Source organism: Herbaspirillum chlorophenolicum, assembly GCF_001189955.1.
Taxonomy (GTDB): Bacteria; Pseudomonadota; Gammaproteobacteria; order Burkholderiales; family Burkholderiaceae_D; genus Herbaspirillum; species Herbaspirillum chlorophenolicum.
The window spans coordinates 1-47,533 of the sequence record NZ_LFLT01000033.1; the positions used below are offsets into that span (position 1 = coordinate 1).

Annotated in this window: 32 protein-coding genes, 2 tRNA genes and 1 pseudogene; 21 read left to right on the forward strand and 14 right to left on the reverse strand. The window is 61.7% G+C overall.

Annotated elements, in window-relative coordinates:
- Positions 1-151: 151 nt before the first annotated feature.
- The 3 genes from fumC to AKL28_RS17660 all read left to right on the forward strand — a co-directional run bounded on the left by fumC (position 152) and on the right by AKL28_RS17660 (position 2,944).
- Complete coding sequence (fumC, locus tag AKL28_RS17650; protein ID WP_050469469.1) at positions 152-1,540, forward strand: class II fumarate hydratase; 1,389 nt, start codon at positions 152-154, stop codon at positions 1,538-1,540.
- Positions 1,541-1,984: 444 nt separating this feature from the next.
- The gene (locus AKL28_RS17655) at positions 1,985-2,305 is read left to right on the forward strand and encodes a hypothetical protein (protein ID WP_050469470.1); all 321 of its coding nucleotides are present in this window, start codon (positions 1,985-1,987) and stop codon (positions 2,303-2,305) included.
- 78 nt (positions 2,306-2,383) lie between these two features.
- Complete coding sequence (locus AKL28_RS17660) at positions 2,384-2,944, forward strand: glycine zipper family protein (RefSeq protein WP_050469471.1); 561 nt, start codon at positions 2,384-2,386, stop codon at positions 2,942-2,944.
- On the opposite strand, the gene AKL28_RS24555 is transcribed toward AKL28_RS17660, so the two are convergent.
- The gene (locus AKL28_RS24555; protein WP_156226391.1) at positions 2,917-3,114 is read right to left on the reverse strand and encodes a hypothetical protein; all 198 of its coding nucleotides are present in this window, start codon (positions 3,112-3,114) and stop codon (positions 2,917-2,919) included. The two genes, AKL28_RS17660 and AKL28_RS24555, sit on opposite strands and share 28 nt — an antisense overlap.
- Positions 3,115-3,245: 131 nt before the next feature.
- On the opposite strand from AKL28_RS24555, the gene trpS reads away from it, so the two are divergent.
- Complete coding sequence (gene trpS, locus AKL28_RS17665) at positions 3,246-4,283, forward strand: tryptophan--tRNA ligase (protein ID WP_050469472.1); 1,038 nt, start codon at positions 3,246-3,248, stop codon at positions 4,281-4,283.
- Positions 4,284-4,386: 103 nt separating this feature from the next.
- Here the strand turns inward: trpS and AKL28_RS17670 are convergent, their stop codons facing one another.
- Complete coding sequence (locus tag AKL28_RS17670) at positions 4,387-5,775, reverse strand: ATP-binding protein (RefSeq protein WP_050469473.1); 1,389 nt, start codon at positions 5,773-5,775, stop codon at positions 4,387-4,389.
- A complete protein-coding gene (locus tag AKL28_RS17675) occupies positions 5,772-6,509 on the reverse strand; it encodes a response regulator (RefSeq protein ID WP_197091065.1) in 738 nt (245 codons plus the stop codon). The genes AKL28_RS17670 and AKL28_RS17675 overlap by 4 nt, the downstream gene beginning before the upstream one ends.
- Before the next feature lie 209 nt (positions 6,510-6,718).
- Between AKL28_RS17675 and AKL28_RS17680 the strand changes: the two genes are divergently transcribed.
- From AKL28_RS17680 to AKL28_RS17700, 5 genes are all read left to right on the forward strand, one after another.
- Positions 6,719-7,255 carry a Spy/CpxP family protein refolding chaperone gene (locus tag AKL28_RS17680; RefSeq protein ID WP_050469475.1) on the forward strand — a complete coding sequence of 179 codons (537 nt, stop codon included), beginning with the start codon at positions 6,719-6,721 and terminating at the stop codon, positions 7,253-7,255.
- 464 nt (positions 7,256-7,719) lie between these two features.
- A complete protein-coding gene (locus AKL28_RS17685; protein WP_050469476.1) occupies positions 7,720-9,369 on the forward strand; it encodes an MdtA/MuxA family multidrug efflux RND transporter periplasmic adaptor subunit in 1,650 nt (549 codons plus the stop codon).
- A 9-nt stretch (positions 9,370-9,378) separates the two neighbouring features.
- Entirely contained in the window at positions 9,379-12,522 is a 3,144-nt protein-coding gene (locus tag AKL28_RS17690; protein ID WP_050469477.1) for an MdtB/MuxB family multidrug efflux RND transporter permease subunit, read from the forward strand.
- Between the two features lie 12 nt (positions 12,523-12,534).
- Complete coding sequence (locus AKL28_RS17695; RefSeq protein WP_050469478.1) at positions 12,535-15,774, forward strand: efflux RND transporter permease subunit; 3,240 nt, start codon at positions 12,535-12,537, stop codon at positions 15,772-15,774.
- Between the two features lie 23 nt (positions 15,775-15,797).
- On the forward strand, positions 15,798-17,330 hold the full coding sequence (locus AKL28_RS17700) for an efflux transporter outer membrane subunit (RefSeq protein ID WP_050469498.1): 1,533 nt from the start codon (positions 15,798-15,800) through the stop codon (positions 17,328-17,330).
- Between the two features lie 98 nt (positions 17,331-17,428).
- Here AKL28_RS17700 and pabB read toward each other — a convergent pair whose 3' ends face one another.
- Complete coding sequence (gene pabB, locus AKL28_RS17705) at positions 17,429-19,273, reverse strand: aminodeoxychorismate synthase component I (RefSeq protein WP_050469479.1); 1,845 nt, start codon at positions 19,271-19,273, stop codon at positions 17,429-17,431.
- 137 nt (positions 19,274-19,410) lie between these two features.
- Between pabB and AKL28_RS17710 the strand changes: the two genes are divergently transcribed.
- From AKL28_RS17710 to AKL28_RS17720, 3 genes are all read left to right on the forward strand, one after another.
- A complete protein-coding gene (locus tag AKL28_RS17710; RefSeq protein ID WP_050469480.1) occupies positions 19,411-20,814 on the forward strand; it encodes a DHA2 family efflux MFS transporter permease subunit in 1,404 nt (467 codons plus the stop codon).
- Positions 20,815-20,847: 33 nt separating this feature from the next.
- The gene (locus tag AKL28_RS17715; RefSeq protein ID WP_050469481.1) at positions 20,848-21,744 is read left to right on the forward strand and encodes a DMT family transporter; all 897 of its coding nucleotides are present in this window, start codon (positions 20,848-20,850) and stop codon (positions 21,742-21,744) included.
- 85 nt (positions 21,745-21,829) lie between these two features.
- A complete protein-coding gene (locus AKL28_RS17720) occupies positions 21,830-22,816 on the forward strand; it encodes a magnesium and cobalt transport protein CorA (protein ID WP_050469482.1) in 987 nt (328 codons plus the stop codon).
- A gap of 175 nt (positions 22,817-22,991) precedes the next feature.
- Here AKL28_RS17720 and AKL28_RS17725 read toward each other — a convergent pair whose 3' ends face one another.
- From AKL28_RS17725 to AKL28_RS17740, 4 genes are all read right to left on the reverse strand, one after another.
- On the reverse strand, positions 22,992-23,282 hold the full coding sequence (locus AKL28_RS17725; protein ID WP_050469483.1) for a BrnA antitoxin family protein: 291 nt from the start codon (positions 23,280-23,282) through the stop codon (positions 22,992-22,994).
- Entirely contained in the window at positions 23,269-23,535 is a 267-nt protein-coding gene (locus AKL28_RS17730) for a BrnT family toxin (RefSeq protein WP_050469484.1), read from the reverse strand. The genes AKL28_RS17725 and AKL28_RS17730 overlap by 14 nt, the downstream gene beginning before the upstream one ends.
- Positions 23,536-23,602: 67 nt before the next feature.
- The gene (locus AKL28_RS17735; RefSeq protein ID WP_050469485.1) at positions 23,603-27,625 is read right to left on the reverse strand and encodes a translocation/assembly module TamB domain-containing protein; all 4,023 of its coding nucleotides are present in this window, start codon (positions 27,623-27,625) and stop codon (positions 23,603-23,605) included.
- 49 nt (positions 27,626-27,674) lie between these two features.
- Entirely contained in the window at positions 27,675-29,450 is a 1,776-nt protein-coding gene (locus AKL28_RS17740; protein ID WP_050469486.1) for an autotransporter assembly complex protein TamA, read from the reverse strand.
- 293 nt (positions 29,451-29,743) lie between these two features.
- On the opposite strand from AKL28_RS17740, the gene AKL28_RS17745 reads away from it, so the two are divergent.
- Positions 29,744-30,526 (forward strand): ferredoxin--NADP reductase, encoded by a 783-nt coding sequence (locus AKL28_RS17745; protein ID WP_050469487.1) that lies wholly within the window; start codon positions 29,744-29,746, stop codon positions 30,524-30,526.
- Positions 30,527-30,668: 142 nt separating this feature from the next.
- Here AKL28_RS17745 and AKL28_RS17750 read toward each other — a convergent pair whose 3' ends face one another.
- Positions 30,669-31,154, reverse strand: coding sequence for a fimbrial protein (locus tag AKL28_RS17750; protein WP_050469488.1), 486 nt, complete (start codon positions 31,152-31,154; stop codon positions 30,669-30,671).
- 399 nt (positions 31,155-31,553) lie between these two features.
- Here AKL28_RS17750 and AKL28_RS17755 point away from each other — a divergent pair, with 399 nt between their 5' ends.
- The 4 genes from AKL28_RS17755 (at position 31,554) to AKL28_RS17770 (ending at position 36,634) form a co-directional block, all read left to right on the forward strand.
- Positions 31,554-32,219 carry a response regulator gene (locus AKL28_RS17755; RefSeq protein ID WP_050469489.1) on the forward strand — a complete coding sequence of 222 codons (666 nt, stop codon included), beginning with the start codon at positions 31,554-31,556 and terminating at the stop codon, positions 32,217-32,219.
- A 313-nt stretch (positions 32,220-32,532) separates the two neighbouring features.
- A complete protein-coding gene (locus AKL28_RS17760; protein WP_061286704.1) occupies positions 32,533-33,057 on the forward strand; it encodes a fimbrial protein in 525 nt (174 codons plus the stop codon).
- Positions 33,058-33,190: 133 nt separating this feature from the next.
- Positions 33,191-33,940 (forward strand): fimbrial biogenesis chaperone, encoded by a 750-nt coding sequence (locus AKL28_RS17765; protein WP_082221557.1) that lies wholly within the window; start codon positions 33,191-33,193, stop codon positions 33,938-33,940.
- 69 nt (positions 33,941-34,009) lie between these two features.
- The gene (locus tag AKL28_RS17770; RefSeq protein WP_050469492.1) at positions 34,010-36,634 is read left to right on the forward strand and encodes a fimbria/pilus outer membrane usher protein; all 2,625 of its coding nucleotides are present in this window, start codon (positions 34,010-34,012) and stop codon (positions 36,632-36,634) included.
- 332 nt (positions 36,635-36,966) lie between these two features.
- Here AKL28_RS17770 and AKL28_RS17775 read toward each other — a convergent pair.
- A pseudogene (locus AKL28_RS17775) lies at positions 36,967-37,935 on the reverse strand (D-2-hydroxyacid dehydrogenase family protein); the annotation flags it as partial.
- Between the two features lie 93 nt (positions 37,936-38,028).
- Between AKL28_RS17775 and AKL28_RS17780 the strand changes: the two are divergent.
- Complete coding sequence (locus AKL28_RS17780) at positions 38,029-38,940, forward strand: LysR family transcriptional regulator (RefSeq protein WP_050469494.1); 912 nt, start codon at positions 38,029-38,031, stop codon at positions 38,938-38,940.
- 146 nt (positions 38,941-39,086) lie between these two features.
- Here AKL28_RS17780 and AKL28_RS17785 read toward each other — a convergent pair.
- The 4 genes from AKL28_RS17785 to AKL28_RS17800 form a co-directional block, all read right to left on the reverse strand.
- Positions 39,087-39,162: transfer RNA gene (locus AKL28_RS17785), tRNA-His, on the reverse strand.
- A 169-nt stretch (positions 39,163-39,331) separates the two neighbouring features.
- On the reverse strand, positions 39,332-40,156 hold the full coding sequence (gene murI / locus AKL28_RS17790; protein WP_082221558.1) for a glutamate racemase: 825 nt from the start codon (positions 40,154-40,156) through the stop codon (positions 39,332-39,334).
- Between the two features lie 112 nt (positions 40,157-40,268).
- Positions 40,269-41,810, reverse strand: a complete 1,542-nt coding sequence (locus AKL28_RS17795) for a fumarate hydratase (RefSeq protein WP_050469496.1) — start codon at positions 41,808-41,810, stop codon at positions 40,269-40,271.
- 35 nt (positions 41,811-41,845) lie between these two features.
- Positions 41,846-42,469 carry a YqhA family protein gene (locus tag AKL28_RS17800; RefSeq protein ID WP_050469497.1) on the reverse strand — a complete coding sequence of 208 codons (624 nt, stop codon included), beginning with the start codon at positions 42,467-42,469 and terminating at the stop codon, positions 41,846-41,848.
- Between the two features lie 404 nt (positions 42,470-42,873).
- Here AKL28_RS17800 and acs point away from each other — a divergent pair, with 404 nt between their 5' ends.
- The 3 genes from acs to AKL28_RS24870 all read left to right on the forward strand — a co-directional run bounded on the left by acs (position 42,874) and on the right by AKL28_RS24870 (position 47,485).
- On the forward strand, positions 42,874-44,856 hold the full coding sequence (gene acs, locus AKL28_RS17805; RefSeq protein WP_050469499.1) for an acetate--CoA ligase: 1,983 nt from the start codon (positions 42,874-42,876) through the stop codon (positions 44,854-44,856).
- Positions 44,857-45,024: 168 nt separating this feature from the next.
- Positions 45,025-45,115 (forward strand) — tRNA-Ser (locus AKL28_RS17810).
- Between the two features lie 795 nt (positions 45,116-45,910).
- Positions 45,911-47,485, forward strand: a complete 1,575-nt coding sequence (locus AKL28_RS24870; protein ID WP_231602481.1) for an eCIS core domain-containing protein — start codon at positions 45,911-45,913, stop codon at positions 47,483-47,485.
- Positions 47,486-47,533 lie beyond the last annotated feature (48 nt).

Here is a 47,533-nt window from a genome sequence, read left to right on the forward strand (position 1 = left end):
GGGGCCTGGAAAAGTACCTAATACGCTCTTGCCAGAGCCGTACGGGGTTATCAGGCCGTTCCCGGCCTTCGGAACCTGTTTCGGGAAGAGGCGCGTGTCTGCATTTCGCCTCTTGCCTGGACGGTTCCCATACTTACGGAGAAGAAGCATCATGAAACATCGCATGGAGCGCGATACCTTTGGCTTGATCGAAGTCCCGGACGACAGGCTGTGGGGCGCACAGACCGAACGTTCGCTGCACCACTTCCACATTTCCACCGAACGCATGCCGGCGGAGCTGATCGTGGCGCTGGCGGCAGTCAAGCGCGCCTGTGCCAGCGTCAACCGCGACCTGGGCAAGCTCAATGGCAAGAAGGCGGACGCCATCATCGCCGCTGCCGATGAAGTCATTGCCGGCAAGCATCCGCTGGAATTCCCGCTGTCGGTCTGGCAGACCGGTTCCGGCACCCAGAGCAACATGAACATGAACGAAGTGCTGGCCAACCGCGCTTCCGAAATCCTGGGCGGCGTGCGCGGCGAAGAGCGCCTGATCCACCCCAACGACGATGTCAACCGCAGCCAGTCCTCCAACGACATTTTCCCGACTGCGATGCACGTCGCCGCCTGCATGGCCATGGCGGCGCACCTGATTCCCTCGCTGCACAAGCTGCGTGCCACTCTGGAAGAAAAATCCGTCAAATTCGCCGATGTGGTCAAGATCGGCCGCACCCACTTGCAGGATGCCACCCCGCTGACGCTGGGACAGGAATTCTCCGGTTATGTCGCCCAGTTGGAGCATGCCGAAGCGGCCATCATCGCCACACTCAACGGCGTGTCCGAGCTGGCTGCCGGGGGCACCGCGGTGGGTACCGGCCTGAACGCCCATCCCGAATTCGGCGAGCGCGTGGCAGCGGAACTGGCCAAGCACTTTGGCTTCCCGTTCAAGACCGCACCCAACAAGTTCGCGGCGCTGGCCGGGCATGATGCGTTGGTGGCATCCCACGGCGGCCTGAAAACACTGGCGGCGTCGTTGATGAAGATCGCCAACGACGTACGCTGGCTGGCTTCCGGTCCGCGTTCGGGCCTGGGTGAAATCACTATCCCGGAAAACGAACCAGGCAGCTCCATCATGCCGGGCAAGGTCAACCCGACCCAGTGCGAAGCGCTGACCATGCTATGCGCCCAGGTGTTCGGCAACGATGTCGCGCTCAATATCGGCGGCGCATCCGGCAACTTCGAGCTCAACGTCTTCAAGCCGGTGATCATCCATAACTTCCTGCAAAGCGTACGTCTCCTGGCCGACGGCATGGCCAGCTTCGAGGAGCACTGCGCGCGCGGCATCGAAGCCAACCGCGAACGCATTGCCGACCTGATGGAGCGTTCCCTGATGCTGGTGACAGCGCTGGCGCCGCACATCGGCTACGACAAGGCTGCGAAGATCGCCAAGCAGGCCCACCACGACGGCACTACCCTCAAGGAAGCCGCTTTGGCGCTGGGCTATGTGACCGAGCAGCAATTCGCCGAGTGGATCAAGCCGGAAGAGATGACCCGTCCGGGCTGATCTTCCAGCCCGACAGGCAGGGTATGAGCGGGGCATGGACGGCGGCGTCCATGCCCCGCTTCCTTTTTAGAACCCGTATGCGTCCAAGCGTTGCCATCCTGTTCTCCATCCTTGCATCGACCATCCCCAGACCCTGATTGCAAAGGCTTCGCAGCCTTATGTATAGCAATATTGATTTGGGTTACGAATTGAAACAACTCAGGATTTCCGGCGGAGCGCGGCGTATATTGTTTTCATGCGCTCAATGCGCTTGCAGGCAGGCCCGGCGCGGGATCGCCGGGGTTTGGGAAATGCTGCATGCAGGCAAAACAGGGCAAGACCGGCGCGCACGGTGCGCGGGAAAACCGTAAAGCAGAATCGAAGTGGAAGCATCAAGCGCCGCAAGGCGCGACAGGAGACCGGCCGCAAGGGCGACCGGATGTGGGTAGTTCCCAGAGGCGAAAAATGAAAAAGTTAGCGGCAATCGGAATTTGTGGCGTGCTTGCCGTGGCCGGCCTGATGGCTAGCGCGGCGACCTATGCGCATCCCCGTTTTTATGGCGGCGTGGTGATCGGAGGTCCGATATGGGTGCCTCCCCCGGTTTACTATCCTCCGCCGGTCTACATCGAGCGCGCGCCGCCACCGGTCTATATCGAGCAGCCGCGCCAGGATTTCTGGTACTACTGCCCGGAGTCGAAGGCTTACTACCCTTACGTCCAGAGCTGCCCCAGCAACTGGATGAGGGTGGTGCCCAACACGCCTGGTACCTCGGGAGGGCCGCCGTAATAACCGCGCCGCGTATCCAGGCTGAAGATTGCAGCACCACGCCGCCGGTGGCGGCATAGGAAATATCGAGGACATATCGTGAAACCCATCTACAAGACAGCCACAGCGGTCACCGCGATCGGCGCCTTGCTGGCGCTCGGCGGTTGCGTCAGCGTACCGACCGGTCCTTCGGTCATGGCCATGCCCGGCAAGGACAAGAGCTATGAACAGTTCCGTGCTGACCAGATGCAGTGCCAGCAATACGCGCAGGAAGCCATTGGCGGCCAGGCGCAGCAGACCCAGAACAATGCGGTCAACAGCGCGGCCGTGGGCACTGCGATCGGCGCCGTGGCCGGTGCGTTGGTGGGCGCGGCGTCGGGCAATGCCGGCGCCGGTGCTGCCATCGGTGCCGGCGGCGGCCTCCTGGTCGGCAGCGCCGCGGGCAGCAATGCGGCCGCTGGCGGCAACTATTCGATGCAGCAGCGCTACGACATGACCTACACCCAGTGCATGTACAGCAAGGGCAACCAGGTCGAGACCCAGCGCCAGGCTACCGTCTACACTTATCATCCGCGCCGCTACTATTACGCGCCGCCACCGCCTCCGGGATATTACGCTCCTGCGCCGACGTACTACGGGCCGCCGCCGGGCGCATATTGAGCCACCCAGGCTGTTCGAGAAACCGCATCCCCGGATGCGGTTTTTTGTTGCCGGGCATCAGGAATGGGCGTTTTTTCGGCATGGGCGGCCGGTGCGGCGCAACATGGCGCGCCGGCAATGCTATACTCGCTGCCATGTTTTTCCGAATCCAACTTGCGAAAATCCAGCATTGGTGGCGCGCCTGACCGAGGCGGCCCGTTTTCACACAGTTTGACAATGTGATGCCGCCGGTTCCGGCGGCATTGTGTTTACGCTTCGGGACCGGCGGCATTCCAGATAATCGATTTGATCAGGAATGTCCATGTCTTCGAACGCATCCGTATCCAGCACCCCAGCCGTACGTCCCATCGTCCTCACCGGCGATCGCCCCACCGGCCCGCTGCACCTTGGCCACTACATCGGTTCGCTCAAGTCGCGCGTGGCGCTGCAGGAGACTGCCCAGCAATTCCTGCTGCTGGCCGATACGCAGGCCATGACCGACAACGTCGGCCGCCACCAGAAGGTCACCGACAATGTGCTGGAAGTGGCGCTGGATTACCTGGCCGTGGGCATCGATCCGGAAAAATCGACCATCTTCATCCAGTCGCAGGTGCGCGAACTGTATGAGCTGTCGATGGTGCTGCTGAACCTGGTGACGGTGTCGCGCCTGGAGCGCAATCCCACCATCAAGGAAGAGATCCGCCTGCGCGGCTTCGAGCGCGACATTCCGGCCGGTTTCCTGACCTATCCGGTCAGCCAGGCGGCCGACATCACTGCCTTCAAGGGCCAACTGGTGCCGGTGGGCGGCGACCAGTTGCCCATGATCGAGCAGACCAACGAGCTGGTGCGCAAATTCAACGCCACCGTCGAGCGCGAAGTGCTGGTCGAGTGCAAGGAAGTGTTGTCCGAAACGGCGCGCCTGCCGGGCATCGACGGCAAGGCCAAGATGAGCAAATCGCTGGGCAACGCCATCGCGCTGGGCGCCACGCCCGCTGAAATCAAGCAGGCCGTGCACCGCATGTACACCGACCCCAACCACCTGCGCGTGGACGATCCGGGCCAGGTCGAGGGCAACGTGGTGTTCACCTTCCTGGATGCTTTCGATCCCGACCGTGCCGCAGTGGAAGAACTGAAGGCGCACTACACCCGCGGCGGCCTGGGCGACAGCGTGGTCAAGCGCCGACTGGAAAGCATCCTGCAAGAAATGCTGGAGCCGATCCGCACCCGCCGCGAACATTACGCCAAGGACCGCGGCGAAGTGCTGGCCATGCTGAAGCGCGGGACCGAGCGCGCCAGCGCGGTGGCGGCGCAGACCATGTCGGAAGTCAATGCCGCGCTGGGTCTGAACTACTTCGGCTGATGCGCCGCGAATAGCGCTGGGCCGGGACGACAAGTCACTGAAAAATCAAGCCCCGTCGCCCCTGCGAAAGCAGGGGCCCAGCGCCGTACAGTGTACAAACCGCTTAACCCGCGCGCGCCTTCCCCGCCTGCATCACAGGCAACACCAGCAACACTTCCAATCCACCTTCCGGCAAATTGCGCAGCGTCACCTGCCCATGGTGGTTCTCGGCGATATTGAGCGCAATCGTCAGTCCCAGGCCGGTGCCGCCGGTGTCGCGCGAGCGCGAAACCTCCAGACGGTAAAAGGGATCGAACACCGATTCCAGTTCCGCCTCCGGAATGCCGGGACCCTGGTCTCGAATGCGGATCGCCACACGCTGCTGCTCCAATGCAATGCTGACGCGCGCCAGTTGGCCGTATTTGCAGGCATTGTCGAGCAGGTTGGTCAGGCAGCGGCGCAGGGCGCCCGGCTGGGCCATGACGAAGGCGCGGGTGCTGCCTTGCAGCGTCACGTCCTGCCCGGCATCGGCGGCGTCGGCGCAAACGCTGTCGAGCAGCGAGTCGATATCCAGCGCCTGTATCTTTTCCGACGAGTCCATGCTGCGCGCCAGGTCCAGTCCTTCGCGCACCATGCCGTGCATGACGGCAAGATCGTCGATCAGCCGTTGCTGCAGTTCCTTGTCGGTCACCTTTTCCAGCCGCAGGCGCAAGCGCGTCAGCGGCGTTTGCAAGTCATGCGTGATGGCGGCCAGCATATGGGTGCGGTGCTGGATCTGGCGCCGGATGCGCGCCTGCATCGCATTGAAGGCATGCGCTGCCTGGCGGATCTCGGTAGGGCCGGTTTCCGGCAGCGGCGGATGGTCGATGTCGCGCCCCAGTTCGGCCGCCGCCTGCGCCAGCTTGCGGATCGGGCGGGTCGCCATGCTCGCCACCAGGTAGGCCAGGAGGGCGATCAGGATCAGGAACAGCGCGATGTACTGCAGTCCATACGGGCCACCCTGGCCGCCGCGGCCGCGCATGATCGGCGGTTCGCCCGGCTGGTGCAGGCGCAGGCGCATCAGCGACTGGTCGTGCAGGCTGACGTAGACCACGCGGCAGGTTTCCCGGCGCGGCGCTTCGGCCCGGCCATCTTCGCGGCGCGGCGAGGCGCATTCGGTCTCGCGCTGCACGGCAATCTTGCGCTCGCTGCCCAGCCGCGTTTGCAGGATGTCGATCAGGGGGCTGGTGCTGGCATTGACGCCGACGGCGTCATTCATGTCGTCCACCATTTTCGCTTCGAAACCGAAATTGGCGGCAGCTTGCAGCACGATGGGGCGCTGGTTGGCCGGAATGTTATCGACCGCCTGCACGATCTGCTCGATGCGTTCGGCCAGGTGCTGGAAGCGCAGTTCGCGCAGCGAGCTCTTGCGTTCGTTGGACGCCAGCCAGGTGGTGGCGACGATGGCCACCACGATACCGGCCAGCAGCAGTACAAAGATGCGGTTGCCGATGGAGCCTGCAAAATCCTTCATGACGCGCGGCCCGCGCTTTCCGCCGTCACGGTCGTAGCCAGCACGTAGCCTTCGTTGCGCACGGTCTTGATGATCACCGGCGTGCGGGCATCGTCGCCCAGCTTCTGGCGCAGGCGGCTGATCTGGATATCCACCGAACGGTCGAACGGGTCGGACTCGCGGCCCTGGGTCAGCTCCAGCAACTGGTCGCGGTTGAGCACGCGGTTGGGATGGTCCAGGAATACCTTCAGCAGGCGGAACTCGGCGCCCGACAGCGCCACTACGACACCATCCCGGTTCACCAGATGGCGTGCGGTCAGGTCCAGCGTCCAGTTGGCAAAGCGCATGGCCGCCGCATCCGGCTGCGCCATGTTGGGCGGCAGCGCCTGCGTGCGGCGCAGGACGCTGCGTATGCGCGCAAACAGCTCGCGCGGCTCGAAGGGTTTGGCCAGGTAGTCGTCGGCGCCCATCTCCAGACCCAGGATGCGGTCCAGCGGTTCGCCGCGCGCGGTCAGCATGATCACCGGGACGTTCGACGTGGCGCGCAGGTTGCGGCACAGGGTCAGCCCGTCTTCGCCGGGCAGTGTCAGGTCGAGCACGATCAGGTCAACCCGGGACTCCTCCAGCGTCTTGCGCATTTCGGCGCCATTGGTGGCGGTCAGTGTGCGCAGGCCGTTGCTGTCCAGGTATTCGGCCAGCAGGGTGCGGATGTCGCGGTCATCGTCGACGATGAGGATGTGAGTATTTGTATCCATGAATCGCATTATGCCGAAGTTGTTAAGCCCGAACAGGCTGATTTGTATCGCCTCTTAACAAGGGTTGGCGCCGACATAAAACGATACTTCACAGGCCTCCCCATATACAAAACGATACAAATGGCGGCACAAGGGAAAAATTGGCGATACACGCGGCCGGTTTAATGGGAACCGTGCAAAGACAGCACGACATCACAAAGGAGTAAATCATGTCGAATTTCAAGACCCGCATCCTGGCCGGCATCGCCGCAGTGAGCATCAGCGCAGTGACCGTGGCGGCATTCGCCCAGGTCCCGCCGCCGGGAGGCCCGCACGGCCGAGCTCCCAGCGCCGAGCAAATCGCCAAGTTCGAGCAGATGCGCGCCAAGCGCCAGGCCGAGCTGCACGACAAGCTGAAGATTACCGCTTCCCAGGAAGCGTCCTGGAAACTGTTCCTGGACAAGACCAAGCCGGCCCCATTCGATCCGGCCGCACGTCCGAGCAAGGAAGAGTTCGCCAAGCTGACCACGCCTGAACGCCTGGACAAGCGACTGGAGTTCATGCGCAAGCGTGAAGCCTTCGCCGAACAACGCGTTGCAGCCACCAAGGAGTTCTACGCCACCTTGGCGCCGGAACAGCAAAAAACCTTCGACGCCGAGTTCGCCAAGATGGAACGCCATCGTTTTGAACGCATGCGCCATGACCACAAGGACTCGTCGCATCGCGGCAAGCCGGCGCCTGACGCAACTGCACCGGCCGCCAAGTGAGGCAGGTCGTGCAGTGCTGCAGGGCAGCCTGAAGCCAGGTAGCCGCGCCCGGGATGTTCGCCGGGCCGGTTATCCCAGCAAAAGCCTTGCGGTTGGCGCCGCAAGGCTTTTGCATGTCAGCTTCCAGCCAAGCATTTAACGGGTATTTTGACGTCTGTTGCCGTGGCGCGCCGGCCGTTTGCTGGGTACACTGCGAGCCACCCGCAACGACTGTGCATGGCAGCGGGTGATATGCTAGCGCATTGTCTTTAGTGCAATATTTTGTCCGGTTCGTGGCGGCGCATATGCCGCAGCGGAGTACACCGGATGAGGGCCAGGCCGGGCGTGGCCAGGCCCTCATCCCGTGTCCTTTGCGACTGGGGCGCATTTCATCAACAGGTGTGCAATGCGTTCCACGCCGGAGTGCCTGGACGGGTGCTCCGGTCGGGACTTTCCTCCGCGATCAGTAGGTTGGTTTTCATCACATGACAAACACAGCAAATTCCGGGCAGCAATCTCCTTCCAACCCGACCCCGCCGCAAGGCAGCCGGCCACCAACCCGAGGCAGCATCCTGCGGCGCTGGTGGTTCTGGATCATCGTGTTGGCGATCGTCGCCGGCGGAGGCTACAAGTACTGGGTCAAGAAGAAGGCCGATGCGGCGCAAATGGCTGCCATGGGGATGAGCCCCAGCGCACGTCCGGGGCCGGGCGGGCCGCGTAATGGCGGCGGCGTTGGCGCCAACCAGACCATGCCGGTGGGCGTGGCCAAGGCGAAGGTGCAGAACGTCGATATCTATCTCAATGGCCTGGGTTCGGTGACGCCGACCGCCACGGCAACCGTGCGCGCCCGCGTGGATGGCCAACTGCTCAAGCTGCATTACAAGGAAGGGCAACTGGTCAAGGCCGGCGACATGCTGGCCGACATCGACCCGCGTACTTTCCAGGTGGCGGTGACCCAGGCCGAAGGCCAGCTTGCGCGCGACCGCGCCTTGCTCAATTCCGCCCGGCTGGATTTGAAGCGCTACCAGACCCTGCTGGCGCAGGACTCCATCGCCAGCCAGCAGGTCGACACGCAAGCCTCGCTGGTCAAGCAATATGAAGGCACGGTCAAGACCGACGAAGGTGCGCTGGCCAGCGCCAAGCTGCAATTGTCGTTCACACGCGTGACGGCGCCTATCAGCGGCCGCCTCGGCTTGAAGCAGGCCGACATCGGCAATAACATCACCACTAGCGATACCAACGGCCTGGTGATCATCACCCAGCTGCAGCCGATTACCGCCATCTTCAGCATTCCGGAAGACAATATCCCCAGCGTGCTGCGCCAATTGCAAAGCGGCCGCAAGCTGCCCACCGAAGCCTGGGACCGTGAGCAGAAGAAAAAGCTCGCCGACGGCGTGCTGTTGACCATCGATAACCTGGTCGACGCCACCACCGGTACGGTCAAGCTGAAGGCGCAGTTCCCCAATACCGACTACGCGCTGTTCCCCAGCCAGTTCGTCAATATCCGGTTGCTGCTCAGCACGGAAGACGGCGCCACCGTGATCCCCAGCGCGGCGATCCAGCGCGGCTCCAAGGGCATGTTCGTCTACGTGGTCAAGGACGACAACACCGTCACCGTGCGCCAGATCAAGACCGGTGCGGTACAGGGCGACGTGACGGCGATCACCGATGGCGTGGTGGCCGGCGAGACCGTGGTGATCGACGGCATCGACCGCCTGCGCGAAGGCGCCAAGGTGGAAGCCGTGATGCGCGGCAGCGCGGACGACCCGACCAACAAGCTGACTACCGAAAACCCGAACGCGCGCCGCCATGGCAAGCGTAACCAGGGCCAGAACGCCCAGCCGGGGCAAGCTGCGCCGGCAGGCCAGCCGAATGCCCAGCCATCCGGCAACGCGGCTGCCGGCCAGCAGGGCGGGCAAGGCGAGATGTCGGCAGAAGAGCGCCAGAAACGCTGGGCCGAGATCAACAAGCGCATCGACGCCGGTGAGTTCGGCGAAGAGATCAAGAAACTGCCCGAAGACCAGCGTCGCCAGAAAATGATGGAGTTGCGCCGCCAGCGCGAAGCCGCCGGCGGTAATGGCAGCAATGGCAGCAGCGGCAGCAATGCAGGCAATGGCAATAACGGCAGCAAATAAGGCGTTCGCATGAATCCATCCCGCCAGTTCATCCTGCGGCCGGTCGCCACATCCTTGTTGATGCTGGCGATCCTGCTGGTGGGCATCGTCGCCTACCGGCAATTGCCGCTGTCGGCCTTGCCTGAAGTCGATTACCCGACCATCCAGGTCACCACGCTCTATCCCGGCGCCAGCCCGGACGTGATGACGTCATCGGTCACCGCGCCGCTGGAGCGCCAGTTCGGCCAGATGCCCGGCTTGAAGCAGATGTCGTCCACCAGTTCGGGCGGCGCTTCGGTCATCACGCTGCAGTTCAACCTCGACCTCAACCTCGACATCGCCGAGCAGGAAGTGCAGGCGGCGATCAATGCCGGCAGCAACCTGTTGCCGTCCGACCTGCCGATGCCGCCGGTCTACAGCAAGGTCAATCCGGCCGACACGCCGATCCTGACATTGGCGGTCACCTCCAAGACCATGCCGTTGCCCAAGGTGCAGGACCTGATCGACACCCGCCTGGCGCAAAAGATTTCGCAGCTCTCCGGGGTCGGCCTGGTTACCCTCTCGGGCGGCCAGCGCCCGGCGGTGCGCATGCAGTTGAACCCGCGCGCTGTTGCCGCACTGGGACTGAACCTGGATGACATCCGCACCGCCATCGGCAATGCCAACGTCAACCAGGCCAAGGGCAGCTTCGACGGTCCCACGCGCGCTTCCACCATCGACGCCAACGACCAGCTGCGTTCGGCCGACGAGTATCGCAACCTGATCATCGCCTACAAGAACGGTGCGCCGATCCGTGTTTCGGACATCGCCGACGTGATCGATGGCGCCGAGAACGTGCGCCTGGGCGCCTGGGCCAACGCACAGCCGGCGGTGATCGTCAACATCCAGCGCCAGCCCGGCGCCAACGTGATCGCGGTGGTCGACAGCATCAAGAATATCCTGCCGCAGCTCGAAGCCAACCTGCCCGGTTCGATCGACGTGCAGATCCTGACCGACCGCACCACCACCATCCGCGCTTCGGTGTCGGACGTGAAGTTCGAGCTGCTGCTGTCGGTCATGCTGGTGGTGATGGTGATTTTCGTCTTCCTGCGCAATGTGCCGGCCACCATCATCCCCAGCGTGGCGGTGCCGCTGTCGCTGGTGGGCACCTTTGCGGTGATGTACATCGTCGGCTTCTCGATCAACAACCTGACGCTGATGGCGCTCACGATTGCCACCGGCTTCGTGGTCGATGACGCCATCGTGATGATCGAGAACATCTCGCGCTACATCGAAGAGGGCATGAAGCCCATGCAGGCGGCCCTGAAGGGCGCCGAGCAGATCGGCTTCACCATCATCTCCCTGACCTTCTCGCTGATCGCGGTGCTGATCCCGCTGCTGTTCATGGGCGACGTGGTGGGGCGGCTGTTCCACGAATTCGCCGTTACGCTGGCGGTGTCGATCCTGATCTCGGCGGTGGTCTCGCTCACGCTCACGCCCATGATGTGCGCGCGCCTGTTGCGCCACGTGCCGGAACAGGAGCAGGGCTGGTTCTACCACAAGAGCCAGCTGTTCTTCGACCGCGTGATCGCGCGCTACGGCGTGATGCTGGAATGGGTGCTGAACCGCCAGCGCCTGACGCTGCTGGTCGCCGTCGGCACGCTGGCGCTGACGGTCCTGCTGTATGTGTTCATCCCCAAGGGCTTTTTCCCGCTGCAGGATACCGGGGTGATCCAGGGCATTTCCGAAGCCTCGCAATCGGTGTCTTTCGGTGCCATGGGCGAGAAGCAGCAAGCCCTGGCCAAGGTCGTGCTGGAAGACCCGGCGGTGGATAGCCTGTCGTCCTTCATCGGCGTGGATGGCACCAATGCCACCTTGAACAGCGGCCGCATGCTGATCAACCTGAAGCCGCACGAGGAGCGCGACGTTTCCGCCGCCGATGTGATCCGCCGCCTGCAGCCCACGCTGGCCAAGCAGGTGCCGGGAGTGACGCTCTACATGCAGCCGGTGCAGGACCTGACCATTGAAGACAGCGTATCGCGCACGCAATACCAGTTCACGCTGGAAGACGCCGATCCCGATGAACTCAGCACCTGGGTACCCAAACTGATCGAGCGGCTGCAAAAGGTGCCCGAACTGGCCGATGTCGCCACCAACCTGCAGGACAAGGGCTTGCAAGCCTACGTCGAGATCGACCGCGATGCGGCGTCGCGCCTGGGCATCACTACCGCCGCCATCGACAACGCCCTGTACAACGCTTTCGGCCAGCGCCTCATTTCCACGATCTACACGCAATCGAACCAGTATCGCGTGGTGATGGAGGTCAAGCCTGAATTCCAGCTCGGCCCGTCGGCGCTGGACAGCATTTATCTCGTGACGTCGGCCGGTAACCAGGTGCCGCTGTCCTCGATCGCCACCGTCACCGAGCAAACCGCGCCGCTGGTGGTCAACCATATCGGCCAGTTCCCGGCCGCGACCATCTCGTTCAACCTGGCGCAGGGCGCCGCGCTGGGCGATGCAGTCAAGGCGATCAAGGCGGCCGAGGCTGAAATCGGCATGCCGAGCTCTACCGTGACCAATTTCCAGGGCGCGGCACTGGCTTTCCAGGCTTCGCTGTCCAATACGCTGTGGCTGATCCTGGCGGCGGTGGTGACCATGTATATCGTGCTGGGCGTGCTGTATGAAAGCTACATCCACCCGATCACCATTCTCTCGACGCTGCCGTCGGCCGGTGTGGGCGCGCTGCTGTCGCTGATGATTTCGCGTACCGACCTGGGCATCATCGGCATCATCGGCATCATCCTGCTGATCGGTATCGTCAAGAAGAACGCCATCATGATGATCGACTTCGCGCTGGAAGCCGAGCGGCACGAGGGCAAGAGCCCGCGCGAGGCGATCTACCAGGCTTGCCTGCTGCGTTTCCGCCCGATCCTGATGACTACCATGGCTGCCTTGCTGGGCGCGCTGCCGCTGATGCTGGGCACCGGCGTCGGCTCCGAGCTGCGCCAACCGCTGGGTATCACCATGGTGGGCGGTTTGCTGGTGTCGCAGGTGCTGACCCTGTTCACCACGCCGGTGATCTACCTCGGTTTCGACAGCCTGGCGCGCCGCATGCGCAAGCGTTTCGGCCAGAAGGAGCCCGGCCATGACGACGACCACGACGGCAAGGCGCCATCGCTGCCGCCGGCAGTGTAAATCCGGGACGCCATGAACATCTCGCTTCCTTTCATCCAGCGGCCCATCGCCACGACCTTGCTGACGATAGGCATCGCGCTATCGGGCATGGTGGCGTTCCGCCTGCTGCCGGTGTCGCCGTTGCCGCAGGTGGATTACCCGACCATCTCGATCTCGGCCTCGATGCCCGGCGCCAGCCCGGAAACCATGGCCGCCACCGTGGCCACGCCGCTGGAGCGGGCCATGGGCTCGATCGCGGGCGTGACCGAGATGACCTCCAGCAGCTCGCAGAACTCGACCCGCATCACGCTGCAGTTCGACCTCAACCGCGACATTGACGGCGCCGCGCGCGACGTGCAGGCGGCGCTCAACGCGGCGCGCAACCTGCTGCCTACCGGCATGCCGAGCAATCCGACCTACCGCAAGGTGAACCCGGCCGACGCCCCGATCATGATCCTGGCGATGACCTCGGACACCATGACCCAGGGCCAGATGTACGACGCCGCCGACAGTATCGTGGCGCAGAAGCTGTCGCAGGTACGCGGGGTGGGGCAGGTCAGCGTGGGCGGCAGTTCGCAGCCGGCGGTGCGCATCGAGCTGAACCCGACGGCGCTCAACAAGTACGGCATCGGCAGCGCCGACGTGCGCACGGCGGTGGCCGCCACCAACGCCAATCGGCCCAAGGGCATCCTGGAAGATGGTGAGCGCAACTGGCAGATCTACGCCAACGACCAGGCCAAGACCGCCGCCGAATATGCGCCGCTGATCGTGTCCTACCGCAACGGCACGCCGGTGCGCGTGCGCGATGTGGCCGAGGTGCGCGACTCGGTGGCCGATGTGCGCAACGCCGGCTCTTCCAACGGCAAGCCGTCGGTGCTGGTGATCGTCAACCGCCAGCCCGGCGCCAACATCATCGACACCGTCGACACCGTCAAGGAATTGCTGCCGCAGTTGCAGGCGTCGATCCCCGCCGCCATCGACATGAAGGTGGTGATGGACCGCACGCCGACCATCCGCGCTTCGCTCAAGGAGACCGAATTCACCCTGATCCTGTCGGTAGCGCTGGTGATCATGGTGGTATTCCTGTTCCTGCGCAATGTACGCGCCACGCTGATCCCGGCGGTGGCGGTGCCGGTGTCGCTGATCGGCACCTTCGGCATCATGTACCTGGCCGGTTTCAGCCTGGACAACCTGTCGCTGATGGCGCTGACGATTGCCACCGGTTTCGTGGTGGATGACGCCATTGTGGTGCTGGAAAACATTTCGCGCCATATCGAAGCCGGCATGAAGCCGGTCAAGGCCGCCATGCTGGGGGCGAGGGAAGTCGGTTTCACGGTGCTGTCGATGAGCCTCTCGCTGATCGCCGTGTTCATTCCCATCCTGCTGATGGAAGGCATCGTCGGCCGCCTGTTCCGCGAGTTCGCGATCACGCTGTCGGTCGCCATCCTGGTGTCGCTGGTGGTGTCGCTGACCACCACGCCGATGATGTGCGCGGCGCTGTTGCGCCACGATCCGCGTCTGGACGAAGAAAGGCGCCAGCGCCGCCATCCGCTGCTGCAGAAGATCGTGAGCCAGACCGAGCACATCTTCAACGACATGCTGCTGGGCTATGAGCGTTCCCTGGCCTGGGCCTTGCGCGCGGCGCCCCTGATGATGCTGATTTTGTTGGCGACCGTCGCTCTGAACGTCTATCTCTACAAGGCCATTCCCAAGGGCTTCTTCCCGCAGCAGGACACCGGCCGCCTGGTGGGCGGCATTCGCGGCGACCAGGCGATTTCCTTCCAGGCGATGAAGGTCAAGTTGAACGAGTTCATCGAGATCGTCAAGGCAGACCCGGCCGTGGCCGACGTGGTGGCCTTCACCGGCGGCCAGCGGCGTAACGGCGGCAGCATGTTCGTGACCTTGAAGCCGCTGTCCGAGCGCAAGATATCGGCCGACCGCGTGATCGGGCGGCTGCGCATGAAGCTGGCCCACGTGGCCGGCGCCAGCCTGTTCCTGGTGCCGGTGCAGGATATCCGCGTCGGGGCGCGCCAGAGCGATTCGCAGTACGAATACACCCTGAAGTCCGACGACCTCAACCTGCTGCGCGTCTGGGAGCCCAAGATCCGCCTGGCCTTTTCCAACCTGAAGGAGCTGGAGGACGTCAGCACCGACCAGCAGGACAAGGGGCTGCAGACCTCGCTGACCATCGACCGCGAGACGGCCATGCGCGCCGGCGTGACGCCGCAGCTGATCGACTCGACGCTGTCGGACCTGTTCGGTCAGCGCCAGATCTCGACCATCTACAGCGGCATGAACCAATACCATGTGGTGATGGAGGCGGCGCCGCAATACTGGCAAAGCCCGGAGATCCTGCGCGATACCTATGTCAGCCTGGCCGGTTCAAGCAACCTGTCGCCGACCACTTCGACGCTGTCGACGCCGCCGGCGCTGTCGGCCGCGGGCAAACTCAACGCCAACACCGGCCTGGCGCAGACTATCTCGACTGCGGCGTCCACCCAGATCCCGCTGGCGGCTTTCGCCAGCTTCGCGCCGACCAACACGGCGCTGGCGGTGAACCACGAGGGGCAGTTCGTCGCCTCCACGCTGTCGTTCAACCTGGCCGAGGGCGTTTCGCTGTCGCAGGCCACCGAAGCCATCGAGCGCGCAATGGCTACGCTGGGGGTGCCGACCGATGTGCATGGTTCCTTCTCCGGCACCGCCAATGCCTTCCAGTCCTCGATGTCGAGCCAGCCTTTCCTGATCCTGACGGCATTGCTGGCGGTGTACATCGTGCTGGGCATCCTGTATGAAAGCCTGATCCACCCGATCACCATCCTCTCCACCTTGCCGTCGGCCGGCGTGGGCGCCTTGCTGGCGCTGATGTTGACGGGCACCGATTTCAGCCTGATCGCGCTGATCGGCGTGATCCTGCTGATCGGTATCGTCAAGAAGAACGCGATCATGATGATCGACTTCGCGCTGGATGCCGAACGCAACCGCGGCATGTCCGCGCGCGACGCCATCTTCGAGGCCTGCAAGCTGCGTTTCCGCCCGATCATGATGACCACCATGGCCGCGCTCCTGGGGGCGATCCCGCTGGCGATCGGCCATGGCGACGGCGCCGAGCTGCGCCAGCCGCTGGGCATTTCGATTGTCGGCGGCCTGGTGGTGAGCCAGTTGCTCACGCTCTACACCACGCCGGTGGTCTACCTGTACATGGAACGCCTGCGCGCCTGGGGTGAGCGCCGCTTCGGCCGCAATAAAAAACAGACCGAAACCTCGGCGGCATGAACGCTGCCGCCATGGAGAAAAGCATGAAACCGCAACAACGCAACGCCGCCCGTCAACTGCCTCCGGCTGTCAAGCCGCTGCTGCTGGCGCTGGTCGCTACCTTCGCACTGGCAGCCTGCTCGGTCGGGCCCGACTATGTGCGTCCGCAAATGGATGAGGCGCCGGCCGTCTTCAAGGAAGGCCAGAACTGGAAGCCGGCCCAGCCGCGCGAGCTGACGGCCGACGGCAAGTGGTGGGAAATGTTCGGCGATACGCAACTCAATGCGCTGGTGGCGCAGGTTGATATTTCCAACCAGAACCTGGCGCTGGCCGAGGCCAATTTCCGCAGTGCCCTGGCATTGGTGCAGAGTTCGCGTGCCGCTTACTCGCCGACGCTGGATGCTTCCGCATCGGCCACGCGTTCGCGTTCCGGCAGTTCCTCCACGTCCTCCTCTTCGTCCGGCAGCGCCGGTGTGCGTAATTCGTATGCCTTCGCGCTCAACGCTTCATGGGAAGCCGATATCTGGGGCAAGGTGCGGCGCAGCGTCGAGGCCAGCGAGGCCAGCGCCCAGGCCAGCGCGGCCGATCTTGCCGCAGCGCGCCTGTCGGCCCAGGCCGCATTGGCACAGAATTACCTGCAACTGCGCGTGCTGGATGCCGAGCAAAAGCTGTTCGACGATACCGTCGACGCTTACCAGCGTTCCTACCAGCTCACGCTCAACCAGTATGCCGCCGGCGTGGCCGCCAAGTCGGACGTGATCCAGGCCCAGACCCAGTTGAAGTCGGCCCAGGCGCAGGCCCTGGATAACGGCGTGTCGCGCGCGCAGCTTGAGCACGCCATCGCGCTGCTGGTCGGCAAGACGCCGTCCACTTTCTCGTTGCCCAAGGCGCCGCTGACAGCGGCGCCGCCGCCTATCCCGCAGGGCGTGCCGTCGATGCTGCTGGAGCGCCGGCCCGACGTGGCGGCCGCCGAGCGGCGTGTGGCGGCAGCCAATGCCAATATCGGCGTGGCCAAGGCGGCGTATTTCCCCAGCCTGACACTGTCGGCTTCCGGCGGTTACCAAAACTCGAGCTTCGCCGACTGGTTCTCGCTGCCGGGACGCGTATGGTCGCTCGGCCCGCAACTGGCGCAGAACATCTTCGACGGCGGTGCGCGCCGCGCCGCCACCGCCCAGGCCATCGCTTCATATGACGGCACGGTGGCCCAATACAAGCAGACTGTGCTGACCGCCTTCCAGAGCGTCGAAGACAACTTGGCGGCGCTGCGGATTCTGGAGCAGGAGGCGGTGGTGCAGGACGAAGCCGTGCAATCGGCCCGTCAGGCAGTGACGCTGGTCCTCAACCAGTACAGGGCCGGTACCGTCAGCTATGTGAACGTGGTCACCGCGCAGGCCACGGCACTGTCTGCCGAGCGTTCCGCGCTGGATATCCTGAACCGTCGCATGGCAGCCAGCGTATTGCTGGCTACCGCCCTGGGCGGAGGCTGGGATGAGAACAGCCTGGCGGATCTGGCGCCGCTGGCGGAGCAGAGCGAGGCCAAGGCGAAGGGGTTGAAGGACAACGCGGCGTTGCGTTGAGTTCGGCGGGAAATATCCGTCGTCCAAGCGAATGCCGGGGCCCGGTGTCGTTTAGTGGTTTGAGGTGCGCGCTGAACGCCGCTGGGTCCTGATTTTCGTCAGGTCGACGAGGAAGATGGCCATCCCAGTTCAGCGTTAACTGCTCCGCGCAATGCATTGCACACTACGATTTCCGCGGCCCGCATCAATTCCTCGCGGCTGACCGGACGTTCGACGGCATCCCACGCCGGATCGGCCAGCAGCACCGAACGCATTACTCCCGGCAGCACACCCGCCTCCAGCGGCGGCGTCACCCAGCGTCCATCCAGCTTCACAAAGACATTGCTGCGTCCGCCTTCGGTCAGCTCGTCCTTTTCATTGAAGAACAGCATGTCGAAGCCGCCGCACCGTTCGGCTTCTTTCCACGCCGCGTCGTAGCGTGCGCGGCGCGTGCTCTTATGGCGCAGGAAGAAATCGCCGCTATCGGTGGCATCCGCAGCAAGGAAGACTTTCACGCGTTCGCCCAGTGGCGCGAGCGGTGCATGCTGGATGGCGATGCGGTCCTGCGCATCCAGCGCCAGCCGCATGCGGTATGCCCCCGGGCCGTCGAATGCGGTGCAGGTTTTTTCCAGCGCGGCATGGATCGCCGCTTCATCGAAGGCAAAGCCGAAGGCTGCCGCAGAGGTGCGCAGGCGCCGCAGGTGCAAATCCAGGTGCCGGCATCCCTCGCGCGTGGCGTGCATGGTTTCGAACAGGCTGAATTCATGGCCGAGGCCGGTCAAGAAACTGGCCTTCAGCTGGCATTCGGCGTATTCGGATGCGGCATCGCTGTCATGCACGATGCCTGCGCCCACGCCCAGCACGCCGCGGCGCAATCCGCCGGTTGGCGCTTGCAGTTCCAGCGTGCGGATCGGTACCGACAGGCAAAAGTCGCCGACCGCATGCCCACCTGCTCGCGGGGCTTCAAACCAGCCGATGGCGCCGGTATAGAGTCCGCGTGGCGTGCTTTCCAGCTCGTCGATGATTTCCATGGTGTGGCGCTTGGGGGCGCCGGTGATCGAACCGCAGGGATAGAGCGCGGCGATGGCGTTGGCCAGTGTGGCGTCCGCGCGCAGGCGGGCGTGGATGGTCGAAGTCATCTGCAGCACCTGGCCGTAGCGCCGCACGTCGAACAGGTGAGGCACTTGCACCGAGCCGGGTATGGCAATACGGCCAAGGTCGTTGCGCAGGAGGTCGACGATCATCAGGTTTTCGGCACGGTTTTTTTCATCCGTGGCCAGCGCCAGCGCACGGCGCGCGTTGATGGCGTCGGCGTCCGCATCGGCGGTAGGCGCTGCCGGCGCCGTTCCCTTCATCGGTTTGGCCTTGAGCATGCCGCCGGCATGGGCGACGAACAGCTCCGGGGAGAACGACAGCACGGCGCTGCCGTCTTCACAGCACACCAGCGCGCCATAAGGCACCGGCTGGCGTGCGCGCAGCTTGCGGTAGAGCTCCAGCGGGTCGCCATACGCATCGAAATGCAGGCGATAGGTGTAATTGACCTGGTAGGTGTCGCCGGCGGCGATGTAGTCGTGGATACGCGCGATGGCGGCGCTGAATTCCGTTTCGCTGACGCTGGGGGTGACATCGGCGATGCCGGCCGGCGCGGCTTCTTCCTGCCGTGCCAGCCATTGGTCGGCATCGGCGGCGCTGAGGCGGTCGCAGTGGGCGAACAGCATGATTTTGGCGAAGGGGCCGCCGGCATGCCGGTGCGGCAGCCCTTGCATGGCGGCGCCCAGTTCGTAATTCCACAGGGCCAAGGCGTGTTGCCCGTCGGCCAGCGCCTGCTGCATCTCCTCCAGCAGCGCCGGGAAGCCGGCGGCGTCATCGCAGGCCAGCGTGCGCAGATGGCCGGTGTACAGGCGCGAGCGCGGTTCGGCCGGCGTGGCCAGGTGGTCGTCGAGCAGGGCGAAGCAGGCGGTCATGGGCAAAATCGGATAGAGCGGCGGGTCCGCCGCGCATGGAGGCGGCGTCCGGCAGCATCATAGCGTAAAAGGTATACTTGTCGGCTTGCCGGGCAGCTGCTGCCGGGCCTCTTCATGTCAAACTGCTAATATCACCGATGGCCATCCCACGTACCTTTCTTGTTCCCCTGATCGTCGCCTGCGCGCTGTTCATGGAGCAAATGGATTCCACCGTGATCTCCACTTCACTGCCCGCGCTGGCGCTGGACATGGCGGTCGACCCCATCTCGCTGAAACTGGCCCTGACTTCCTACCTGGTGAGCCTGGCGGTGTTCATCCCGATCAGCGGCTGGATGGCGGACCGCTTCGGTTCGCGCACCATTTTCCGTTCGGCGATCTGCGTTTTCATGCTGGGCTCCATCCTGTGCGGCGTGTCGTCCACGTTGCCGCAGTTCGTCGCGGCGCGCTTCTTCCAGGGCATCGGCGGCGCCATGATGGTGCCGGTGGGGCGCCTGGTGATCCTGCGCAGCGTGGAGAAGGTCAACCTGGTCAAGGCCTTGTCCTACCTGACTATTCCCGCGTTGTTCGGGCCGGTGCTGGGGCCGCCGCTGGGCGGCTTCATCACCACCTATTTCCACTGGCGCTGGATTTTCTTCATCAACATTCCCATCAGTATCCTGGGCCTTTACCTGGCTACGCGTTTTATCCCCGATCTCAAGGCCGAGCAGGTGTCGCCGCTGGACTGGCCCGGTTTCGTGCTGTCGGCGCTGGGTTGCTCGCTGCTGATGATGGGGCTGTCCACTGCCGGACGTCATCTGGTTTCGGGCGAAGTCTCGCTTGCCTGCGTGGTGCTGGGCGTACTGTTTTTGGCCGCCTATGTGTGGCATGCGCGCTGTGCCGCCGCGCCGCTGATCGACCTGACATTGCTGAAGATCCCGACCCTGCAGGCGGGGGTATTCGGCGGTTCGCTCTACCGCATCGGCATCGGCGCGATTCCCTTTTTGCTGCCGCTGATGCTGCAGCTCGGCTTCGGCTATACGCCTTTCCACTCGGGGCTGCTGACCTGCGCCACGGCGGCCGGCGCCATGTTCATGAAGACCATCGCGTCGCGTTTCCTGGAGCGCTATGGTTTTCGCACCGTGCTGGTGGTGAACGGCTCGCTGGGCATCCTCAGCCTGTGGGCGATCGCCTTGTTCACCCCGCAGACGCCTTACATCGTGATGATGCTGGTGCTGCTGATAGGCGGTTGCTTCCGCTCGCTGCAATTCACCAGCCTGAACGCGATCTCTTATGCAGACGTCGACAATCCGCGCCTGAGCCAGGCCACCAGCATGGCCAGCGTGGCGCAACAGCTGTCGATCGGCATGGGCGTGGTGCTGGCCGGCTTTGCGCTGCAGGCTTCCAATGAATTGCAGGGCCACGCCACGCTGGTTGCTTCCGACTTCTGGCCGGCCTTCCTCGTGGTCGGCGCCGTGGCGTCGCTGTCGATCCTGATGTTGCGCCGCCTGTCGCCCAATGCCGGCGCGGAGATGTCGGGCCGCGTGAAAACCAAGTCGGCTTGAATAGCAGCACATAACACGCTCTGGAAAGTACGCATGCAACTTAAATATGTCTGGTTCCCCCTGGGGGCGGTGCTGATATGGGCGGGCAATACCGTCATCAGCAAGATGTCGGCCGGCGTGATTGCGCCGGAAGACATTTCCTTTTACCGCTGGGTACTGGCCGCCGTACTGATGTCGCCGTTCCTGGCCAAATCGACCTGGGATGCGCGTGCGCAGATCAAGCCACACTTGGGCAAGATCCTGGTGCTGGCGCTGCTGGGCATGGTGCTGTTCCAGAGCCTGGCATATTTCGCCGCCGCTACTTCCTCGGCCACCAGCATGGGCATCATCGCTTCGCTGATGCCGTTGTTGACCTTGTTGCTGAGCATCCAGTTGCTGTCGGAGCCGCCCACTGTGGGCACGGTCGCCGGCGGTGTCTTGTCGCTGTTCGGCCTGGCGGTGCTGATTGGCCGCGGCCATCCGCTGGCGCTGTTCGACCAGGGGGTAGTCATGGGCGACCTGCTGATGCTGCTGGCAACCATCTCCTATGGCTTGTACGGCGTGATGCTGCGCCGCTGGGCCTTGCCGCTGCGTACCTGGCAATTGCTGTACATGCAGGTGCTGATGGCGGTGGTGCTGCTGTTTCCCGGTTTCGTCTTCGGCCACCATTCGCCGTTGACTGCGGATAACCTGCCTCTCCTGCTGTATGCCGGCATTGCCGCTTCCATCGTTTCGCAGTTCCTGTGGATGAAGGGCGTGAGCCATCTGGGGGCCAGCCATTGCTCCGTGTTTGTGAACCTGATGCCCATTTTTACCGTCGCCATCGCGGTGCTGGCATTGGGCGAGGACTTGCACGGCTACCACGCCATCGGCGGCGGCATCACCCTGGCCGGCGTGCTGATGGCGCAGATATTGAAGCAACGCCTGCCCGGCCGTGCCAGGGCCGGTTGAAGCGGCGCCTTGCGGCAGGCGTTGCCAATCACAATGAAGACGTGGCACCCTGCGGGGCGACAGCGATAAAAACAGGAGCTTGGACATGATCGACGCCGACATGATCGTTAACTGCACGGTCTACAAGAAAGGCAAAAAACTGCGCGAGATCGTCCTCGACGACATCAGCGAGGTGCTGAAAGAAGAGGACACCTTTGTCTGGCTCGGGCTGCTCGAACCCAACGTCGAGCTGATGAACAAGATCAAGGAAGAATTCTGCCTGCACGAGCTGGCAGTGGAGGACGCCTACGCCGCGCACCAGCGCCCCAAGATCGAGGAATACGGCGACACGCTGTTCGTGGTGCTGCATACCGCCCAGTTGAGCGGCGGCGAGGTGCAGTTCGGCGAGACCCACATCATGACCGGCCCGCGCTTCGTGATCACGGTGCGCCACGGGGCTTCGCGCAGTTATGCCAAGGTGCGCGAGCATTGCGAGATGCTGCCCGAGCGCCTGGTGCGCGGCCCCAGCTTCGTGCTGTATTCGATCATGGACTTCGTGGTCGACAACTATCGCCCCATCATGGATGACCTGGAAGCCAAGTTCAGCCAATACGAGGCCCAGTTGTTCGACCCCACGGCCAATACCGGCAAGGCTTACCTGCAGGAGCTGTATCAGTTGAAGCGCCAGCTGATCCGCCTGCGTTCGGCGGCTTCGCCGCTGCTGGACGTCTGCACCCAGTTGCTGCGGTTTCATGAAAGCCTGATCACTAAGGAAGGCAAGGCCTACTTCCGCGACATCTACGACCACGTAGTGCGCTTCATCGACACCGGCGACCGCTTGCGTGAAATGGTGGAGTCCGCAGTCCAGATCAACCTGGCCCAGGTGACCATCCACCAGAACGAGATCGTGCAGACCCTGGCCGGCTGGGGTGCGATTCTGGCCATTCCGACCATGGTGTTCAGCCTGTACGGCATGAACTTCGCCAACATGCCGGGCCTGAGCTGGCAGTGGAGCTTTCCGCTGGTGCTGGGCGGTATCGTTACCTGTTGTTCGTTGCTGTGGCGCAGGTTGCGCAGGGCGGGGTGGTTGTAAAAAAAGGGGCAATGCCGCTCAGTTAAGCTGACAATGATCACCGTCGCCCTGACGAGAGTCAGGGCCCCGCGTCGTTCAGCGCTCATCGATACGCTGCTAAAGCCACTGGGTCCTGACTTTCATCAGAGCAACGAGTCAGGCAGTTGTGGTCTAACTGGGCGGAATTGGAGACGCTTTACTTAGCGTGCTGATGCTCGACGAGCCATTGGCGTAATGCTCCATTCATGCGGCTTTGCCATCCATCACCGTCCCGCTTGAAGGCTTCCACGATATCCTCGTCGAAGCGCATCGTCACTTGTACTTTAGTGCCGCTTCCGGCGGGACGACCGCGACCACGCGCCGGCCGCAGGTTGGCAAGTTGCTCGTTGGTCAGCGGCTGGGCATCGGGATCGGATAGCGCAGCGGCCGTAATGGCGGCATCTTCTTTTTCATCCGGCAGAATCGTTCCTAGTTTAAGTTTGGGCATAGTGTTGAATCTCCCTTTTGTTCGCCTTGCGTAAGCTGATGATGCACCGGGTGTTTTCACGATCCATATATACGACAACATAGAGTCGCGTTCCGAGGTAGGCAATAGCGACTTCACGCTGTTCGCCGTAATCGCGCCGATTGTCCAGAGTGACGAACGCCGTGTCCCAGTCGATTTGAACGGCATCGGCGAGTGAGATGCCGTGCTTTTCGAAGTTGATGGCATTTTTGGCGGAATCGAATGTGATTTCCATATTAATTGTAACTACATAAATTTTGTGCTGCAAGAATTATTTGTAGCTGCAAATAAAGATGACTACCTTAGTCGTAACGCAGGTTGAACAGCACGTTCAAGCCAGTAATCGTCCCCGCCCGCACCACCACCGACCAGCGGCGCGACAGTTGCCAGGTTGCCTTGGCCACGCTGGCGGCACCTTGCAGGCTCTGCTCGTAGCCCAGGGTGATCTTCTGGGTGATCTCCTTGCCCAGGTTGACTACCTGGTCGTCGGTGAGGCCCGATTCGCTGGCGCCGATGGAGAACTGGTCCAGGCCGAAGTCCTTGGCGATGCGCTTGCCGCCAAGGTTGCCCACCAGCGCCAGCGCCTGGCTGCTGGCGCTGCGCTGGCCGATGCTGGAGCTGTCGGTGCCGTGGCCGAACATCATCCATGACAGTTTTTCATCGTCAGGCACATTGGGTTCGGACACCAGTTGCACGCGTGGGCGATTGGCGGTGCCGGTCACCGACACGCCGGCCTCGACATCCTGGTTGCGGCGCATGGCGAGGATGTTGATGTTGGGGTTGCTGATCGGCCCCTGGAAGTTGATGATGCCGCGCTCGATGTTGAGCTTGGTGCCGAAAGCTTCGTAGGTGCCTTCGGCCACGTTGATGGTGCCGGTGGCGCGCAGCGGCGAGAGCGGTTCGCTGCGCACGTTCATGTCGCCGCGCAGCAGCAGGTCGGCGCCGGTGCCGCGGAAGCGGAAGTCGTGGCCGAGGTCGACCGCGATATTCATCACCGGCGCGAACTTGCCGGCCGGCTTCTCGGTGGCGGCTTCCAGTTTTTGCTGCGAGCTGGCGTTGGCGCCGGCTTTGGTCTTGCCGTCGCGGCGCACGATCACTACATCATCGCCCAGCTTGGGCGCGCTGCTCTTGGGCAGGTCGAACAGGGCCTTGTCCACGATGAATTTGCCATCGATGTGCAACTGCTCGTTGACGTTGGCGATCTTGCCCTGGCCCGACAGCATGAGCTGGCGATCCGGGCTGGCGAACAGTTCCAGGCGATCGGCAGTGACGGTGGCGTTGAGGTTGGGATCGGCCGCGCCCAGTTGTACCTTGCCTTCGGCGCGCAGCGTGCCTTTGCCGCCGTGGAATTCGATCTGGCGCAGGTCGATCACGTTGTTGTCCATGACGATGCGCACGATGCCATCCTTGAGCTGTATGCCCTGGTCGAACTGCGTCACCGCGAGGTTATCGCCATTGATGGCGCCCGACAGCTTCGGCTGGCCGAGCGTGCCGCTAGCGTTGAACTCGGCGCCGAGCTTGCCGTTCAGGCTCACTTGCGGGCCAATCAGGTCGCCCACGCGCTTGAGTTCCGGCACATCCAGCCGCGCCTTGAGGTTCAGGGGCGAGGCATCGGCCAGAGCCAGCAGACTATCGATGCGTTGCAGTCCCAGCGTGCCGCCCAGATCGATAGTGCCTATCCGGGAGGCGTTCACGCGGCCGTCCACACGCACCTGCTGGCCTTGCAGGTCGGCGCGCAGGCGCAATTCGGACAGACCGAGCGTGGCTTCGCCATTGCTGGCGGTTACGCGGACATCGCCCGATTTGCGCGCCAGCTGGAAATAGCCGCTGGCGGTCTCGGCCAGCGAAAAGTCCCAGTCGCTGTCCAGTACCAGGTCGGTCTTGACCGGCGGCGGCGTGCCGGTGAATTCCTGCGCGATCTGCAGCAGGCGGCCGAGGTCCAGCGAGAGTACCTGTCCGGCCGAGGCGATGCGGCCCTGGCGCCATGACAGCCGTTTCAGATCGAGCGCCATGCGGTCGATTTCCAGCCGGGTGCTGCCAGCTTCAACCGCATCGGCCGAGGCCTCCAGCGCCAGCGGGCTGGCCAGGGCGACCTGTGGGAAACCCTTGTTTTGCAGCTTGTCGATGCTGCCGGCCCAGCCGTATTTGCCGCGGGTCTTTTCCGTCACCTTGCCATGCGCGGCAAAGTCCAGATCCAGGGTTTGATCCATGACCTTGCCGACGCTGCGCAGGTTCAGCGTATGGTTGCCCCAGGTGCCGTTCAGGTTCAGATCCAGCCTGGACAATTCTGCCTGCGGGCCGCAATAGCCTTCACCTTCCACCCGCAGGTCCAGTTTGTTGTTGGGCGAGGCGACGCCGGCGGCGAGGTCGGTGCGCAAGTCGGTTTCGCCAGACAGGCGTGCCAGATGGTGCGGACCGAATGCCAATTTTTCGGCCTGATAGGTCGTGTGCAGGTTGGGGCGTTGCTGTGTGCCGGTCAGTTGGCCATCCAGGCGCAGCAGGCCGGAGAGGCCATAGCCCAGGCGCTCCAGATACGGAGCATCGACCTTGAGCGCAAGGGCATCCTTGCCGGTGCCGAAACTGCCGTTCAGGTTCAACGTATTGCCGGCCACCAGCAGGTTGGCCTTGCTCGGCAACAGCCGCATGCCAGCCAGGTTGATGTCGCCCTGGCCGCTCATGGGCAAATCGCCGTAGCTGCTGTCGTGGATGCCGAAGGCCAGCTTGAGCTTCAGTTCCGGCGAGATGGCGCCGCTGGCGTTGAAATCCATGTTGATCCGGGCTTGTACCGGCTTGGAGGCAGCGGCCGCACTGGTTTTTTTCTTGCCGGCGGCGGCAGGCGCGGGAGCGACCGCATGCAACCAGGCTGTCGGATCGAAATCCACCAGCTTGCCTTTGACGGCGTAATCCATCGCACCAACCGTCTTGAGCGTGCCGGCCGCTTCCACGCGCGACTTGCCGGCAGCCAGCTGGGCTTGGTGCAACTCCACTTCCTCCGCACGGATGGTACTGTCCACGCGCAGCTTGAGCTCGCGGTCATCCAGCGCCAGCTTGATTTGCTGGGCGCCGGGCGCCAGTGTCACATCCAGCGGGCCGCCCAGTTGCGTGGGCTTGAGCTGGCGGTGGATCTGGTTCAGGTCCAGTCCGCTGATGCGGAAATTGAAGCTGCCGCCCATCTCCTGCTGTTTACCGGCCTCATCGCTGCCGGGACGGAATTCGCCGCCGCCTTCGATGCGTGCGTTCTTGGGCAAGCGCAGTTGGAGTGACGATATCTTCTGGCGCTGCAGGTCGAGATCGACATCGGCACTGGCCGAGAGCAGCGGCAGCAATTGCTGGTCGAGACTGCCGGGTTTGGCGTTGTCGATGGCGATCTTGCCGGTCACGCGCATGTCGTCGCTGCTGGCCCCGGGAGCGGGGTGCAGGTCGGCGCTCACCCGCAGGTCGGCTTGCGGGGCGCCGGCGCTGAAGGCTTGGGGGTTGATGTGCTGCAGGTCGACTTTGGCGCTTTTTAGCGGCACTGCCGCGAACGGCGTGGCTTGCACGTCGGCTGTACCGTTGAGCTTGTCGCCGCTGGCCTTGAGCGCGATGCCCAGATCCTGCAGCGAGCCAGACAGTTGTGCCGCCAACTGGTATTTCTCTTGCAGGCTGGCGTTCTTGTATTCGCCGGACAGCTCCAGCCCGCCACTGATGGCGAACGGCGCGCGGCCGTTCAGGTGCAACAGCGCAGCGGCATCGCCGAAGGGTGTGACGAGGCTGTCGAGCACCAGTGTGTGCTGCGTGCCGTCGGAGTCGCCGTGCAGGCGCAACTTGGACAGCTCGGTGGTGGAGGCGCCCTGGGTGAAGCTCAGCCGGTCCAGTGCGATTTCATTGATGTCCAGCGCCAGCGGAATCGCCAGCGAGGCCGGCATGGTGCTGGGTTCGGAGGGGGAAGGCTGCTGCTTGAGGATGACCGTACCCACACGCAGGTAGCGCACGCTGAATTTGCGCTGCAGCGGCGCGAGCTGCCAACTGGCGTCGATGCGGTCGATGTCGAGGATGCGCTGCTCGTCCTGGTAGTGCAGGTCGCGCAGGCGCAGGCCGTCGGCGATGGTGCCGCCCAGCAGTTGGCCCGACAATTTGCCGCCCAGCGCCTGTACCGCGCCGTTCCATACCAGGCGTGTGCCGCTTTCGGTCTTGACGGCATACAGGCCGGCGCCCGCCACAATCAGCAGCGCCGCTGCCAGCGTGCCACCGCTCCACAAGGCGATCTTGCGGACGCGCTTGTTCCTCCGCTTGGGCGGTGTGGCGTGTTGCTCCGGGGCGGAAGGAGATGCTTGCTGGTCGCTCATGCGTTCTTGTCGTTCAAATCTTGTCTGTCGTGTTCACGTGCGGGCTGCCTCAGAAGGCGATGCCCAGCGAAACGTGCGGGCGGATCTGGCGTTTCTGCACGCCATAGGCCAGATCCAGGTTGAGGGTGCCGACCGGGCTGCGCCAGCGCGCGCCGGCGCCCACGCCGTTATAGAAAGTCTTGTTGCTCCAGTTGTCGGCGGCCGCGCCGATGTCGTAGAACACGGCTGCGCCCCAGTTCTCGGTCAGCCAGTGCTGGTATTCGGTGCTGCCCACCGCCAGGTACTTGGTCGGATAGACGATGCCGTTCTGTTCGTTGCCGATGCTCTGGTAGCTGTAACCGCGCACCGAATCGTTGCCGCCGGTCCGGAACAGCAGCGAGGCCGGTACCTCGGAGGCGCTCCCGGCGGTGAAGACACCGCCCAGTTCGGCCCGCAATACGATCAGGTCGCGTTTGCCGGCCGGCACGAATTGCTTGAAGCGGCCGTACAGCCGGCTGAAGGTCTGGTCGGTCTGTACACCCTTGACGGCGAAGCCGGCTTCCAGCGTCAACAGGTTGCCGTGGCGCGGGAAGATCGGGTTGTCGACGTTGCGCCGCGCCCAGGCGAAGCCGGGTACCAGCGCATGGTGCTTGCCGGGCGTGACCACGGTATTGGCCGGCAGGGTGGCGCCGTTTTCCTGGGTCAGCTGGTCGCGGTAATAGGTGAGCGAATAGGTGGTGTCGTACAGCTCGCCGGTGCGCGCACGCTTGATGCCGATCTGCTGGCTGCGCAGGTCGATGCCTTCCAGCGTGGTGCGTTCGTAGGAACTGTTGATGCTGTTGACGAAGGCTTTTTCATCCGGCGGCATGGCCAGGCTGAGCAGGCCGTACTGGCGCTTTTGCTCCAGCCGCAGCTGGCTGTCGAATGCATAGGCGCGGTTGAACACGTTGTAGTGCGAATACCGGCCTTCGACCTGGGCGCCGGTATCGGTGCCATAACCCACGCCGGTGCGTATGCGCTGGATCGGGAACTCGGTGACCTGCACTTTCACCGGGGCCATATCCGGGTGCTCCGGGTCATCGTCGATACCGACGATGGCGTTGGAGAAATAGGGCGTGCTCTGGATCTGGCGCTGCAGCGAGAGCAGGCGGTCGGCATCATAGGCCTCGCCGACATTGAGCGGGTTGACGTTGCGGATGATGCTTTCCGGATAGCGTTTGGCGCCGGTGATCTGCAAGGGGCCCAGCGTGAAGGCCGGACCGCTGTCGTACTGTACCGAGAGATCGGCGCGATGGCTGTCGGGATCGATCTCGGCGCGCGACTGTGCGATGCGTGCGGCCGCGTATTTCTTTTGTTGCAGCGCTTGCAGCCCGGCATCCTTGGCCTTGTCCCAATCTTCCTGGCGGAACGGCTTGCCGGGCGACAGCAGCCAGTCGCGCCGGATCGCCTCCACACGCGGCAAGTCCTGCTGCGCTACCGCGCCGGTCGCCTGGATGTCGGCCTGGCCGACTTCGGTGCGTTCGCCGGGCTCGACGTGGACGATCACGCGCTTGAACTCTTCCTTGCCGTCGGCGCTGCGTTCGTTGTTGACTTCGACCTTGGTTTGCGGCGAGAAATAACCTTCGGTAGACGTCAAGTCGCGTACCTGGTCGCCGACGGTGTCGATCATGAACTTCAGCTGGTCGTCGCTGATGTCGTCGCGTTCCTGGTAGCGCGACAGGTCGAGAAAATCCTTGAGCATCGATTGCACCGGCTTGGGCGCATCGATCTCCACCTTGTAGGCGGCGTTGGCAGTCTCAGCGGCGCAGCATAGGCATGCGATGGCCAGGCGGCAGGTCCAGTTCATTAGGTCACTTCATATTCTGTTAATGCGGGCAGGGCGCGCCGTCTGCTGCGGGGCCGGTGCAAAGTCGGGTACGATGACAGCCTGTACCGGCGCCTAGACCTGGCGGCAGTGCGGATAGTTCCGGTTGCAGGCCCGCATGGCGCCGTCGTGTGGGCATAAGCCGCATCGGTTTGTATTAGCAGGCATTGTAATGCGGCTCCCCGGCGAATTAGCGTCGATCATGCCGATTTCACGGTGTACAGGTCTATTTTCAGAATTTTCTTGGTTGCCAAGGCAAGTGGAAGGAGAAGCAGGTGAGTGTCGACGTCTATTCGGAAAAAGCCAGCTGCGAGCGTCTGCTGTCGGTGCATCGCTGGACCGACAAGCTGCTGACCTTCCGCACCACGCGCCCGGCCGGCTACCGTTTCACCGCCGGCCAGTTCGCCCGGCTCGGGCTGGAGGTCGACGGCGAAATCGTCTCGCGCGCCTATTCGATCACGTCGGCCGAGTCCGGGGAGGAACTGGAGTATTACGCCATCATCGTGCCCGGCGGTCAATTCACCACCCACCTCGATGCCATGCAGCCCGGGGATCCGGTATGGGTGGAAAAACTCAGCTACGGCTTCATGACCGCCGACCGCTTCACTGACGGCAGCCAACTGTGGATGCTGGCTACCGGTACCGGGTTGGGGCCTTACCTTTCCATCCTTCAGCAAAAGGACGTGTGGGAGAAATTCCAGGACCTGGTCGTGGTGCATTGCGTGCGCAGCCGTGAAGAGCTGGCCTATGCTGACAAGTTCGGCGCCTTGCGTGCGCAGGTACAAGCGGACGGCTTGCCGGCCAGGCTGCATTACCTGCAGTCGGTGACGCGCGAACCTGGCGACGGTGCGGTACTTTCAGGGCGTATTACCACGCTGCTGCGCGACGGTGGCCTGGAGCGGGCTACCGGGCTGGCAATCGACGTGGCGCATTCGCGTTTCATGGCTTGCGGCAATCCTGAGATGGTCACCGAGGTGCGCGAGATCCTGCGCGAGCGCGGCATGACCCCATTACGCCGCACCGGGGGCGGGCAGTTCGTGACCGAGGATTATTGGTGAGCCGAGAGGCTCTTGCAGCAGGCTAAGTGCAATGGCAAGACATCAAAGGGCATCCGCATCGGGTGCTCTTTTTTTTTGCTGGATCGAACACGGTACAACGGTTTTGTTATAGATCGCAGGCCGCATGAAGGACGCGGCATCATCAACGGTAATTGAGCGATACCAGGATGGTGCTGCGTACCTTTTCCTGGGGCGAAGCGCTTACGCCGAGCAGTTGGGTATCGAGCCGGAGTTGCTTTTGCTGGCCGGTGGCCAGTGCGAGCGGGATGATTGCGCCAGGAGGCAGTTCGCGGCCGTTGTGGCTCATGGCCATGGTCACGCCTTCGACGCCGGTTGCGAATCCGGCTCGCGTTTCACGGCCGCCTTGTTCGAACGAGATCTGGACCGACTGTGCAGCATGGCATTTCAGGCTCAGGTCGAGCGCCGAGCTTGCCGTTGCGCGCTTGTCGCGCAGGCGGGTGAGGTCGTCTGCTGCATAGTTCAGATTGCCGGTGGTGACGGTGCACGGCGGTTCGACGATGGCGCCGCTGAAGTTGATGGTAAGGTCAGTCGCCAGGCACAGAGCGGGAGACAGGGCGATGGCGCCGATCATCAGGACGCGTTTGGTAAAAGCGGATTTGCTGGACATGGAAAGTACTCCTGGTTTGGTTGCCCTCCCTGGGCCCAAGGTCGCCGCATTCTTTGTTGCGGCATTTTCCAATGTATCGAGTGCGAGAATTATTTCAATTATCGTCTCGAAATTATCCGAGAAGTATATCAAATGAAATTCTGGGTTGCTGTTGCTTTTAGTTAACTCGCTATTTTTATTTTGTTTTTATCTCCACTTTTTTTAAATATTTTTAGCGTGCAGTTTTCATAGGGCGATTCGGCAATTGATGGCTGTCGATGGAAAAAATGTCGGGAACCAAGCGCGAGAGCTACCGGTCGAGGTCATGTGTCAGGCAAGCGGCGCCATGGAGTAGCCGCAGATCAGCAATGACATCATCGATATCAGTCAATCAAATCAATTCAATTGGGGGTAGCAAAAATGAATCTGAACAAAGTCTTGCACGTCGCCATCGCCGACGATCATCCGGTAGTGCTGGGGGCACTGAAGAACGAATTGGGGCGCTTGCCGGAAGTGCGCATCGACCTCGAAGTGGAAACCGGGGAGGCGCTGCTGACCGCGTTGAAGCGCTCGCCATGTGAAATCGTCATCACCGATTTCACCATGCCAAACGACGAGCGGGAAGACTCCGACGGCTTTTCGCTGATCAAGCGCATCAAGGCCGACCATCCATCCAGCAAGGTGATCGTGTACACGGCGATGGCCAATAGCGCGGTGGTCAAGCGGCTGTACCGCATGGGCATTTTTTCGGTCATCAACAAGCGCGAAAAGCCGGAAGAACTGATCAACGCCTGCCTGGCTACGCAAAGCAGCAAGCAGGTGTACTTCCCGGTGTCGTTGCGCGGAGAGCTGGAAGTGAATTGGGCACAGGGCGAGGCGTTCTCGCAATCGAAGGAACTGACGCTGAGCGAGCTTGAAGTGGTTCGCCTGTTCGTCGAGGGAAATTCGCTGTCCGACATCTGCGATCGTCTCTCGCGCACGCCCAGCACCGTCAGCACACACAAGAACAACGCCATGCGCAAGCTTGGCCTGAATACCGATGCGGACCTGATCAAGTACGCCTATTCGACAGGAATGATTTCGTGATAATCGGTATGTAAAGATGAAAAAAAGCAGCGAAAGATCGCTGCTTTTTTTTCGTTTTATTTTGTTGCTTTTTCCGTTTTCAGAATTTTCTCATATCAAAAAAATACCCCATCAATAAGATGCTTCCTGTGTCCGAAGTCGGTACTTCAACCTGAAAAATGAAGGTGCCGATGCTTTCGGCCTCACGGCTTGTCGGAGGGGCTTTTGTCCTTCTTCTTTCCGGCCGTAACACACCTATGTGGCGTAGTGCCGTCGGCGATGCCGGAATGTGCGGAGCGCATGGGATTCATCTGATATTTTTGGAGTAGAGAAAATGAAAAAAGCAGCACTGGCCGCGGTAGTGGCCGCAGCAATGGTTCCGGCTTTTGCATCGGCAGCGGATTTGACCATTAACTTCACCGGCACCATCATCGCTCAGACCTGCACCGTCAATGGCGGCAACAGTTCGTTGAACGTGGCGATGCCCACTGTTGGGGCCGCCCAGTTCAAGCAGGCGGGCGATGTCGCCGGTACCACGCCGTTCCAGGTACAACTGACCAATTGCCCGTCGGGTGTCACCCAGGTGCGAGGCTTGTTCGAGCTGGGGCCGAACGTCAACACATCGACTGGCGACCTGAAGATCGCAGCGGCAACCACCGGCAAGGCTACCAACGTCGAAATTCGACTGCTGGATTCGACCGCTAGCAAGGTACGCGCAGACGGTGGTCAGACTCCCCCGGTCGCTGTCAGCTCGGGTAATGCGACCATCAGCATGTATTCCCAATACGTCGCTACCGCTAATAGTGTGACCGCCGGCAAGACCGATACCTCGGTTGGCTTCACCATCGCTTACAACTAATTCCGGTTGTTGAGCATGCCGGCCCCAGGGCCGGCATCCCGTCTTTCTGATTTCCCTTTGACAGATGTGTTTCGATGAGCGCGCGTGTGCGCCCTCATTCAAGCATTTCCATTGCTTTTTCAGGGAGAGGTTAATGAAAAAAATCATGAAGAGCGCCATCGTCGCCACAACAGTATTGGCTGTGCACGGAGCTGTGATGGCCAGCGTCGTCATCAGCGGCACGCGTGTCGTGTTTCCGTCCAACGAGAAAGAAGTGACGATACGCCTGAGCAATGAAGGGCAGCAGCCCGGCCTGGTGCAAGTCTGGCTGGACGAGGGGGATGTGCAGGCGGCACCCGAGCAGATCAAGGTGCCCTTCGTACTGACGCCCCCCATGTTCCGCATCGAGCCGGGCAAGGGACAGACGATACGCATGCTCTACAACCAGTCGCCGTTGCCTCAGGATCGCGAATCGGTGTACTGGCTGAACATGCTGGAAGTTCCACCCAAGCCGGAAGATGGCGATGCCAACTACATCCAGATGGCATTTCGCACGCGCATCAAAGTGTTCTTCCGCCCCAAGGCGCTGAACCTGCAGGAGAAAGTGCAGGAGGCGGCAGGCCAACTCAAATGGTCGCTGGCCAGGACGGCGGACGGCAAGTCCTATGCCCTTGAGGTCAGCAATCCCACTCCCTATCACGTCAGCTTCATGCACCTGGGCGTCGATGCGCCGAATGGAAAGAATGCCGTGAACGAGGACGGCGGCATGGTCGAGCCAGGCAAGTCCGCCAGCTTCGCGCTGCAAGGCGGCGAAAGCCTGCCTGCCGGGCCGGTGAAGGTCAAGTACACCTGGTTGAACGACTACGGCGCCGGTGTCGAGGGCGAGGCGCAAGCCGTCAAATAATGCTGCCGGATGCCTGGCCGTTGCACGGCAGGCGTCCGGTTTTGCCAACCATTTTTGGTATTGCACGAGATGAAGAATCGCAGTCCAGTCTTTTCGTTGAAGCCGCTTTGCGCCCTGGTCATTGGCGTGCTGGCGGCCATGCATGCGCAGCTTGCCTATGCGGAAAAGAGGACGAAACTCGCCCAGATCGAGTTTGGCGATGATTTCTTGCGCCGCAACGGCCAGGCGCCGGTCGATCTCTCCCGTTTCAGCGATTCCAATCCGGTGCTGCCGGGTGCCTACCGTGTCGACATGTATGTCAACGGCGGATGGGTCGGCCGCCAGGATGTGAGTTTTCGTGCCGAGGCAGGAAGCGATGAGGTCAAGGCCTGTTTCAACCGGACGCTGCTCGATATCATCGGCATCGACTTCGGCAAGCTGAGCCCAGAGGCGCTGGCCGCGATCAAGGATGCCGCGCCCGACCGCTGCTTTTCTCTGGAAGACATCGTTCAGGACGCCAGCCTCAAGTTCGACAGCGGCGATCTGCGCCTGGAAGTCGGCGTTCCTCAGATCGCCTTGCGCCGCAGCGCGCGCGGCTATGTCAGCCCGGAACTCTGGGACAAAGGCATTACTGCGGCCATGCTCAGTTATAACTTCAATGCCTACCGCACCGAGTTCGGCGAGAAAAGCAACACGTCTTATTATCTCGGCCTCAATGGCGGTGTGAACCTGGGTGAATGGCGCCTGCGCAATGTGTCGAGCGTGATTCGACAGGGCGATGGCCGCAACCGATTCCAGACCATCGCCTCCTACGCGCAGCGCAGTATCGTTCCACTCAAGAGTGAGCTGACGGTCGGGGATTTCTATACCAGCGGCCAATTGTTCGACAGCATGTCCTATCGCGGCGTGCAGCTGGCGACCGACCAGCGCATGCTGCCGGAGTCGCAGACCGGTTATGCGCCAGTGGTGCGCGGCGTGGCGCGTTCGAATGCAAAAGTCCGCATCATGCAAAACGGTAATGTGATCTATGAAACCACCGTTCCGCCAGGCCAATTTGAAATTACCGACCTCAATCCCACCGGTTTTGGCGGCGACCTGAATGTTGTGGTGACAGAGGCCGATGGTAGCCGCAGCAGTTCCACTGTTCCGTATGCCTCGGTGGCGCAACTGCTGCGGCCCGGCAGCGACCGTTACAGCGTCATTGCCGGGCGCACGCGCAGCAACGGACGGGCTGCGGAAGCCGGTTTCGTCCAGGGGACCTATGAACGCGGCATTTCCAACGAGATGACGTTGTTTGGCGGCGCCATTGCCGCCCAGGATTATCTGGCGCTGCTAGGCGGCAGCGCATTCAGCACACCGATCGGGGCGATGTCGGCCAGCCTTACGCAGTCGCGCGCCAAGGTGAGCGAGCGCGATACGCGCAACGGCCAGAGCCTGCGCCTGGACTACAGCAAGTTTTTGGAGCGCACCGACACCAACGTCACACTGGCGGCCTATCGCTATTCCAGCAGCGGTTACCTGCGCCTGCAGGATCTGCAGGGCTTGAAGCAATTGGCCGGCCGCGGCGCCGACTTCGTCTTGCAGGACCGGCAGCGCAGCCAGCTCCAGTTGAGCGTCACGCAACGGCTGGGCGATGGCATGGGATCTTTCTACGCCACCGGCTCGTCGCAGAACTACTGGAACAGGCCGGGATCCACCACGCAGTATCAACTGGGCTATAACAACAACTGGGGAGCAGTGAGCTACAGTGCTTCGGTTTCACGCCAGCGCGACCTTTCTTCGGGGCGGACCAATACCCAGTACTTCTTCAGCGTTTCGCTGCCGCTGGGTCGCGAACCCAATTCACCCATGCTGAGCAGCAGTATCACGCGCGACAACAATAGCGGAAGCACCATGCAGACTTCCTTGAATGGAACTGCAGGTGCCGACAATGCCTTCTCTTACGGCATCAATGCCGCAAAGAGCCAGGGCGGGGCATCGTCATCGGCCAATGCCCAGTACCGTGCACCATTCGCCACCTTGGGCGGTTCTTACGGTTACGGTCCGGGCGGATCGCGCCAGATGTCGGCACAGGTTTCGGGGGCGCTGGTGGCGCATGCCGGCGGCATCATCCTGTCGCAGTCGCTGGGCGATACCATCGGCATCGTGGAGGCACGGGAGGCAGACGGCGCCATGGTCAATAGTTCTGGCGTACGCGTCAATGGCAGCGGATACGCGGTCGTTCCCTACCTGACGCCATATCGCACCAATGAAATCATCATCGATCCCAAGGGAACCTCCACCGACGTTGAAATGAAGGTGACCAGCCAGCGCGTGGCGCCATATGCCGGCGCGGTGGTGATGATGAAGTACGAGACCGTCAGCGGCCGCTCGCTGTTCGTGCGGGCGACGCAATCGAATGGCGAGCCGGTGCCTTTCGGTGCGGAAGTGCGCAGCGCCCAGGGCGTGGTCGGGATGGCGGGGCAGGGTGGCTTGATCTTTGTGCGCCTGGCCGACGAGAACAGCGGCATCCTGAATGTACGCTGGGGTACGACAAGCAAGGAACAGTGTTCGTTGAGCTTTGCGCTCGGCCCGCGCGAGAAGGATAAAAAAGATGCGCTAGCCGAACAACTGAGTGCGGTGTGCGAATCTCCTGCGGAGCTGGCAAAGCGCAAAAGCGGGGTGGAGATCATCGGCCGTAACGATGGGCAGGCGCCGCAGCCGGGGAAGTCCTGATGAGATGGGGCGGCCGTGCTTGCGGGCCGGTTCCGCCCGTTCATTCATGGACGGGTGTTTTTTATTAGAGGGACTACTCAGTGCAGCCCGGCTGGCGACTTGATGCGATGGTTTTGCAAATGGGCCGCGCCTGCTTCACTGACAACCACTTTCGCCTCTTCACCCGGCGCATGGAGACGGGCAATGAACCCCCGTGCGTTGGCCTCCTCCCACACCGGCAGGCGCGGGCAGGAGGTGCGCCAGGCTTCAATTACCTCGCCGTAGGGGCGGGCGGTGGGGCCGATCCATTCCAATAGATCGAGGATCAGCGGTTCGACGGAACCTTGAGCGTTGGCCAGCACGTCCGGATTGACTACATGGATTGGATGCCCCGCTGCGTAGGACACGATCTGATCGAAGATGTCCGAGAACTGGATTTCGTACTCATCCTCTGTCACATAGCCGATATGCGGAGTGCATACGACATTGGGCATCTGCAACAGTGGATGTTGCCGGTCGCGCAGCGGTTCTTCATCATAGACGTCCACCGCGGCCATGCCGGGGCGCCCCGCCTGTAGTGCATGTTCCAGTGCACCTCGCTCAATCAGTCCGGCGCGGCTCGTATTGACCAGCAAGGCAGTCGGTTTCATCCGGTTCAGATCCTCCCCGGTGACAATGCCCCGCGTGTCCTTTACCAGGCGCATATGGAGCGAAAGCACGTCGCACATCTCAAAAAACGTCCGTTTGTCTGGCGCTGTTTGCCAACCGTCTTCGCGCGCCCGTTGCAGCGAGGCTTCCCTCGCCCAGACGATCACCTTCATTCCAAACGCCGCGCCGTATCGCGCCACCTCGGCACCGATGCGGCCGTATCCATAAATGCCCAGCGTGCGTCCGCGCAGGGTGCGGCCCACGCCGATCTGCCAGCCTCCATTTTGAAGTGAGCGCATCTGCTGAGGAATCTGGCGCATGCACGCGATGACGAGGCCCCAGGTCAGTTCGGCTGCCGCATAAGACGGGCTGCCGGCATGCTGGTTTGATGAAACGATGATGTTGTGCTCGGTACATGCGTCGATGTCGATGTGCGGATAGACGCTGCGCTGGCTGATCAATCGCAGCTTCGGCAAGCGTGCAATGAGCGGTGCGCGGATCTGGGTGCGCTCCCGGATCAATACCAATACTTCGGTGTCGCGCAGGCGCTCGGCCAGTGCGTCCACGTCCTGCACATGATCATTCCAGATCGTGACGGAATGGCCGTCCAGTTTGCGGAAGCTCGGCAGGGTACGCAGCGTATCGAAATAGTCGTCCAGAATAGTAATGTTCACGAGAAATGCTCCGGTAAGGTGGCTACCTCCAGAATACGCCGCCGATTCATGATTTCCAATGCACTAGGGAATCATTTTTGATACCCTCAGGGTATGGAAATCGATTTGCGTCGCCTTCGGGCCTTTGTCGCGCTAGCCGAAGAAGGCAACGTGACCCGTGCAGCGGAACGGCTGGGTATCCAGCAGCCGCCGCTCACACGCCTGTTGCGGGGATTGGAGACGGATTTGGGCGTGCTGCTCATGCAGCGCCTGCCGCGCGGCATCCGGCCTACGGAGGCCGGAAAAGCATTGCTGGAAGAAGCGCGCGTCATCCTTGCCCGCGCCGATGCGGTGGAGGCAATCGTCCGGAGGGCAGCTCAAGGCGAGCAGGGGCGGCTCGCGGTCGGCTTCACAAGTTCGGCCGCGCTGCATCCATTTGTACCGGTTGTACTTCGCGCCTTTAGAGAGAGGCGCCCGGGCGTCTCCGTTATCCTGGAGGAGGCCGGTACCGTCGAATTGGTGGACGCGTTGCTGCACGAGCAGTTGGACGCCGCTTTTGTGCGCTCACCGGTCGGCACGATTCCCGGGATAGCGGTTGACGACGTACTCGATGAGCAGATGCTGGTCGCGCTTCCCGCAGGGCACCCACTGGCCATCGATATTGACCAAGCCTTGCCGCTTTCGGATTTAGCCCGAGAGGCATTCATCTTTTATCGCCGCTCAAGCGGGCCGGGTCTTTACGATTCGATTCTTGCCGCATGTCGTGAAACCGGATTTAGTCCCACCGTCGTGCAGGAAGCGCCGCGCCTGCCGGCAACGCTCAGCCTGGTGGCGGCCGGTCTCGGTATTTCTATCGTGCCTGCCTCGATGCGGCGCCTTGGGGGAGAAGGAATTACCTACAGGGCGCTAAAAGATTGCGCGGGATTGTCTGCGCCCTTGCATCTTGCTACGCGCAAAGACAATCGCGCCCCGGCTCTGATGGAATTGCGAAGGCTGGTGCAGCGGATGCGGCAAGACCATTCTTAGAAACGGTTTCCAAGAGTCGACAACTTTCTTGCCGAAGCGGGAACGTGGCACGTTACGCGTCTATGACCGCAGCGAAACAACGAAAAACTAAGGGGATTTGGACACTGTGCGAAAACACAGCAAGAAGACGGGAAGTCTTACAGGATTGGGGTGGCTGACGGGACTCGAACCCGCGACAACAGGAATCACAATCCTGGACTCTACCAACTGAGCTACAGCCACCACTGATGCATTGATGCGAAAGCAAAACTACTTGCGATTCATCAGTGAAGCGCACGATTATACAAAGCCTTGGGGCAGATGGCAACTATATTCCCCGTTTCTTGGCGAAAACACCATCGGGCAAGTAAAGCCCACCCGGCGCCGCTTATATGGCGGCTTTCAGCCGGATTCAGGCTTGCCGGCCCAATGCATGCACATCCGGATGCAGGTCCAGCAGCGTGGCGAAGGCGTATTCCAGCGTTGAGCGGCTGGCGGTGGTGTAGCCGGTCAATGAACCGGGGCCGCGGTCCCGGTGCAGGCCGCGCGCCTGCAGCAGCCGCAGCAGCTGTCGCGTGACCGCTTCGCCGGTATCGATGATTGCGCATGGCCGGCTGGCCAGCCGACGGCATGTATTTTCGATAGCTTCCCTGACGAAAGGATAATGGGTGCAGCCCAGCACCAGGGTATCGGCGCCTTGTTCAAGCAGCGGCGCCAGATAGCGTTCCAGCAGCGATACCGTCGCCGGCGAATACAGTTCGCCTTTCTCGATCAGGTCCACCAGGCCGACGCAGGCCTGCGGCAAGAAGCGCACCCGATATTGCTTTTCCATCTGTTCCTGCAGCGTGGCGAAGCGCTGGCTGGCCAACGTGCTGCGCGTGGCCAGCACGCCCACCGTGTTGCTTTGGGTCTGCTGGGCTGCGGGTTTGAGCCCCGGCTCGATGCCGACCACCACCAATTCCGGCCAACGTTCGCGTATCGCCTGGATGGCTGCAGCAGTGGCGGTATTGCAGGCAACCACCAGGGCCTTGATGCCTTGCGTAATGAAGAAGGAAGCGATCGCCAGCGAGCGCTCGACGATCTCGCCCTCGGTCTTGTCGCCATAAGGCGCATAGCCCGAGTCGGCGAAGTACAGCAGGGTTTCGTGGGGCAGGGCAGCGTGGATGTGGCGCAGCACCGACAGGCCGCCGATGCCGGAATCGAAAATGCCGATGGCAGCGTCGGCTGTCATCGGCATCGATGGAACTGCGGGCGTCATCGCGGAAGAAGCTTCAGAACTATGTTGCTGCATGTTGCTTCGGTTTCTCCTGCTTTCTCCTACGATGGCGGGCTGTTCGCATTGGCGTTGATCAGGCGGTGGTGACGGGGATCTTGGAGAGCGAAACGCTCTGCGCGATCTTTTCCTTCCACTCCGCGGGGCCGGTGTTATGCACCGAGATGCCATTGGCATCGACCGCCACCGTCACCGGCATGTCCTTGACGTCGAACTCGTAGATCGCTTCCATGCCCAGGTCGGCGAAGCCCAGCACCTTGGCCGACTTGATCGCCTTGGACACCAGGTAAGCCGAGCCGCCTACTGCCATCAGGTAGGCCGACTTGTGCTTCTTGATGGCTTCGATCGCGGTCGGGCCACGCTCGGACTTGCCGATCATGGAGATCAGGCCGGTCTGTTCCAGCATCATGTCGGTGAACTTGTCCATGCGGGTGGCGGTGGTCGGGCCGGCCGGGCCCACCACTTCGTCGCGTACCGGATCGACCGGGCCGACGTAATAGATCACGCGGTTGGTGAAGTCCACCGGCAGCTTCTCGCCCTTGGCCAGCATGTCCTGGATGCGCTTGTGCGCGGCATCGCGGCCGGTCAGCATCTTGCCGTTCAAGAGCAGGGTCTGGCCCGGCTTCCAGGACGCGACTTCTTCCTTGGTCAGCGTATTGAGATCGACGCGCTTGGACTTCTCGGTATCCGGCACCCAGTGCACTTCCGGCCATTCCGACAGCGACGGCGGTTCCATGTAGGCGGGGCCCGAGCCGTCCAACACGAAGTGGCCGTGGCGGGTCGCGGCACAGTTGGGGATCATGGCGACCGGCTTCGACGCCGCGTGCGTCGGGTGCATCATGATCTTCACGTCCAGCACGGTGGTCAGGCCGCCCAGGCCTTGCGCGCCGATACCCAGCGCGTTGACCTTGTCGCACAGCTCGATGCGCAGCTCTTCGGTCTTGTTGTTGGGGCCGCGCTTCTTCAGCTCGTACATGTCGATGTCGTCCATCAGCACTTCCTTGGCCATCAGCATGGCCTTCTCGGCGGTGCCACCGATGCCGATGCCCAGCATGCCCGGCGGGCACCAGCCGGCGCCCATGGTCGGCACGGTCTTGAGCACCCAGTCAACCAGGTTGTCGGAGGGATTGAGCATGACGAACTTGGTCTTGTTTTCCGAACCGCCGCCCTTGGCGGCGATGCGCACGTCGACGGTGTTGCCCGGCACCAGTTCCATGTGGATCACGGCCGGCGTGTTGTCCTTGGTGTTCTTGCGCTCGAACTGCGGGTCGGCCACGATGGAGGCGCGCAGCACGTTGTCCGGATGCATGTAGCCCTGGCGCACGCCTTCGTTGACGGCATCGGCGATGGAGCCGGAAAAGCCTTCGAAGCGCACGCCCATGCCCACCTTCAGGAACACGTTGACGATGCCGGTGTCCTGGCAGATCGGACGCTTGCCCTCGGCGCACATGCGCGAGTTGGTCAGGATCTGGGCGATCGCATCCTTGGCAGCCGGGTTCTGCTCGGCCTCATAGGCGCGCGCCAGGTGCTGGATGTAGTCCACCGGGTGGTAGTAGCTGATGTACTGCAGCGCGGCGGCTACGGATTCGATGAGATCGTCTTGCTTGATGATGGTCATGGCTGGTTCTCTCAGGGTTTGGAATAGGGAGGCGGTCAGTGCGGCGTGTCGGGCGAATCGGGTGACTGCGGCGCGGGATGTGCCATCAGCTTGTCGCAATACGCGATCGCCATGGCGGAAACCAGGAAGGTCACATGGATGCCGGTCTGCGCCAGCAAGGTCTTGACGTCGTACAGGTTGGCGTTGATGAAGGTCTTCAGCAGGTGGATCGAAGAGATGCCGATGATGGCCGTGGCCAGCTTCACCTTCAGCACCGACGCATTCACATGCGACAGCCACTCCGGCTGGTCGGGGTGGCTTTCCAGGTTCATGCGCGAGACGAAGGTCTCATAGCCGCCCACGATCACCATGATCAGCAGGTTGGAAATCATCACCACATCGATCAGCGCCAGCACCACCAGCATGATGGTCTGCTCGTTGAGCTTTTCCGGACGCGGTGCGCCGGTGATGGCCACGGCATCGAGGATGTGGTCCAGTGACGCGGCGTTGCCCAGGGCTGCGCCGATCAGGTCCGACAGCTCGACCCAGAAGTGATAGACGTAGACGCACTGCGCCAGGATCAGGCCCAGGTAGAGCGGCAACTGCAGCCAGCGGCTCATGAAAATCAGGTTGGGCAGGATACCGATCTTGCGGGGGGATTGTTGTTGCGAATCTTTCATGGAGGTCGATTGGCGCGTGAGATCTGGCGAGGTATGGCTGGCTTCGATTATTGGATTCGAATTGGGGCCGTATTTTACACGCCCTTGGGCATAGTCTCGTGCGGCCGCACAAGAGAAAGTGCCGCAAAAACGCGAGCAGAGCAGTACCTGCGGGAAACATGCGGCTATGCCACAATGGACGGATCGTGAACATATCGACATGATTCCAGTCTCCTTGGATGGGACTGCTTGCCGGGTTCAAGCCTTTGAACATTCTTTCAGCATTTCGCAAAAGCGGTGGCGGTCGCCCGCAAAGCCTTGCGCACAGGCGTTCCCGCTCGGGAACATTGCCGTTTGTGTAAGGACTGAGTAAGTGAAACGGCCTATGTTTTGCGGAAAGCAAAAACTACCTAGTGGAGACTACCGTGGCTGACATCGAAACTTTCAAACAAGAGAACCGTGTATTTGCACCGCCCGCCGAACTGGTCAAGCATGCCGCCATTTCCGGCATGGACGCCTACAAGGCCCTGAACGCCGAATTCGAACGCGACTACGAAGGCACCTGGGCCAAACTGGCCAAGGACAACCTGAAATGGCAGAAACCCTTCACCAAGACCTTGAACGAGTCCAACGCGCCGTTCTACAAATGGTTTGAAGATGGCCAGCTCAACGTTTCCTACAACTGCCTGGACGTCAATCTTGAGAACGGCAACGCCGACAAGACCGCCATCATCTTCGAGTCCGACGACGCCAAGGTCACCCGCGTCACGTATCGCGAACTGCACCAGAAGGTCTGCCAGTTCGCCAATGGCCTGAAATCGCTGGGCGTGAAGAAGGGCGACCGCGTGGTCATCTACATGCCGATGTCGGTCGAAGGCGTAGCCGCCATGCAAGCCTGCGCACGCATCGGCGCCACCCACTCGGTGGTGTTCGGCGGCTTCTCCGCCAAGTCGCTGCAAGAGCGCGTGATCGACGCCGGCGCCGTGGCCGTCATTACCGCCGACTACCAGGTGCGCGGCGGCAAGCAATTGCCGCTCAAATCCATCGTCGACGAAGCGCTCGCCATGGGCGGCTGCGACACCATCAGGAACGTGGTCGTCTACAAGCGCGCCGGCGCCGAGATCAACTGGGTGCAAGGGCGCGACCTCTGGCTGCACGACGTAGTGGCCAACCAGTCCGACGCCTGCGAGCCGGAATGGGTGGATGCAGAGCATCCGCTGTTCATCCTCTACACCTCCGGCTCCACCGGCAAGCCCAAGGGCGTGCAGCACGCCTCCGGCGGCTACCTGCTGTGGGCGGCGCTGACGATGAAGTGGACCTTCGACATCAAGCCCGATGACATCTACTGGTGTACCGCCGACATCGGCTGGATCACCGGCCACACCTACATCGCCTACGGCCCGCTGGCGGTGGGCGCCACCCAGATCGTGTTCGAAGGCGTGCCGACCTATCCCAACGCCGGCCGCTTCTGGGACATGGTCGCGCGCCACAAGGCCACCATCTTCTATACCGCACCGACCGCGATCCGCTCGCTGATCAAGGCCGCCGACGCCGACGAGAAGGTGCACCCCAAGCAATACGACCTGTCCACGCTGCGCATCCTCGGCTCGGTGGGCGAACCGATCAATCCGGAAGCCTGGATGTGGTACTACAAGAACATCGGCAACGAGAAGTGCCCGATCGTCGACACCTTCTGGCAGACCGAAACCGGTGGTCACATGATCTCGCCGCTGCCGGGCGCCACGCCGCAAGTGCCGGGTTCCTGCACCTTGCCGCTGCCGGGCATCACCGCCGCCATCGTCGACGAGACCGGCAACGACCTGCCCAACGGCAACGGCGGCATCTTGGTCGTCAAGCGCCCCTGGCCGTCAATGATCCGCACCATCTGGAACGACCCCGAGCGTTTCAAGAAGAGTTACTTCCCTGAGGAACTGGGCGGCAAGACCTACCTTGCCGGCGACGGCGCCGTGCGCAACAAGGAGACCGGCTACTTCACCATCACCGGCCGCATCGACGATGTGCTGAACGTCTCCGGCCACCGCATGGGCACGATGGAAATCGAATCGGCGCTGGTCGCCAACAGCATGGTGGCCGAGGCCGCAGTCGTAGGCAAACCGGACGAAACCACCGGCGAATCGATCTGCGCCTTTGTCGTTTTGAAGCGCCCACGTCCCACGGGCGACGAAGCCAAACAGATCGCCAAGGAATTGCGCGACTGGGTCGCCAAGGAAATCGGCCCGATCGCCAAGCCCAAGGAAATCCGCTTCGGCGACAACCTGCCCAAGACCCGCTCCGGCAAGATCATGCGCCGCTTGCTGCGCGTGCTGGCCAAGGGCGAAGCGATCACCCAGGACATCTCCACCCTGGAAAATCCGGCCATCCTGGATCAGTTGAAGGAAGCGCAATAAGGTCGTCGGGCCGCAGAACCGGCATGTAAAAAGGCCGAGGGAGCGGGGCGCACAAGTCACAGTCGCCCGGTTCCATCGGCTTTTTCACGATCCCAATGAGCAAAAAAGCTTCAACTTGAAGAAAAACTTGCTATAATCTGCGGCTTCGCTAAACGCGACCCAAATCCAGGAGAGATGGATGAGTGGTTGAAGTCGCACGCCTGGAAAGCGTGTATAGGTTAATAGCCTATCGGGGGTTCGAATCCCCCTCTCTCCGCCAGAATAAGTAAGCCCTTGATTTTTCAAGGGCTTTTTTATTTTCAATTCGCAACTGGCGTCACTCCGCGGGAGTACTCCTCATTCAGGGGAAACCATGCGAATCCCTTGCAGAATCTACCAGCCTAGACATGGCGTGATTACTACCGCTATCAGTTCTGTTCCCATGGAACACGTAAAGAACAGCGCATTTCTCTCGGCACCAAAAATCCCGTTCACGCTAAGGCAAAGTGATTGTGTTGATTTGCTCGCAGATTTGATCCTCTCATTTGCCCCACCTTCTATTGCCTGCTGAAGATGGCTACCCGGTCATACGATCCTTTATATCCCAGCTCTCTGAAGTTCGTTCAAGGCAGTATCACTTTTCAGATAGGTCTGGATGCTCAAGTATCGGTAGTTATCGAAAGCCCTGACCGGCAACGGTTCGGGGCTTCGCTATTCCTGTGTCAGCGATCCGAACTATAGGAGCTTAATCGGAAAAGATCGTGCTAAAGTAACTCCACGTAATCGTCTCTCCGCGCTAGTCACAGCACATTCTACTGAGCGATTGTAATTCGCATAAGAATTTTCGCGTTTTTCACTTTTGGGGAAGTGCCCGATGAATGTGCAGGCAGAACAGAAGTCGGAGAACGACTCACGGCGGGACTATGCACAAAGGGAGGGGGAGGGGCGATCAGGGATCGTACCTGCGTCGTTCGTAGATAACCGTCCTAGCGCTTCACTTCAGCGGGAACTCCAGAACATCGCCCACACAAGCCCTCGTTCGCAACGCGCGGCGCAACTGCAATCCGTCATTCAAATGAAAGAAAACAAGACGGGTTTGCCAGACCATCTCAAATCCGGAATTGAATCGTTATCAGGCATGAGCTTGGACCACGTCAAGGTTCACTACAATTCGTCTCAGCCCGCACAGCTAAGCGCGCATGCCTATGCGCAAGGAAGTGATATTCATTTGGGGCCAGGTCAAGAGCGCCATCTGCCCCATGAGGCATGGCATGTGGTGCAACAGGCGCAGGGACGAGTTGCACCGATGAGGCAATTGAAAGGTGATGGGCGCCTCAATGAGGATGTTAACTTGGAGCGAGAGGCCGACATGATGGGGCAGCGCGCTTTCACTTTGCAGGCATCATCCAAAACGTCAGAACAGCCACCAACTGCTAGGCAACATCAGGGCTTTGTAGGAGGTAGCGTTATCCAGCGCAAGGTTATTAGCTATATTGGGTGGACATCGAATTTCGCGCTCACGCCGGGATTGGTGGAAAGTGCATTTGCAGGGGAAGACTTTTCAAAGGCGAAGAGGCTTCCTACAAATATAGCGCGAGGAAAGGCGGCGCACGAAACTATCCAGAAAGATGAGTTGCAAAAAAATGCAGAACCAGAATTTGGTATTCCGGGTGCGTCAAAGAACAAAGAAGGCGAGATAGGATTCGTTGACTTTATGCGTGGTGACGCATTCTACGAAATAAAGCCTGATGGTTATGAAGACCTGGCAAAAAAGGAAGCTCTGGAGTATGTAGGTAAGGCGGGCGAAGCCGGCCGGAACTTTTATGTGCCGGGTGGAGATTACGCATCTAGGGACATTCCCGTATTAAGTTGCAAACTGCCGTCAGAGGCTGGTGCAGGCTTTGTTGTTGTCTCTAGGCCTCGTGACGCAGTGCTGTGCTTGAGAACATTCGGTCTAGGGGACGGAGCCGTCACATATCAATGGGAGGTTCGCCACGTTTGGCGCTCTTCCGTTGCAACTGCTGCACCTTCCACTGCCGCGGCTTCTATCGGGGCATCCTTCGCGCATGGTGCTGCAGCTGCTTCGTCGTCGTCGCCTGCAGAAAGAAATGTTTATTCGAAGCGAAAAGGGCATGACGAAGAGAAAAAGTTCAATGGAACGGACGACGATGATTCAGACGACGGTGAGCGCGTGGACGCAAAGAAGGCCAAAATACGGCGAGCAAACGAAGAGGCTGGGCCTAGTGTAATTGAGACACTTATCCGACGGCAGGCGAGAGAGGCGGCGGAGAGGGCGAAAGAGCGGGAGAGGCAGAGGCTTTTGCGAGAGCAGGAGGAAGCGGCGGAGCGGGAGAGGAGTGAGTTAGAGGCTGCCGATGAGAAGGAAAGGGCGGAGGAACAGGAAAGAGGACGGGAGGCGGCGTCGGTTGCGCGCGCTAAAGCAGCAACGCTTCCTGGATTGTGGGGCATCCCGGCTAAAAGTACTCCAGAAAGTAGTAACGCGGGATCGCCGAAGAAAAAAAAGAAAGCAGGTGGTAAAAAGAAAGCAGGTGGTAAAAAGAAAGCAGGTGGTAAAAAAGCAGGCGGTAAAAAGAAAGCAGATAGCAAAAAAGCAGGAGTCAACAAGAAGAAAGCAACTGCAAAAAAATAGATAGAAATCCAGATGCCTGGTTGCAAAAAGAAGTTCGCACAATTTATA

Coding starts and splice junctions, on each gene's coding strand:
- AKL28_RS17720 (WP_050469482.1), top strand. CDS start 21,830: ATGATCGACGCCGACATGATCGTTAACTGCACGGTCTACAAGAAAGGC.
- AKL28_RS17750 (WP_050469488.1), bottom strand. CDS start 31,154: ATGTCCAGCAAATCCGCTTTTACCAAACGCGTCCTGATGATCGGCGCC.
- AKL28_RS17690 (WP_050469477.1), top strand. CDS start 9,379: ATGAATCCATCCCGCCAGTTCATCCTGCGGCCGGTCGCCACATCCTTG.
- AKL28_RS17725 (WP_050469483.1), bottom strand. CDS start 23,282: ATGCCCAAACTTAAACTAGGAACGATTCTGCCGGATGAAAAAGAAGAT.
- AKL28_RS17700 (WP_050469498.1), top strand. CDS start 15,798: ATGAAACCGCAACAACGCAACGCCGCCCGTCAACTGCCTCCGGCTGTC.
- AKL28_RS17795 (WP_050469496.1), bottom strand. CDS start 41,810: ATGACCATCATCAAGCAAGACGATCTCATCGAATCCGTAGCCGCCGCG.
- AKL28_RS17655 (WP_050469470.1), top strand. CDS start 1,985: ATGAAAAAGTTAGCGGCAATCGGAATTTGTGGCGTGCTTGCCGTGGCC.
- pabB (WP_050469479.1), bottom strand. CDS start 19,273: ATGACCGCCTGCTTCGCCCTGCTCGACGACCACCTGGCCACGCCGGCC.
- AKL28_RS17670 (WP_050469473.1), bottom strand. CDS start 5,775: ATGAAGGATTTTGCAGGCTCCATCGGCAACCGCATCTTTGTACTGCTG.
- AKL28_RS17715 (WP_050469481.1), top strand. CDS start 20,848: ATGCAACTTAAATATGTCTGGTTCCCCCTGGGGGCGGTGCTGATATGG.
- AKL28_RS17800 (WP_050469497.1), bottom strand. CDS start 42,469: ATGAAAGATTCGCAACAACAATCCCCCCGCAAGATCGGTATCCTGCCC.
- trpS (WP_050469472.1), top strand. CDS start 3,246: ATGTCTTCGAACGCATCCGTATCCAGCACCCCAGCCGTACGTCCCATC.
- AKL28_RS17685 (WP_050469476.1), top strand. CDS start 7,720: ATGACAAACACAGCAAATTCCGGGCAGCAATCTCCTTCCAACCCGACC.
- AKL28_RS17695 (WP_050469478.1), top strand. CDS start 12,535: ATGAACATCTCGCTTCCTTTCATCCAGCGGCCCATCGCCACGACCTTG.
- AKL28_RS17755 (WP_050469489.1), top strand. CDS start 31,554: ATGAATCTGAACAAAGTCTTGCACGTCGCCATCGCCGACGATCATCCG.
- AKL28_RS17675 (WP_197091065.1), bottom strand. CDS start 6,509: ATGGATACAAATACTCACATCCTCATCGTCGACGATGACCGCGACATC.
- AKL28_RS24555 (WP_156226391.1), bottom strand. CDS start 3,114: ATGCTGGATTTTCGCAAGTTGGATTCGGAAAAACATGGCAGCGAGTAT.
- AKL28_RS17760 (WP_061286704.1), top strand. CDS start 32,533: ATGAAAAAAGCAGCACTGGCCGCGGTAGTGGCCGCAGCAATGGTTCCG.
- murI (WP_082221558.1), bottom strand. CDS start 40,156: ATGCCGATGACAGCCGACGCTGCCATCGGCATTTTCGATTCCGGCATC.
- AKL28_RS17740 (WP_050469486.1), bottom strand. CDS start 29,450: ATGAACTGGACCTGCCGCCTGGCCATCGCATGCCTATGCTGCGCCGCT.
- AKL28_RS17710 (WP_050469480.1), top strand. CDS start 19,411: ATGGCCATCCCACGTACCTTTCTTGTTCCCCTGATCGTCGCCTGCGCG.
- AKL28_RS17730 (WP_050469484.1), bottom strand. CDS start 23,535: ATGGAAATCACATTCGATTCCGCCAAAAATGCCATCAACTTCGAAAAG.
- AKL28_RS17780 (WP_050469494.1), top strand. CDS start 38,029: ATGGAAATCGATTTGCGTCGCCTTCGGGCCTTTGTCGCGCTAGCCGAA.
- AKL28_RS17680 (WP_050469475.1), top strand. CDS start 6,719: ATGTCGAATTTCAAGACCCGCATCCTGGCCGGCATCGCCGCAGTGAGC.
- fumC (WP_050469469.1), top strand. CDS start 152: ATGAAACATCGCATGGAGCGCGATACCTTTGGCTTGATCGAAGTCCCG.
- AKL28_RS17735 (WP_050469485.1), bottom strand. CDS start 27,625: ATGAGCGACCAGCAAGCATCTCCTTCCGCCCCGGAGCAACACGCCACA.
- AKL28_RS24870 (WP_231602481.1), top strand. CDS start 45,911: ATGAAAGAAAACAAGACGGGTTTGCCAGACCATCTCAAATCCGGAATT.
- AKL28_RS17770 (WP_050469492.1), top strand. CDS start 34,010: ATGAAGAATCGCAGTCCAGTCTTTTCGTTGAAGCCGCTTTGCGCCCTG.
- AKL28_RS17765 (WP_082221557.1), top strand. CDS start 33,191: ATGAAAAAAATCATGAAGAGCGCCATCGTCGCCACAACAGTATTGGCT.